Origin of the sequence: Amycolatopsis sp. NPDC089917 (genome assembly GCF_040684635.1) — a bacterium.
In the GTDB taxonomy this organism is placed as follows: Bacteria; Actinomycetota; Actinomycetes; order Mycobacteriales; family Pseudonocardiaceae; genus Amycolatopsis.
In genome coordinates this window covers 1-55,643 of sequence record NZ_JBFBGL010000045.1, presented here as the reverse complement: position 1 = coordinate 55,643, position 55,643 = coordinate 1, and the positions used below count along the sequence as shown (strand labels likewise).

The following is a 55,643-nucleotide window of genomic DNA, read 5'->3' as shown; positions in this document are numbered from 1 at the left end:
CGGCCGGGTCGAACGGTGTCCGCGAGAAGATGAACGTCGCGAGGTCGAGGTGGTTCGGCTTCCCGTCCGGTCCGCGCCCGACGCGCAGCGTTTCGCCCGCGTAGTAGGCGTCGAGGCCGACCCAGGTGTCCTCGCCGACCGGCGCGAACCGCGAGGCGCGGCCGGCCCCGTCGGACGGCGCGAGCGAGAACAGGCCGTCCGGGAGCAGCCGCAGGTGATACGGCGTCGGGCCCCAGTGCCACAGCCCGGTCAGCTCCAGCAGCTTCGGGTCCACAGTGGACGGAACCCATTCCTTGGGCATCGACGGTTCGTGCTGTTCGGTCAGGTTCATCAGGTCGAGGCAGAGCTGCGTGATGCCGACGCCCGCCGTCGAGTTCGTCAGCACCAGCGCGCCGATGCCCGCGTTCGCGTCGATCAGCGAGCAGGCGAGGAAGCCCGGCATCGACCCGGTGTGCCCGGCCAGCCGCCTGCCACCCGTGCGGACCAGCATGACGCCGAGGCCGAATCCGGTCGACCAGGTGTCGCCGTCGTCCACGGTGACCATTTCGCGCATCTCCGCGACGGTCTGCTCGCTCAGCACGCCGCCGGTGTGGCCGCCGAGGAACGCCGTCCAGCGGGCGAGATCGGTGATCGTCGACCACAGCTGCCCGGCGGGCGCCATCGCGCCCGCGTCCGGCGACGGCTCCGGCAGGAGGAGGTCGGCGAAGGGGTGCACGGCGAATCCGTTCGCGTGCGCGCCTTCCGGATGCGGCGAGGTCCGGTTCATGCCGAGCGGGCCGAGGATCTCGGCGCGGACGACGTCGAGCCACGACTGCCCGCGGTGCCGGGCGACCAGTTCGCCGAGCACGCCGTAGCCGACGTTGCTGTAGTGGAACTTGCTGCCCGGCCGGAGCCGCGTCGCGCCGTCCTTGAGGCTTTCGACGAGCGCGTCCCAGTCGGCGCCCACCGTGCGCTCCCACCAGGAACCGGGCGATTCCGCGGTCAGGCCCGACGTGTGCGAGAGCAGCTGCGCGATGGTGGCCGAGCCGAACGCGGTGCCCGGCAGATGGCGTTCGAGCGGGTCGTTGAGGTTGAGCTTGCCTTCGTCGCGCAGGCGCATGACGGCCGTCGCGACGAGCGTCTTGGTGATCGATCCGAGCCGGTACTGCGTGTCGGCGCCCGGTTCCGCGCCGTCGACGCGGCCGCGTCCTCCGGACCAGACGAGTTCTCCGTCGCGGACGACGGCGGCGACGATGGACGGGGCGCGGCACGAGGATTGCTCGTGCGCGAGGCGGCGAAGCAGCGCCAATTCGGTCGTGGCAAGCATGGGACGCATTGTGCCTACCCGAGCAGGCCCAGTCGCATAGCGGTGGTCACAGCCGCCGTGCGGTCCGAAACGTCCAGTTTCCCGAACGCCCGGATCAGGTGGGTCTTGACCGTCGCTTCGCTGATGTGGAGCGTCCGGCCGATGTCGGCGTTCGTGCTGCCCTGCGCCACCAGCCGGAGGACCTCGACCTCACGCGCCGACAACGGCGACGCCGTCGGGTTGCGCACCCGGTTCACCAGCTTCCCGGCGACCGAAGGCGCCAAGACCGTCTCGCCGCGTGATGCCGCCCTGATCGCGCCGGCCAGCTCCGTGCGCGAAGCGTCCTTCAGCAGGTAGCCGGAGGCTCCCGCCTCGACGGCGCGCAGGATGTCCGCGTCCGTCTCGTAGGTGGTGAGCACGACGACCCGCTGGCCCGGCCGGTCCGCGAGGATCTTCCGGGTGGCGCCGACGCCGTCGAGGCCGGGCATCCGCAGGTCCATCAGGATCACGTCCGGCTGCTTGACCCGGCTCAGCGCCACGGCTTCGTCGCCGGATCCCGCTTCCCCGATGACGCTCAGATCCGGTTCGGCCTCCAGCATGCCGCGCAGGCCTTCCCGTACCACGGGGTGATCGTCGACCAGCATGATCGTGATCACGCGGGCACCTCCAGTTCCAGCGTCGTCCCCGCACCGGGTTCGCTCTCGCACGTCACGATGCCACCCACCTGATCCGCCCGCGCCCGCATCCCCGCCAGGCCGAAGCCGCCGGTGGGCGCGGCGGGATCGAACCCGGCGCCGTCGTCGGTCACGCCGAGCCGGGCATGTCCGTCCACAACGGACAAACGGACCGTGACGCGGGTGGCGCGGGAATGCTTGCGGATGTTGCTCAGCGCCTCCTGCGCCCCGCGCAGCAGGACGACCTCGGTGGCCATCGGCAGCGCGGGCAGCGGACCGTCGATCTCGATCGACGCCTCGATCCCGGCCTCCTCGGTCAGCCGTTCGACCTGTCGCCGCAAGGCGTCTTCCAAGGAGTCGGAGGCGAGCGCCGACGGCCCCTGCGCCGCGACCATCGCCCGCGCCTCGGTCAGGTTCTCCCGCGCCGTCCGCGCCGCCAGTTCCAGATGGCGCCGGGCCGCCTTCGGATCGGTGTCCATTTCGGACTCGATGGCCTGGGTGAGCGTGACGATGCTGGTGAAGCCCTGTGCGAGCGTGTCGTGGATCTCGCGGGCCATGCGCTCGCGTTCGGCGGCCGTTCCCGCCTCCCGGGAGAGCCGGGAAACCTCCGCCTGACTGGCTTTCAGCTGCTCGATCAGCGCGGCCCGCGCCTTGCTCTGTTCGATGATCTGCGTGGTGTAGCGCCCGGCCAGCAGGCTGAAGATGATCAGGATCGCCGTCATCGGCACCAGGATGCGCAGCGCGGGCTGATCGAGGCCGCCGCGGACGATCGACGACAGCGGACCCAGCAGCACCGCGACCGTGGTGAGGATCGACGCCGTTTTCGTCGACAGCGTCATGTAGAGCACGGGGCAGGCGAAGAACAGGATGAAACTCGACGTGGTGGTGGCGAAGATGGCCGCGGCCAGCAGGAGCATCAGGACCCCGACGAACCGCCACGGGGTGTCCTCACGGTCCGGGCCTTTGATGAGGCCGCGCCCGCGGACCAGGTACGTGACCCCGACACCGGCCAGGCACAGGATCGCGACCGTCTTGTCGGCGGCGGCGTCGTCCCCGATGAGGATCAGGGCCGTCGTGGCGGCGAAGGTGATCCCGAAAAGGACCTCCCAGAGCCAGAACAGCCGCTCCCAGGCGTTCACCTGCCGTCGTTCGACCAGCGGAACGTCAGCTTCGCCAGCAGCAGTCCCGCCACGCACCACGCCGCCAGCACCAGTGCCACCGTCGGAAGTTCCCATGTCCCCGCCATTTCCTGTGTCGCGGCCTCGGCAGGCAGGAACACCGAGCGGAAGCCCTGGCAGATCCATTTCACCGGGAAGAAAGAGGCGATGGTGACCATAACCTTCGGCAGGTTGGTGATCGGTGTGACGAACACCCCGGAGATGAACTGCAACGCGATGTAGAGCAGGTTGGCGACCGCCACCGCTCCGCTGACCGATTTGGTCACCGAGCCCAGCGCGACGCCCAGGAGCGTGCAGCAGGTGATGGCGAGCAGGAAGACCCACAGCGCGGTCAGCAGTTTCATCGGGTCGGTGGGCAGTTCCAGATCGAACAGCAGACTGCCGACGATCGACATCAGTGCCACCTGGGCGACGCTCGAAACACCGACCAGGATGATCTTGCCGATGAAGTAGGACGCGGCGGGCATCGGCGTGCCGCGCAGGCGTTTCAGGGCCCCGGCCTCACGGTCCGACGCGAGGCCGATGCCGATGCTGGTGAACGACGTCGAGACGATGCCGGAGCCGATCATGCCCGCGGCCAGCACCTGGCCGGTGGTGATCGTCATGCCCGGCATCGAGGAGTTCAGCATCGAGCCGAGCAGGATCATCAGCAGGGACGGGAAGGCGAAGGTGAAGATCACCTGTTCCCTGATACGGAAGAACTGGCGGAGTTCGGCGGCGCCCCGGATCAGGCCCATCGACAGGGTGCCGGGGAGTTTGCCCGTGGTGGTCAGGGTGGTCATCGGGTCTCTCCGATCAGGCCGAGGTAGGTCTCTTCGAGGGTGGGCCGGTGCACGGTCAGCTCGGACGGCTCGCGGCCGTCGGCGGAGAGCTCGCGGATGAGCTTGGCCGGGAAGTGGGTGCGTTCCTGGTGGCTGCCGCGCTCGTCGGCCCAGCGGACGGTGGCCTCGGCGGTCGCCCGGCCGCCCAGCGTCTGCGGCGTCCCCTCGGCGACGATCGCGCCGCGCGTGATGACGGCGACGCGGTCCGCCAGCGCCTCGGCCTCGTCGAGGTAGTGCGTGGTGAGCAGGATCGTGGTGCCTTCGTGGGCGAGACTCCTGATCAGGTCCCAGAACTGGCGCCGGGCCGCCGGGTCGAACCCGGTGGTGGGCTCGTCGAGGAACACCAGCTCGGGCCGCCCGATGATCCCGAGCGCGACGTCCACGCGCCGCCGTTGCCCGCCCGAAAGGCTCTTGACGCGGGCGCCCGCCTTCTCGGTCAGGCCGACCTTCTCGATCACCTCTTCGGTGTCACGCGGATTCGGGTAGTAGCGGGCGTAGTGCCGGACGGTCTCGGCGACGGTGAGTTCGGCGGCGTCGTTGGCCGTCTGCAACACGATCCCCAGCCGTGCCCGCCAAGCCCGGCCCGCGGTCCCGGGGTCCTCACCGAGGACGTCGACCTCGCCGGACGTCCGCTCGCGGTGGCCCTCCAGGATCTCGACCGTCGTCGTCTTGCCCGCGCCGTTGGGGCCGAGCAGTGCGAACACCTCGCCTTGTTCGAGGTCGAGGTCGATTCCCCCGACCGCCGTGTGGCCCGGGTACTCCTTGCGCAGGCCCCGCACTTTCACCGCTGTTTTCATACGCCGATCGTGCTTCGGCGGGCCGGTGTCCCGGGACGTCCGCTGGACTGAACCCGGTTGTCAACCGATCGATGGACACGGGGTGAGCAGGGTGCGGACGGCGGTTTCGAGGGAGGGCAGGAGGGCGGCCGGGTCGGTCGAGGTGAGCATCCGGTTCGCGAAGCCGTCCGAAAGGGCGAGGACGGCGTCGGCCAGGTCGGAGGCCGCGAGGTCGTCGCGGACATCGCCCGCGGATTGGGCCTTCGCGATGTACCGCGCCGTGATCTCCGCGAGTTCGTCGTAGCCGGTGCGGATGAACTCGGCCCACGGCGGCAGGACGGCGGCGCGGGCGGTGAAGGCGTTGATGACGATCACCTCGGCACGACGCTGCTCGTCGAGCGGCATCGCCTCGACGAGCAGCCGCAGCAGCAGGTCCAGCAGGTTCCCGGACTGGTCGAGGGTGCTCCAGCGCTGTTCCAGGAACTCGCTCGTCATGTCGAGGGCGAAGCGGAACAGATCTTCCTTGGTGGAGAAGTACTTCTGCACCGCGCCACCGGAGACGCCCGCCTCCGCGGCGACCGAGCGCACGCTCACCGCCTCGACGCCGTCGCGCGCGACGATGCGCAGGAGGGCGCCGGCGATCTCCCGGCGGCGTTCGGCGCGGTCCACGATCTTCGGCACGGCGGCATCCTCCTCTCCCGTCGGCCCGGTCGGTCCAGGTGGTCGTGAGTGGCAAATCGTGTTCTAACCCGAATCGCCACTCACGACCAACCCGACCCACCCGCCAGGCCTCCTTGCTCGCCCGGCCTCTTTAGAATACGGTCGTATCTGAAAACGGGGGTGCCGGGGTGGATGAAGTAACGCATGAGAAGCGGGCAGAGGAGAACCGGCTCGCCGCCGCGCTGACCAAGGGACCGGCGGAGGTTCTCGATTTCCTCCTGCCGTTGTGGGTGGGGAGCCAGCTCGGCGCGTCGGCCGCCGAGGTCGGGGCGCTGACGGCGTTGGAGACGCTGGTGTCGTTTGTGGTCCGGCCGATCGCGGGCTCGCTGGCGGACCGGTTCGACCGGGGCCGGATCGCGGCCATCGGCGCGATCCTCTATGGACTGTCCTTTGTGGTCTACGCGGTGACGCCGGGGATCGGGATCGCCTATGTAGCCGCTGTCCTCGGCGGCGCGGGCGGCGCGCTGTTCTGGGTCGCGTTGCGGGCCCGCGTGGGGGAGGGCCTCGCGAGGGACGACGGCGCCTTCGGCAAGCTGTTCGCGGCCGAGGGTGGCGGCACGTGGATCGCGTTCGTGGTCGCGCTGACCGCGATCGCCTGGATCGACTACCGGGGCGTGTTCTGGCTCGGCGCGGTGGCCTGCGTGGTGGCCGCGGTGGTCCTGCTGAGCGCGAAGTCCGCGCCGGTCCGCGAGGAAGGCGCGCCTCGGCTGCTGCAACTGGGCAAACGGATGCGCCCGATGCTCGCGCTCGTCGCGTTGACCGCGATGGCCGAGGCCGGGGTCGCCCTGCTGCTCCTGATGCATCTGCAACGCGGGCATCAGCTGCAACTCGGCGAGATCGCCGCGGTGTTCATCCCCGGCTTCATCGTGTACAGCCTGCTGCCGGACTACCTGCACGGTTTCGTCCGCAAGGTCGGCCGGACGCGGGTGCTCTCGCTGGCGATGGTGGCGAGCGCGGTCTTCGCCGCCGGTCTGTCCTTCGCGCCGAGCCCGGTGGTGCTCGCGGTCATGTGGGTCCTGTCGGCGGCGGCGTTCGCGGCGGCCATCCCGGTCGAGCAGGCGGTGGTCGCCGAGGCGGCCGGGCTGAGCCTCGGCCGGGCCATGGGGATCTACGAGAGCGCGGCGCTACTCGGAGCGACGGCCGGGGCCTTCCTGGCGGGACGGCTTTACGGTTCGGACGCCGGCTGGCGCGTCGCCTGCTTCGGCGCGGCGGCGCTCTTGATCTTCGGATCGTTCGTGGTTCGTGGCGCCGTCCGGCGTGTCGGAGTTGCGGAGTTTCCCGTGGAACCAGGAAAAACGGCGTCACAAAAGGAAAAACCGGCTACCCGCACGACCGGCGAGAGTCCACAAGGGGCCGAATCGGTGACGGAGGAGGCGAACAAGCGGGCGAACCCGCTCCGGAACTGGGCGATCCATGTCGCGGTCTACGTCCTCGCTCAGGCGGCGCTGGCGATGGCCGGCTACAGCTGGCCCATCGAAGCCTTGTTCGGCGAAGCGCACGAAGCCGCCTGGTACTGGAACTCGAGCGGTCACTGGCTGGTGAACCTCGGCCGCATCTGGACCTTCGTCCTGGTGATCGACACCGTGTGGACCATCGGCCGCGCGATGCTGAAAAAACGGCCTTATTGACAAGTTGTCTAACATGACATCATGTCTCATACGTGGGTGACGGCCAGCGACGGTGTCCGCCTCTCGGTCCGGGTGACCGGCGTCGACGACGCGCCCACGGTGGTGCTCGTCCACGGTTACCCGGACAACGGCTCCATGTGGGACGGCATCGCCGCCCTCCTGGAAAGCCGCTACCGGGTCGTCGTCTACGACGTCCGCGGCGCGGGCCGCTCGGACAAGCCGTCGGGACGCGGGTCCTACAAACTGGACCAGCTGTCCGAGGACCTCGCCGCGGTCGTCGACGAGGTCCAGCCCGAGGGCAAGGTCCACCTGCTCGCACACGACTGGGGCTCCATCCAGACCTGGCATTCGGTCACCGGCGACAGGCTGCGCGGACGGCTCGCGTCGTTCACGTCGATCTCCGGGCCGAGCCTCGATCACGCGGGCGCGTGGTTCCGCGCGCAGGTGCGCCCGAACCCGAAGCGGCTCAAGAACGCGCTCGTCCAGTGGGCGCACTCGACCTACATCCTCGGCTTCCAGCTTCCCCTGATCCCGCAGCTGCTGTGGCGCACCGGGGCGATGGGCGCGCTGATCGGCCGGATGGACCCGGCGGCCGCCGCACCGTCCACTTCGGACGGACTGTTCGGGCTCAACCTCTATCGCGCCAACATGTTCACCCGGCTCTCCCGGCCGAAGCCGCGCAACGCCGAGATCCCGGTGCAGGTGCTCGCGCCCACCGGCGACAAGTTCGTCACCACGCCGCTGCAGACCGAGATCGAGCGCTGGGCGCCGGACCTCCGTGTCCGCCGGATCGTCGGCACGCACTGGGTGGTGCGCGAGAAGCCGCAGGTGATCGCCGACGCGACCGCCGAGCTGATCGACCATGTCGAAGGCGGCGAGGAGAGCCGCGCGCTCAAGCAGGCCCGCGAGGGCGGTTTCGCGCACAAGCTCGTCGTGATCACCGGCGCGGGCAGCGGGATCGGCCGCGCGACGGCGCTCGCGTTCGCGGACCGGGGCGCCGACCTCGTCATCACCGACATCAACGGTTCCGCCGCCGCGGACACCGCGAAACTCCTGCGGGACAAGGGCGTCACCGTCGGCGAGTACACAGTGGACTCCTCCGACGCCGAAGCCGTCGAGAAGTTCGCGCAGCAGGTCAAGGAAGAGTTCGGCGTCCCGGACATCGTCGTCAACAACGCGGGCATCGGCCTGTCCGGCCCGTTCCTCGACACGACGGTCAAGGACTGGGAACGCCTCATCGACGTGAACCTGTGGGGCGTCATCCACGGTTGCCGCGTCTTCGCCGAGCAGATGCGCGAGCGGGCACAGGGCGGCCAGATCGTCAACGTCGCCTCGGCCGCCGCCTACCTGCCGTCGAAGATCCTTTCCGCTTACGCCACCACGAAATCCGCCGTGCTCACCCTGAGCGTGTGCCTGCGGGCGGAGCTCGCCGCCGAGAACATCGGCGTGACCGCGATCTGCCCCGGCATCGTGAACACCAACATCACCAGCACCACCCGGTTCGTCGGCGTCGACGACGTCGAGCAGAAGCGGCGCCAGAAATCGAGCAGCAAGCTGTACGCGAAACGCGGCTTCGGCCCGGAGAAGGTCGCCCGCGACATCCTGCGCGCGGTCGAGAAGGACAAAGCGATCCAGCCGTCGACCCCGGAGGCCAAGGCCGCGCTGGTGCTTTCCCGGCTCACCCCCGGACTGCTGCGGGCCGCGGCGAAACTGGACGTCACCCCGTGACCTCCGCCAGACGCCCTCGCCGGATGTCGCCTCAGGCGCGCCGGGAGGACCTGATCCGCGCCGCGCTGGACCTGTTCGGCTCTCGCGCGCCCGAACTCGTGACGGTGGACGACATCATCGCCCGCGCCGAGGTCTCGCGGCCGCTGTTCTACCGGTACTTCTCGAGCCTGCGGGAACTGCAGGTCGAGGCGCTGAAGACGGTCACCGAGGGGCTCATCGACGGTCTGGCCGGACTGGAGGAGGGCCCGCCCGAAACTCGGCTGCGGGCCGCTGTCCGCGGGCTGATCGACGTCGCCGACCACTATCGCGCGGGATACGTCGCGCTGCTGCGCAGCGGTTCGGTGATCGCGACGTCGGAGACGGACGCGGCGATCGACGAGGTCCGCAACCGCGCCGTCGAGCTCATCCTCGGCGCGCTGGCGGTGTCAGAGCCCTCGCCGATGCTGCTGCTGACGTTGCGGTGCTGGACCGCCGTGGTCGAAGGCGCGCTGCTGAGCTGGCTGCAGGAGCGCGCCGTGCCGCGCGAGGAACTCGACGGCTGGCTGGTCGACCAGCTGACGGCCATGCTCTCGGCGACCGCGCGACACGATTCCTCGGTCCCGCAGATGTCATGAAAGGGTCGTTCAAGACAAAATATGTCTTGAACGACCCTTTCATGACATGCGTCGGCTAAGCCTGCTTCGCGACCAGGTCCCAGCCTTCGACGTCCTCCGGCTTGCGCGGCTCCGGTCCGACGTACTTGGCCGACGGCCGCACGAGGCGCCCGGTCTTCTTCTGCTCCAGGATGTGCGCGGCCCAGCCGGCGGTGCGCGCCGAGCTGAACATCGCGGGCATCATGTGCGGCGGAACCTGGGCGAAGTCCAGGATCACGGCCGCCCAGAACTCGACGTTGGTCTCGATCGGGTGGTCCGGTCGCCGCTCGCGCAGCTCCTTCAGCGCCACCTGCTCCAGCTCCGCGGCCGCCTCGTAGCGCGACGCGCCGAGCTCCTGGCAGGTGCGGCGCAGCACGCGCGCCCGCGGGTCCTCCGCGCGGTACACGCGGTGCCCGAAGCCCATCATCCGTTCCTTGCGGTCCAGGATGCCCTTGACCAGGCCGACCGCGTCACCGGTCTTCTCGACCTCTTCGATCATCGGCAGCACCCGCGCCGGCGCGCCGCCGTGCAGCGGGCCGGACATGGCGCCGATCGCGCCGGACAGCGCCGCGGCGACGTCGGCGCCGGTCGAGGCGATGACCCGGGCGGTGAAGGTCGAGGCGTTGAGACCGTGCTCGGCGGCCGAAACCCAGTAGGCGTCGATGGCCTTGACGTGGGCGGGGTCGGGCTCGCCGCGCCAGCGGACCATGAACCGTTCGGTGATCGAGCGCGCCTCGTCGACCCGGGTCTGGGGGACGGCGGGCTGCCCGATGCCGCGCGCGGACTGGGCGACGTACGAAAGCGCCATCACCGAAGCGCGGGCCAGCTGGTCGCGGGCCTCCTCGTCGCTGATGTCGAGCAGCGGCCGGTAACCCCAGATGGGGGCGAGCATGGCCAGCGCGGCCTGGACGTCCACCCGGACGTCACCGGTGTGCACCGGAAGCGGGAACGGCTCGGCGGGCGGTAGCCCGTGCCCGAACCGGCTGTCGACGAGAAGACCCCAGACGTCACCGAAGGTCACCTTGCCGGCGAGATCCTCGATGTCGACACCGCGATAGCGCAGCGCGCCACCGTCACGGTCGGGCTCGGCGATTTCGGTCTTGAAGGCGACCACGCCTTCGAGACCCGGTCGGAAACCGTCGTCGACCTGGTCGGACGGCTGATTCGTGCTGATCGTGGAGGTACTCACTGTGGTGAAACCTTTCGATGCGCATTCCCCGGCTTTGTGTTCATGCGTGGACGGGACATACGCGGCGAAGGCGCGCCTCATCGCACGGATGGACAAACTTTGCTCCACGTCGGGGCCAGGGGCAATCGAAAGATGTGGTGCTTTCGGTCACGATTACGAGAACGATTCAGTGAAAACGGCCTTCGTACGCGAAGAGTTACGGTGACGTTCACTTTGCGTGTACCGGTCGCCGAGGTAAATCCTGTGTTGCGAGAACCGGCGCCGGGCGGTTTCCGGTGATACACCTTTCTCATGCACCTGAGCCCCCAGGAGCGGGACAAACTGCTCATCCACGTCGCCGCGGACGTAGCTCGCAAACGCCTGGAACGCGGGGTCCTGCTGAACTACCCCGAGGCGGTCGCGTTGATCACCGACCACGTCCTCGAAGGCGCCCGCGACGGCCGGACGGTGAGCGAACTCGTCGCGAGCGGGCGGTCGGTCCTGGCGCGGGCGCAGGTGCTGGACGGAGTCCCGGAAATGGTCGACTCCGTGCAGGTCGAGGCTACTTTCCCCGACGGCACGAAGCTCGTCACCGTGCACGACCCGATCGTCTAGAAAGGGCCCGCGAGTGCGACCAGGAGAGATCATCACCGGCGACGGACCGGTCGAATTGAACCCCGGCAGGCCGCGCGTCCGGCTGCTCGTGCGGAACCTCGGCGACCGGCCCGTCCAGGTCGGCTCGCACTACCATTTCGCGGCCGTCAATCCCGGACTCGAATTCGACCGCGAGGCCGCGCGAGGACATCGGCTCGACGTTCCCGCGGGAACTTCGGTGCGTTTCGAACCGGGCGTCGAACGCGAAGTCGACCTCGTCCCGCTGGCCGGGAACCGCGCGGTGCCCGGATTGCGCAAGGAGTCCTGATGCCGTCGATCGATCGCGAGCGCTACGCCGAACTCTTCGGTCCGACGACAGGCGACAGAATCCGTCTCGCGGACACGGACCTCCTCATCGAAGTCACCGAAGACCGCAGCATGGGGCCGTCCGGCAGCGGCGACGAGGTGCTGTTCGGCGGCGGCAAGGTGATCCGCGAATCCATGGGCCAGGGCATGGCGACCCGGGCCGAAGGCGCGCCCGACCTGATCATCACCGGCGTGGTGATCCTGGACCACTGGGGGATCGTCAAGGCCGACGTCGGGGTCCGCGACGGCCGGATCGTCGGCATCGGCAAGGCGGGGAACCCGGACACGATGGACGGCGTGGACCCGGCGCTGGTCGTCGGCCCGTCCACGGAGGTGTTGTCCGGCAACGGGAAGATCCTGACCGCGGGCGGTATCGACTGCCACGTCCACTTCATCTGCCCGCAGCTGACCGACACCGCCTTGGCGGCCGGATTGACGACGCTGGTCGGCGGCGGGACCGGGCCCGTCGAGGGCAGCAAGGCCACCACCGTCACGCCCGGCGCGTGGAACCTCGGCCGGATGCTGCGGGCGATGGACGGTCAGCCGGTCAACGTCCTGTTGCTGGGCAAGGGGAACACCGTCCGGCACGAGGCGCTGCGCGAACAGCTCGCCGCCGGCGCGGGCGGGTTCAAACTGCACGAGGACTGGGGCAGCACCCCGGCCGCGATCGACGCCTGCCTCACCGTGGCCGACGAATCGGGGGTCCAGGTGGCGATCCACACCGACACGCTGAACGAGGCCGGGTTCCTGGAGTCCACTGTGGACGCCATCGGGGGCCGTTCGATCAACGCGTACCACACCGAAGGCGCCGGAGGCGGGCACGCGCCGGACATCATCCAGGTCGCCGGGCTGCCCAACATCCTGCCGTCGTCGACGAACCCGACGCGCCCGCACACCGCGAACACCCTCGACGAGCATCTCGACATGCTCGTCGTCTGCCACCACCTGAACCCGTCCGTGCCCGAGGATCTGGCGTTCGCCGAAAGCCGGATCCGGCCGACGACCATCGCCGCCGAAGACGTCCTGCACGATCTCGGCGCGATCTCCATGATGAGCTCGGATTCGCAGGCGATGGGCCGGATCGGCGAGGTGATCATCCGGACCTGGCAGACCGCGCACGTGATGAAACGACGGCGCGGCGCGCTGCCGGGCGACGGAGCCGCCGACAACCTGCGGGCACGTCGCTATGTCGCCAAATACACCATCAACCCCGCGATCGCGCACGGAATGGACCGCGAGATCGGCTCGGTGGAGGTCGGGAAACTCGCGGATCTCGTGCTGTGGGAACCGAAGTTCTTCGGTGTCCGGCCGCATGTCGTGCTCAAGGGCGGTTTCCCGGCATGGGCGGCGATGGGCGACGCGAACGCGTCCATCCCGACGCCGCAACCGGTGCTGGCGCGGCCGATGTTCGGCGCCGACCCGGGGGTCGCGGCCGCGAGCAGCTTCCATTTCGTCGCGCCGGAGGCGATGGAAAGCGGTTTGCCGGAACGGTTCGGCATCGCGCGCGAACTCGTGCCGATCGCGAACACCCGCTCCCGCGGCAAGGCGGACATGGTGCTCAACGACGCCACCCCGGACATCCGGGTGGAGCCGGACAGCTTCGCCGTGCACGTCGACGGCGAGCTGATCGAACCGAAACCGGTCACGGAACTGCCGATGGCGCAAAGGTACTTCCTTTTCTGATGGACCTCGCCGCGCTCATCCTCGCCGACTCCCGGTTCCCCGGCGGCGGTCACGTCCATTCCGGCGGACTCGAAGAGGCCGTCACCCGGAAGCTGATCACGCACGAACGTGACCTGCCGGGATTCCTTTCCGGGCGCCTGCGCACGGCGGGCGCGCTGGCGGCGGTGTTCGCCGCGGCGTCGGCGCACGCGGCCGCCCGAGGAGTCCGAAGTGGACACTGGCGGCGGCTCGACCTGGAACTCGACGCCAGGACGCCGTCGCTCGCGCAGCGGGAGGCGTCCCGTGCACAAGGGCGGGGGACGGCGAGGGCGGGCAAGGCGGCGTGGCCGTCGCCCGTGCTTTCTCAGCTGCTGCAGGAAACCCCGCGACCGCATCACCCCGTGGTGGTCGGCGCGCTGACCGGAAAGCCCTTCGACGCGGCGATGGCGGTCGCGTACCTGGCGATCAGCGGTCCGGCGAGCGCGGCGGTGCGGCTGCTCGGTCTCGACCCGTTCGCCGTCAACGCCGTCGTGGCCAGGCTCGCGAAAGAAGTCCGGGAGGTTTCCCTGCGCGCGGCCGAGGTCGCGGGGGACGACCCGGCGGAACTCCCGGCGCCGGGGTCTCCGGCGCTCGATCTGTTCGCCGAGGCACACGCCCGGCACCACAAGGAAGAGGTGCGTCTCTTTGCCAGCTGAGCATGGCCACGGCCACGGTCACGTCCACCCCGTCAACTTCGACCCGACCGCCGCGGAACCCGATCATTTCGACCAGGCGCCGACCTCGGGCCGCGCGTACCGGATCGGCATCGGCGGTCCGGTGGGCAGCGGGAAGACCGCGCTCACCGCGGCGCTGTGCCGGGCGCTCGGCGACGAGGTGAACCTCGCCGTCGTCACCAACGACATCTACACCACCGAGGACGCGGACTTCCTGCGCAAGGCCGGGGTACTCGACCCGGAACGGATCGAGGCCGTGCAGACCGGCGCCTGCCCGCATACCGCGATCCGCGACGACATCACCGCGAACCTCGACGCCGTCGAACGGCTGGAGGAACGCTTCCCCGGGCTGGACCTGGTGATCATCGAAAGCGGCGGGGACAACCTCACCGCGGTGTTCAGCCGGGGGCTGGCCGACAGCCAGGTGTTCGTGGTCGACGTCGCCGGCGGCGACAAGGTGCCGCGCAAGGGCGGGCCGGGCGTGACGACGGCGGATCTGCTGGTGATCAACAAGATCGACATCGCGCATCTGGTCGGCGCCGACATGGACGTGATGACCTCGGACGCGCATCGGATGCGCGGCGAGCTCCCGGTGATCACGCAGTCTCTTGTGGACACTCCGAACGCTCCGGCGGTCGCGGACTGGGTCCGCTCACTGCTCCCGGTCACCGCGGGGTGAAGGCGCACGCGCGGCTGACCGCCCGCTTCGAGGGCGGCCGGACCGTTCTGCGTGAGCTGCGCTCGATGGCGCCGCTCACGCTGCTCCCCAAACGGGGCACCGGTGCGACGGCGGTGGTGCACCTGGTCAACTCGGCGACGTCACCGTTGGGCGGTGACGAGCTGGAACTGACCATCCGCGTCGGTCCCGGTGCCTCGCTGCGGCTTTCCGGGGTGGCGGCGACCATCGCGCTCCCCGGGTTGCGCGGCGAGGGCAGTTCGTCCTTTGTGGACATCGCCGTGGACGCGGGCGGCTCGCTGGAGTACCTGCCGGAGCCGACCGTCGTGACCGCCAGGGCCCGGCACTCCGCCGTGCTCCGGGCGGCTTTGGCGGAGGGCGCGTTCTTGCACACGCGGGAGGTGCTCGTGCTCGGCCGGGCGGGTGAGCGACCGGGATCCTTGGTGACCACGCAGCACGTGACGCGCGGCGAAGTCCCCGTGCTCCGGCAGACGCTGGAGATCGGGGACTCCACTTTGGACTCCAGCCTCGCGCATCTGGCCGGGCGGCGGGTGCTGGCGACCGATCTGGTGGTGGGTGGCCCTTCGGTTCCTGAAGCCTCCGGTGAGTGGTGGTCGCGCACGTCACTGGCTGCCGGTGGTGCGCTCACGACCTCGCTCGCGCCCGATGCCGTGACCGCGCTCCGGGTGTTCGACGGCCCTCGCGCCGATTGATTTCGTCGGCTTTCGGGCGGCAGATGGACGACACACGTGATCCGATGGACGCCGCGCAGGCGGATCGGGCCTCGGTCGTGTCGTCCCTCCAAGCACATGTGTCGTCCATCTGATCACGCGTGTCGTCCCTCTGGTCACGTGTGCCGACCTCTCGCGATGTGGCGGAAAGCGACTTTCGCAACCTTCAAGGTCGCGAAAGTCGCCTTCGCGTCATCGCGGGTGGCGTGCCCCGGTCGCTAGAACTTGGTGCCCAGCCAGGTCATCGCGACCGGGCCGCCCGCGGAGACGCCGCCGATGTGTTCCAGCAGCGGGAACTCCTGCCAGGTGACGTCGGCGCCGAGGGCGCGGTAGCGGTCGCGCAGGCCCTTGCCGACCGAAAGCGGGATCAGCTCGTCCAGCGAGGCGTGGTACAGGTAGACCGGCGCGCCCGGTTTGGTCTTGCCCGCCAGGTTCTCGCCGAGCCGGGCCTGCCAGCGCGGGTCGGACGAAACGTTCGGCACGGTCGTGAAGTCGTTGAGCCGCGCGAAAGGCGCCGCCGCGCCGAGTTCGACTGTGCACGCTTCCTTGACCTTCGCGACGGCCTTCTCGCCTTTGGCGTTGAGCACGTCGTTGAACGGCAGTTCCGGGTACGCGGTCGCGTAGCCGACGGCGGCGCCGAGCACCAAGCCGAACGCCGGTCCGCCGTCGTTGAACTTCAGGACCGCGTTCAGATCCGCCGGGACCCCGCCTTCCGCGACGCCGACCAGGTTGACGTCCGGAGCATAAGAAGGCTGCAGTTCGCCGGCGAACGCCGCGGCCTGACCTCCTTGGGAGTAGCCGAAAACGCCGACCGGACCGGACTTCGACAGCCCGGCCTCGGGAACCCGGGAGGCGGCGCGGGCGGCGTCGAGGACGGCCCGGCCTTCCGACTGGCCGACGGCGTAGGTGTGCGTGCCTGGGGTGCCGAGGCCCTCGTAGTCGGTCACGACGACCGCCCAGCCGCGCGAAAGCGCTTGGCTCATCAGGAGGACTTCGTTCTCGGATCCGTTCGTCAGCCGGGCCGAGGGCGCGCAGCGGTCGCCGAGGCCATGGGTGCCGACGGCGTAGCTGACCAGCGGACGCGGCCCCTTCGTCCACGGCGTGGGCGGGACCAGCAGCATGCCCGACACCGTGTTGGGCTTCCCGGTGGCGGAAGTGGAGCGGTAGGTGAGTTTCCACGCCTTCGCCGGAGCGGTGGCGGCGACCGGTTTGTAGTCGACCAGATCGCCGGGCGCGCTCGGCGCGGCTTGCGCGGCGGGCGCGCCGATCAGGGTGGCTGCGAGGGCTGAGACCAGAACTGTCCGAAGCACCGTTGCCTCCAGTTTGGTAATCGAGATTTTCGCAATGTAGGCGCTGTTGGTAGCATCTGGCAATCCCTGTTACCGAATCGGGGGAGGTCGAGTGGCCCGCACGTACGGCGGGGTCGCCCCGGAGCAGCGGCGCGCCGAACGGCGTGAACGCCTGCTCCTGGCGGCCCTGGACCTGTTCACCTCGACGGGCTACCGGCAGGCGAAGATCACCGAGTTGTGCACCCGCGCGGGCGTCTCCACGCGGAACTTCTACGAGGAGTTCGAGAGCAAGGAGAAGGTGCTGCTGACCCTGCACGAGCGCATCAACGCCCTCGCGCTGGAGCACGTCACAGGCACGCTGGAACGGCTGGGGGACGCCGACGCGGTCACCCGGATCGGGACGCTGCTGGACGTCTTCGTCGGCACGGTGACCTCGGATCCGCGGATGCCGCGGCTGAATTACGTCGAGGCGGTCGGCGTCAGCGCCGCTTTGGAGGCGCAGCACCAGGAATGGGTCGACCGGTGGGCCGCGTTCATCGAAGCCGAGGCCCGGCACGCCGCCGCGCACGACGTGGCGCCGGACCGCGACTATCACCTGACGGCGATCGCGCTCGTCGGCGCGGCGACCGGGCTGCTGCGCGAGTGGCAGGCGCACACCCCGCCGCTGCCGGTCGCCGACGTCGCCGCCGAACTCCGGGCCCTGATGCTCGCCGCGATCACACGGCCGGTCTGACCTCCGCCGGATGTCATGAAAGGGTCGTTCCTGACGAAAAACGTCAGGAACGACCCTTTCATGACACTTGTCGAGGGGGAGGGCAAAGGTGTCGGCCAGCGAGGCGGGTGGTGTCACTCAGGGTGAGAAGTGTGTGGAAATAGGGACGTTGAACGTCCCTATTTCCACACACCCTCCCTGTCCGATCGTCGTGACCGGTCCGGTCACGACGGGACTGTGTGGATTTCCGCTCATCCGGCGCACCGAAATCCACACAGTCGGCATCGCGGGCCCGGCGTCGCGCGGAGTCACCGACACCGTCCACGAACACGCGAGGTTGCCTTACCCTCGACAAGACCGCGTCAGGAAGCGGCGGAGGCCCGCCGGAAGGTGTTGTGCAGCACCGCGAGCAGCGCGTCCCGCACCGAGAGCCGCTGCCGCGCGTCGAACGTGATCAGCGGGACGTCCTCGCTCACCGCGAGCGCCCAGCGCACGTCTTCGAGGTCGTGCTTGAGGGAGCCGTCGAAGACGTTCACCCCGACCACGAACGGCAGCCCGGCCTTCTCGAAGTAGTCGACCGCCGGGTAGCAGTCGTCGAGCCGCCGGGTGTCGACGATGACGAGCGCTCCCAGCGCTCCCAGCACGAGGTCGTGCCACATGAACCCGAACCGGTCCTGCCCCGGGGTGCCGAAGAGGTACAGCTTCACCTCTTCGTCGATGGTGATGCAGCCGAAGTCCAGCGCCACCGTGGTGGTGGTCTTCGACGGCACCTCCCCGCCCGTACCGTCCACGGCCGCGCCCGCCGAGGTCATGGCGGCCTCGGTGGTGAGCGGTTTGATCTCCGAAATCGCGCCGACGGTGGTCGTCTTGCCGACCCCGAACCCGCCGGCGATGACGATCTTGACCGGTGTCGGCGGCTTGGCCGACGCCGGTTCAGCGAATTGCTTCGAGTCCACGAATGACCCTTTCGATCATGCCGAGGTCCTGGGTGAAGGCTCCGGCCGGGCGACGCAGCACGACGTAACCGAGCGCGGCGAGATCCGCCACGAGCACCCGGGCCACGCCGATGTGCAGGCCGAGCATCGCCGCCACTTCGGCGACGGATTTCGTTTCCCGGCAAAGGGAAACGATCTCCCGTCGTTCGAAGGTCAGCCTCGCCTGTGACGCGGCGCCGAGCCTGCTCGTGAGCACCTGTGCCTCGATTTCGAGCGTGCCGTCCACCGGCTGCGCGCGGCCGGCGGTGAGCAGATACGGGCGCAGCGGTGAGATGCCCTGTTCGGCGCCTCTCGGCTGAGGTACCTGATCGTCGCTCATTCCCTTTTCCCCTCGTCAGTTAGCTGCCGACGCTCTTCTTGAGTTCCTCGATCAGCGCGGGGGTGAGCACCTCGGTGGCCCGGTTGGCGAACATCGCCATCTCGTAGGCGATCGTGCCGAGGCTGGCCTGCTTGGTGGCGAGCACGCCGAGGGAGCAGCCGATGCTGATCGTGCAGACCAGCAGGTAACCCTGCTCCAGTTCGATGATGATCTTGTCGGGGGACCCGAGCGGGTGGCTCTCGGAGACGCCGTGCGCCAGTCCGAGCATCGCCGAGCAGATCGCGGCCAGCCGGTCGGCGTTGGCGCGTTCCAGCTCGGACGACATCGCGATCAGCAGGCCGTCGGCCGAGACGGCGATCGCGCCCATCGCGCTCGCCGTGTTCTGTGCGAAGCGCGTCACCAACCAGTTGAAGTTCCGGGCTTCGACGCTGACTCCGGTCGTCATCTCTTGCTCTTCTCTCTCTGTTGCATCTCCGGGTTGACGGCTTTCTCCAACCCGTCACTGAAGGCGTCGAACGCGGCACGCTCGGCCTCGGGGTCACGCATGCCCTTGGGCTTGGTGGTGTTCAGGGCCGCCCGCGCGGTCTGGTGTCGCGCGGCCGGTCCTTTCGCCAGCCCCGGCGCCAGCTGGGCGCCGGGGACCCGCCGGGTGAGACCGCCGCGCGAGGCGGCGGGCACCGGTGTCGGGGTCGGCATGGGCATCGGGGTGCCCGCCGGCGGGCTCACCGGGGGCGGAGGTGCTTGTGGTGGTACAGGTTCCTCGGCCGGCGCGGTGGCCTTCGCGAGTCCGGCCTCGAACCCGTCGAAGGCCGCTTTGGCCGCTTCTGGATCATGCCGGGACTTCTGTCGCGACGGCGCGTCGGGGGCACCCGGGAGCTGCGCGCCCTTGACCCGCCGCCGCAATCCGCCGCGGGTCTCCCCGGAATCGGCGGTCAGCGCCGGCTTGGGGGCTTCGTACGCGGGCACCGGCGTGAGCGAGGGCGCGGGCGGCGGTGTGGGTTCCGACATCGGCTCCGGGATCTCCCCGTCGGTCTTGCGGAACCAGCGGAAATCCCGGGGAGGCAGACCGTCGCGCGGGATCATCCCGGCGATCGCCAGCGTCGGCGGCTCGTCCCGCTTCTTCGGCTGCGGCCGCGGCTGCGACCGAGGCGGTTGCGGATCGGGTTCGTCGCCCGGTTCCACCGTCGGCCACGCCGGCGGCGCCGGGACGGACTTCGGCAAGGGCGCCCGGTAGGTCAGCAGATCCGACGGGACGATGATCCGTGCGGTGATGCCCGCGCCCGGTTCGGTCTCGATCAGTTCGACCTTGAGCCCGTGCCGCCGCGCGAGCCGTCCGACCACGAACAGCCCGAGCACACTGGTGGGCGCGAGTTCGAGCCGTTCGCGTTCGACCAGCCGCCGGTTCTCCTCGGCGAGCTTTTCGGCGGTCATGCCGATGCCCTGGTCCACGATGACGATCAGGCAGGAGCCGTCGGGCAGGATCTTCGTGCCGACGTCCACAAAGGACTCCGGCGGGGAGAACGACGTCGCGTTCTCCAGCAGCTCGGCGAAGATCAGCACCAGATCCGAACCGAACGGCGAGGACAGCAGGACGTCGCCCATCGAACCGAGCCGGACCCGCTGGTAGTCCTCGATCTCCGCGAGCGCCGAACGCAGCGCCGTCGACAGCTCGATCGGCCCGGAAATCCTCGCCTCGTCGCGGTTTCCCGAGACGACGAGGAGGTTGTCCGCGTTCCGGCGCAGACGGGTGGAGAGGTGGTCGAGCCGGTAGAGGCTCGCCAGCAGCGCGACGTCCTGTTCGTTGCGCTCCAGTTCGTCGACCAGCGCCAGCTGCCTGCCCACCAGGTTCTGCGTCCGCTTCGCGACGTTGGCGAACATGAGGCCGACGTTGCGCCGCGTGACGGCCTGCCGTTCCACCAGTTCGGCCGCGGTGGCCTGCACCCGGTTGAACGCCTCGGCCAGCTTGCCGAGTTCGTCCTGGGAGGACACGTCGATGGTGGCCAGCCGCGGCGCGAGTTCTTCGGCCTGTTCGGTGTCGGTGACGCGGACCAGTTCGGTGCTCGCGAGGTCCGCGACCGACGTCGCCGCCGTGGTCAGCTTCCGCAGCGGATCCGCGATCGACCGGCTGACCGCGATCGCGAGACCGCCGACCAGCAGGAACAGCACGCCGGCGCCGAGACCGATGGTCCACGCCAGGTTCTGCGCGGCGTCCGCACGCGCGGTCGCGGTGTCGGTGATGCCGGTGGTGACCGCGTCCTGCGCGAGCCGTCGCTGATTCGACTGCGCGTCGACGGCGCCGAGGATGTCGGGCAGCAGGTTCTGCACCGCCTGCGGGCCGCGGGTTTCCGCGATCTTGCCTTCCAGCGAGTCGACCCGGCGGCCCGTCTCGCCCTGTTCGACCGCGACGACCTGCGTGGCCTGGGTGACGTCGGCCTGCTGCACGAACCGTTCGAGGAACAGCGACGACTGCTGTTTCGCGTCGTCCAGCACCGGCTGCCCGGAGTCGGGGGTGACCAGCACGATGATCAAAGCCATGCCGCGCAACGAGTTCTCCTCGTTCGCGCGCAGCAGCGCGTCGAGCGCGGTCAGCTGCCGGGTGCCCTCCGCGTCACTGGTCTGCTGCGGGACCAGGCGGAGCGAGTTGATGATCGAGTCGATCACCGCGTGATACGTCCGCGCCACGCTGTCGAGCGAAGCGCCGCGCCGCAGCGCGTTTTCCCGGATCTCGCTCAGCGACCCGATCCGCACCAGGGCGGCCGCGAGTTCCTCGGGCGCGTCCTCGGGCAGTTGCGCGCGTACCTGGTTCACCGTGTCCGCGACGACGCCCTGCTGCTTCAGCATCGCCGAACTGCTCGCCGACGACGACGCGATGTAGTGCGCGGTGAGCAGGCGCTCCCGTTGCAGTTCCCAGGCGAGCGTGCCGAGCGCGCGGGCCTGCGACGCGACGTCGGCGGTGGTGCGGGCGGACCGCGCGTCGTCGACTTCACCGGCGACGTAAGGCACCGACACCAGGACCACGGCGGTCAGCGGCAGCATCAGGAGCAGGTTGAGCTTGCCCCGGATGCCGAGTCTGCCGAGCAACCCGGAACGCGCGGTGCGTTCCGGCCGGGTCTTCCCGTGCCTCATGGTCACCTTTCTTCTCGGCTCCGCCCGAGATGTCCGCGGTGTTGTTCCCGGACCAGATCTTCGATGGACGCGCGCAACGCGACGAACTCCGGCGCGCGTTTGACCGCGAGCTCGCGGTCTTCGGGCAGGTCGACCGCGATGTCGGCGGCCACCCGGCCCGGATCCGAGGCCAGCACCACGACGCGACGGCCGAGGAACACGGCCTCTTCGACGTCGTGGGTCACCATCAGCACCGTGGTGCCGGTGTCGGTCCAGATCCGGCGGATCAGGACCTGCATGTCCTCTTTGGTCTGGACGTCCAGCGCGCCGAAAGGTTCGTCCAGCAGCAGGACGTCGGGCTCGCCCGCCAGCGCCCGCGCGATCGCGACCCGTTGCTTCTGCCCGCCGGAAAGCTGCTTGGGCAACGACTTCCGCAGATGCGCGAGCCCGGTCTCTTCGAGATACCAGTCGACCCGGCGGCCGCGTTCGGCCTTGTCGAGGCTCAGCAGTTCGAGTCCGAACGCGACGTTGCTCTCCACCGTGCGCCACGGGTACAGCGCGCCGTGCTGGAACACCAGCCCGCGATCCGGGCCGGGCCCGGTCACGGCGTCGCCGTCGAGGGTGATGAGACCTTCGGACGGTTCGGCCAGCCCGGCGATCAGCGAGAGCAGGGTCGACTTCCCGGACCCGCTCGCGCCGACCACGCAGACGAAGTCGCCGCGCGCGATGTCGAGGTCGATCCCGTCGAGCGCGCGGGTGGTCCTGCCGCGGACGGTGTAGTCCTTGGCGACGGCTTTCAGCTGGAGCGTCATGCCGCCCACTTCCCGACTCGGGCCCGCAGGAGCCGCAAAGCGATGTCGATGACCAGACCGAGCAGGCCGATCACGATCAGCAGCGCGAAGATCCGGTCGGTCTGGGTGAACCGCTGCGCCCGCATGATCCGCAGGCCGAGCCCGGCGGTGGCGTTGATCATTTCGGCGACCACCACGAAGTTCCAGGCGGCCGCGGCGTTGACGCGGGTCGCGTCGATCATGCCGGGCAGCGCGTGCGGGACGATCACCTTGCGCAGCACCTCGCCGCGCCGCGCGCCGAGCGTGTACGACACGTCGATCAGCGACCGCGGCACCCCGCGCACGGCGTCGGCGGTCATCAGCGTGTTGAAGAAGACCGTGCCCAGGAACAGGACCGCGACCTTCGACGGCTCGCCGAGGCCGAGCCAGATCATCAGCAGCGGGATGAACGCGCTCGCCGGCAGGTAGCGCAACATCGCGATGACCGGTTCGAACAGCGCCAGTCCCGCGTTGAACGTCCCCATCACGATGCCGAGCGGGACCGAGACGGCGACAGCGAGCCCGAAGCCGAGCAGCACCCGCTGGGTGGTGGCCCAGAGATCGCTGAACAGTTCGCCGGACTCGATCATCTTCAGCAGCGCGTCGAACACCGCGACCGGCGTCGGCAGGAACGTGGGCTTGATGGTGCCCAGCGCGTTCAGCGTCACCCAGATCAGCAGCGGGATCGCGAACGACGCCACCGCCAGCGTCCAGCGCCAGCGCGCGGGGATCGGGGTCCGGAGCGAGAACAGCGGGGACGCGTTCGGTTTGAGGCCCGCCCGGCGGGGCAGCGGCGACCAGTCCGGTCGCGCGCCGCCCCGGCGACGGTCTTCCTGCGCTTCGGCGAGCCGCTGCTCGTCGTCGAGACGCCGCGCTTCGGCCTCGTCAGCGGCGTCCGTCCGCTGAGAGGCCTGCTTCGCCGCGTCCGTGGTGCTCACTTCACCGCCTTGACGTACTGGTCGTCGAACAGCGCGTCGAAGTCGGGCCGGTTCTGGGCGAGCCCGTTGGAGATGATGAAGTCGGCGATCTTGCCCGCCTGGAAGTTCAGGTGGGCGGGGGTGACGCCGGGGGTGAAGGCGTCGAGGTTCTGCTGCTTGGTGAAGATCGTGGTGCCGGCGTCGTAGGTCTTGTACTCGTCGATCGACACGGCGCCGCGTTTGGCCATGATCTTCACGGCCTCATCCCGGTTCTGCTTGATCCAGTCGATCGTCTCGAACCAGGTGTTCACCAGTGCCTGGACCTCCTTCTTGCGCTCCTTCGACATCTGCTCGGAGACGACCAGGTGGTCCGGGATGGCGCCGGGGAACTCGGCGGACGTCGCGATCGCGCGGCTGCCGGGACGTTCGAGCGCCTTCGTGGTGAAGGGGGCGAAGGCGGCGACGGCGTCGACCTGCTCGCCGACGAACGCCGCCGCGGCGGCGTCGGTCAGCAGCGGGACCAGCTCGACGTCCTTTTCGGTCAGCTTCGCCTCCTGCAGCGCGAGCAGCAGGAGGTAGTGGTCGACGGTGCCCTGCTCGACGGCGATCTTCTTGCCCTTGAGGTCGGCGACGCCGGTGATGCCCTGGCGGGCGATGATCTTGTCGTTGCCGGTCGAGTTGTCGTTGACCAGGACGACCGACAGCTTCGCGCCACCGCTGACCGACGCGAGCGTGTCGTTCAGGGTCTGGCTGTTCGCGTCGATCGCGCCGGAGGACAGTGCGTTGATGCTCTCGGTGTAGCTGTCGAACCACTTCAGGTCGACGGTCACGCCGTTCTTCTCGAAGAGGCCCTTCTCCTGGGCCACGGCCCACGGGAACCAGCCTGGCCACGCGCTGTAACCGATGGTGACCTTGGTGCCGGAGGCGGCCGTGCTGTCGGAACATGCCGAAAGGGCTGTCACGCCCGCGAGCGAAATGGCGCACAACAACGCCGTCATCAGACGGCGGTAACGGGAAATCACAACGCACTCCTGGGGAAGGGGAGTAAATCGGGCGTGGAAAGTTCCGGCGGTTCGAGCGCAGGACTGATCGACCGGTGTCGAGCTCCTCGTGGAAGCCCGGCCGGCAATAGCGGACGGATCAGCCGCACACCCGGCCGTCCCATCCGAAACCTCTGAACACACTGGATAGAGGTGATCACCCCGTTGCTCTCGGCGGCGATCCTATCGAGTGGCGCAAGGTCTACCTAGTGTGATCGTCAGCTCTTGCCTGATTTGCTGTCACATTCTGCTAAATCCGGCCGTTCGCCCCGAGGGGCGGAGTCTCGCCGGCTGGGCAACCCCGGACCCATCGGGGTACGTCCATCGGGTGGCGGGTGAAAACGTCGCCCGTCTTCCGGGAGGGAGCAGAGGATGAAAATTCGTGCGGCCGCGTTGTGCGTCGCGGGGGCGGCGATCGTGTCCACCTTGGCCGGAGCGGGGCAGGCGAACGCGACGAGACCGTCCAGTCTGGCCTTGACCCCGAACACCGTCGTCGCAGGTGGGACGGTCACCGCGGACATCTATTGCCTGCGTCCGTCGGGTGCGGGCGAGCTCGCGACGACGCTCACCGCGGACGGTCTCGCCGCGCCGATTCCCTTGAGAGTGGTGGGAGACGGCGGCACCGGAGGCATCGGTGTCGCGCTCCGGGGCGACGGTCCAGTGGGGACGGTGCCGGGCCGGTACACGGCGTCGTACGACTGCTGGGGATGGATCGTCCGCGCGGAGTTCACTGTCACGAACTGACAGCCGGACGGGGAGAAGTGAAGGCCGGTTTCGGGACGAATTGCCGCCCGGAGCCGGCCTTCTGACACATCTTGCCCGGATGTGTCGCGGAGGTTTCCCGGCGCCGTAATTTCTGTCAAACGACAGAATTAACGGGACGCCCGGGCGGGTGCCGTCGCGGCGCCAGGTGTGAATGGTCTCGGGAATTGTTCGCGAATCCGGGAATCGTCGGCGGGGGAAAGGGAAATGTGACGCTTTTTCGCCGGTGGACAATTCTTTGTGGAACTGTGCGGACCGGGTCTGTCCAGGCAATTTCCGTGCGGGTAATGGCGAGCCGGTCCTGTTTCTCGACGGCGGGCGCGATTTCGTGGGTCGCCGGGACGGCGCGGAACAAAGCGGCGGCCGGCCTCGGAGGGCGTGCGCTTCGGGCTGTATCGATCACGGGCCGGCAGGTAACCGGGAGGTAACGGCTTGCGGTCCAGCGGTTACACACAGATGATCGGGCAGGGGTGGCGGGTGTCACCGTTCAGTGGGTTTCGCCGCCGCCTTCGAGGCAATACCGTCGGCGGCAAAGCCGAAGTCACAGATGCCCCGACCGGGTACGGAGGTTTGGCGGATGATGCCGGAGATCAAGGAAGGCGCTGCCGACAACGGCGACGCCGTCGTTCGCCTGCCCGGGATGCGGGTGGCCTACGAAGGGGCCGCCTTCGACGAGTCCGCGCTGGCGGACACCTGGACCACCCAGCTGCAGGACTGGCTGAACCAGGCCGTCGCCGCCGGGGTCGCCGAACCGAACGCGATGGTGCTCGCCACCGCCGACCCGGAGGGCAGGCCGTCCTCCCGGACCGTCCTGTGCAAGGGCCTCGACGAACGCGGCGTCGTGTTCTACACGAACTACACGTCGACCAAGAGCCACGACCTCACCGCGACGCGCTACGCGTCGATCACCTTCCCGTGGTACGCCCTGCAGCGTCAGGTCCACGTCCGCGGCGAGGTGGAGAAGGTCAACGTCGCCGAGACCGCCGAGTACTGGGCCTCCCGGCCGCGGGGTTCGCAGCTCGGGGCCTGGGCGTCGCCGCAGTCCCGCGTCGTCGACGGCCGCCGCGCCCTCGAGACCGCGCTTCACGGCATCGAGCGCCGCTTCGCCGACGTCGAGAACATCCCGTTCCCGCCGCACTGGGGCGGGTGGCGCATCCGGCCCGACATCGTCGAGTTCTGGCAGGGCCGCGAGGACCGCATGCACGACAGGCTCCGCTACGTCCGCACCGACGACGGCTGGCAGGTGGAGCGCGTCGCGCCGTAGCTTCACTCGCTAACGGGTCGGCCACCGGGTGACATAAATCGCGCGCGGTTGGTTAGTTAGCGCGGCTAAGCTGTCTGGTTGTGAGTGATGACGTGGAGGTTGAGCAGCGCAAAGGCGTCCGTAAGCTGTTCGGCTCGATCGTCGTCGACACCCGGCCGCTCAAGATCCCCGCGTTCCGCCGCCTCTGGCTGTCCACCGCGGTCACCGCCATCGGCAGCCAGCTCACCGCCGTCGCCGTCCCCAAACAGGTCTTCGACCTCACCGGCTCGTCGGCATACGTCGGCCTGACCGGCCTGGTCGCGCTGATCCCGCTGCTCGTCTTCGGTCTCTGGGGCGGTGCCATCGCGGACGCCGTCGATCGCCGCAAGCTCCTGCTCGTCACCAACGTCGGGGTCACCGTCACCTCGGCGGTCCTGTGGCTCCAGGCGTTCGTGAACGCCGGCTCCGTCTGGCTCGTCCTGGCCCTGCTGGCGGTCAACCAGGCGTTCTTCGCGGTCAACATGCCGACCCGCAGTGCCGTCGTCGCCCGGCTGGTGCCGGACAACCTGATCGCGCCCGCGACCGCGCTGAGCAGCACCATGGCCACCTTCGGCGCGGTCTTCGGCCCGCTGCTGGCCGGTTCGCTGATCCCGATCCTCGGGCTCTCGACGCTCTACCTGATCGACGTCGTCGCGCTGACCCTGACCCTGATCGCGGTCTGGAAGCTGCCGCCGATCCCGCCGCTCGGCGAGATCGCCCGCCGGGCCGGGATCCGCGACATCATCGATGGCTTCAAGTACCTGGCGACCCAGAAGATCCTGCTGGCGTCCTTCCTCGTCGACATCATCGCGATGGTCGCGGGCATGCCGCGGGCGCTGATCCCGGAGATGGCGGAGCGCACTTTCGGCGACCCGCCCGGCGGCGGACCGGCGCTGGGCTGGCTCTACGCCGCGCTCCCGGCGGGCGCGATGCTGATCGGCCTCTTCTCCGGCTGGCTGACCAGGATCGGCAAACAGGGCGCCGGCGTGATCGTCTCGGTCTGCGTCTGGGGCGCCGCCATCATCGGGTTCGGGCTGGCGAACTCGCTCTGGCTCGCGGTCTTCTTCATGGCGCTCGCCGGGGCCGCCGACATGGTCAGCGCGATCTACCGGATGTCGATCCTGCAGGTCGCCACCACCGACGAGATGCGCGGACGGCTCCAGGGCGTGTTCACCGTCGTCGTCGCGGGCGGCCCGCGGATCGCCGACCTCACCCACGGCTGGGCGGCCGCCGGGGTCGGCACCGCGGCCGCCGCTTCGGGCGGTGGGGTGCTGGTCATCGTGCTGGTCGTCGCCGCCGCGTTGCTGATCCCGTCCTTCTGGCGGTACCGGGCCCCGGTGGACTGAGCCGATCGGACTATCGTCGGGCGCATGCGTATTTCACGAGCGATCGTCCTGTTCGCCGCTGTCATCGCGACCCTTTCCGCCTGTTCTTCCGGGGACGGGAAGTCGGACAACGCGGCGAAGCCGTCGAGCCAGGCGCCCGCTCCGTCCTCCTCCGTCCCGCCGAGTTCCTCGGCCGCTCCGACCGGTGGCGCCGGGGCGAAGGAGCCGTGCGCGCTGCTGCCCGCCGAGGCCGTCTCGAAGGCCATCAACATCCAGGGCGTGACGTCGGCGCCGGGCCCGGTGCAGGACAACGCCGCCAACGGCGGGAAGGCCAAGAGCTGCGTCTACTCGGCCGCCGGCAAGCAGGTCGGCGCGCTCGCCGTGACCCGCTTCGAGGGCAACAAGATCAAGCCCGCCGAGATGGTCACCGCGCTCAAGAAGGCCAAGCCGACCGCGAAGGACGTCGCCGGTGTCGGTGACGGCGCCCTCTACTACACCGACGAGAACAAGACCGCGACGCTGGCGGCCGCCGAACTCGTCGGCGACGTCCCGGTGCTGGTCAACTACACCGGTCCGGTGAAGATGACGCAGGAGATGATGGTCCCGCTGGTGAAGACCGCGGTCGACGCCAACTGACCGGAATACCCAGATTCGCCTCCGGTCAACCCGTGACGAAGAACTGACCAAAACGGACTGTCGGCCACAGACGTGATGCGGCACACTCTTGCCGCATGGCGGACACGACGACGGAACAGACCGGTCCTGCCGGTCAACCGAGCCTCAAACGGGTAATGGGCTCCAAGCTCCTGCTGTTCTTCGTGGTGGGGGACATCATCGGGACGGGCGTCTACGCGCTCACCGGGCAAGTGGCGGGACGGGTGGGCGGCGCGCTGTGGCTGCCGTTCCTGATCGCCTTCGTGGTCGCGTTCATGACCGCGTTCAGTTACCTGGAACTGGTCGGGAAGTACCCGCAGGCGGCGGGCGCCGCGCTGTACACGCACAAGGCGTTCAAGATCCGCTTCCTCACCTTCATGGTGGCGTTCGCGGTGATGTGTTCCGGGATCACGTCGGCCTCGTCCGCGGCGAAGGCCTTCGGCGACACCTATCTCGCCGAGTTCATCACCGCGCCGATGCCACTGGTGGCGATCCTGTTCGTGATCGGGCTCGGGCTGATCAACTTCCGCGGGGTCTCCGAGTCGGTGAAGACCAACGTGGTGCTGACCTGCATCGAGATCGGCGGTCTGCTGATCATCATCGGGGTCGGCGTGTGGGCGGTGCTCAACGGCAACGGGGACGCCTCCCGGCTGGTCGAGTTCGACACCGAGAACCAGACGATGCTGGTGGCGATCACCTCGGCGACGTCGCTGGCGTTCTTCGCGATGGTCGGCTTCGAGGACTCGGTCAACATGGCCGAGGAGTGCAAGGACCCGATCCGCATCTTCCCGAAGGCGATGCTGTGGGGAATGGTCATCGCCGCGACCATCTACATCATGGTCTCCGTGACTTCGTCGCTGCTGGTGCCCGCGGACGATCTGGCGGCGGCCAAGAGCAGCGCGCTGCTGAAGGTGCTCGACGTCGGGGCGCCCGGGTTCCCGCGTGAGGTCTTCTCCGCGATCGGCCTGTTCGCGGTGATCAACTCGGCCCTGATCAACATGCTGATGGCGAGCCGTCTGCTCTACGGCATGGCGAACCAGCGGATCATCCCGAAGCAGCTCGGCACCGTGCACCCGTTCCGCCGCAGCCCGTGGGTGGCGATCGTGTTCACCAGCGTCATCGCCATCGGCCTGGTGTCCTTTGTGGACATCGGCGTGCTCGGCGGGACGACGGCGTTGCTGCTGCTGGCCGTGTTCGCCATCGTCAACGTCGCGGTGCTCATCCTGCGCAAGGAAAAGGCGGCGCACAAGCATTTCCGCGCGCCGACGATCGTCCCGGTGCTGGCCGCGATCTTCTGCGTCTACCTGGTGACGCCGTTGTCCGGGCGGCCCGCGCGCGACTACAAGGTCGCCGCGATCCTGCTCGGCGTCGGGGTCGTGCTGTGGGGGGTCAACTGGCTCGTCATGCGGGCCACGCACAGCGAGGAGGACCGGCGGCCCATCGAGCCGCCGGTCGGCTGACCTCGTCAGTCCCGTTTGAGGGCCTGGTACTCCACCGGGCTGTGGGCCGAGAACACGGTGACCTCGTCGGCGTGTTCCCGGCTCAGCTCCCGCAGCCGTTCGACGTTCTCCAGCCGCGGCTTGCGCAGCGTCTGCACCATGTTCTGGAAGACGGTCATCCCCGGCGGGCAGTGCGGCTTCACCGGATCCATCTGACCGTGGAAGAAGTACGCGTCGCCCGCGTGCAGCAGCCAGCCGTCGCCGGTGTCGACCGCCACGCCGGTGTGGCCCTTGGTGTGGCCGGCGAGCGGCACCAGCAGGATCTCCGGTGGCAGGCCCTTGAGTTCACGGACGGCCTGGAAACCGAACCATTCGTCCCCGGCCTCGTCGTAGGTGCTCCACAGTGGACGGTGGGCGAACTGGTTGGCGCGGAAGCGGAACTTCTCGCTCGCGTTCGCCGGTGAGGTCGCCGCGTCGTGCTCCGAGGTGCGGACGTGCACGACGGCGTTCGGGAAATCGGCGAGCCCGCCCGCGTGGTCGACGTCGAGGTGGGTGCAGACGATGTGCCGCACGTCCTCCAGTTTGTGGCCGAGCGCCTCGACCTGGTGGGCCGCCGTCTCCACCTCGACCGGCTTCGCGCCGACCATGATCGTGAACGGCGTGCCGAGCCAGCCGCCGGGATTCGCGACACCCTTGCGGCCGAAACCGGTGTCCACCAGCACGAGCCCGTCGGCGGTCTCGATCAGCAGGCAGTGCGCCACCAGCTCCGAGCGGCGCAGCAGGCCCGGCTGGCCGTCGAGGAACCCGCCTCCCGGCGCCCGCATCGTGCCGCAGTTCAGATGGTGGACCTTCATAGCCTGCTCCTCTGGCTGAGCCGTTCGAATGCGGTGGCGTCGTGCGCGGCGAAGACCGTCACCTCGTCACCGTTGTTACTGACAAGTTCGCGCAGCCGGCGCTGGTTGTCCAGTCGTGCCGTTTTCTCCGTCTGCATGTACGACTCGAAGAAGCCGAGTGCGAGCGGGATGTGCGGCTTTCGCTCCAGCTCGCCGCCGTGGAAGACGGCGTCACCGGCGTTGAGGAGCCAGCCGTCACCGGTGTCGACCGCGATGCCCGCGTGCCCGCGGGTGTGCCCGGCGAGGGGGATGATCAGGACGTCCGGGACCCCTTCGAGCTCGCGGACTGCGTCGAAACCGAACCAAGGCTCGCCGTCGGCGCGGTACGGCTTCCAGCTCGGGCCGTGGCTGAACTGGACCTTCCGGTAGCGGCTCGCCTCCTTGCGGTCGACCGGGTTTTCGAGCGCCTGGAGCTCGCGGGCGTGGACGTGGACCCTCGCCTGGGGGAAGTCGACGAGCCCGCCCGCGTGGTCGAGGTCGAGGTGGGTGAGCACGATGTCGCGCACGTCGGCAGGGTCGAAGCCGAGCTCGCGGATCTGCGTCGTGGCGCTGAGGTCGTCGTCGCTGTCGGGGTGGACCAGCCGGACGAACCCGGCGCCGAGCCATTCGACGGGCCGGGTGACGGTCGGCGTCCCGACGCCGGTTTCGATGAGCACGAGCCCGGTGTCGGTCTCCAGGAGCAGGCAGTGGCAGATCAGTTCCGCGCGGCGGAACAGGCCCGGCTTGCCGTCGACGAGTTTCCCGCCGACCGGCCGCATGGTCCCGCAGTTCAGGTGATGGACGCGCATCAGGACAGCTCCCGTTCGAGTGTGGTGCGGAGATGAGGGGCGATCGCGCGCAGCGGCGCGGTGTCGTGCAACGTCTTGGCCAGCAGCAAACCGCCCTCGATCGTGGCGAGGACGACTGTCGCCAGGTGGTCCGCTTTTTCGGTGTTCAGCGCTTCGGAGATGAGGGTGTGCCAGGAGGTGTAGCCGTCGGCGCAGGCCTTGCGGATCTCCTCGCTGTCACCCGACGCGTCGAGCGCGACCGTCGCGAGCGGGCAGCCGCGCTGGAAATCCGACTCCTCCAGCGACGTCGCGAGCGCGTCGACGACGTTCTCGACGCCGGTGACGACGTCGGGTGAGTTCGCGACGATCACGCGCAGCTGATCGCAGAGCCGATCGGCGGACTGGCGGATGGCCTCGGCGGCCAGCTGCTCCTTGCCGCCGGGGAAGTGGAAGTAGAGCGAACCCTTGGGCGCGCCGACGGCGGCGACGAGCTGGTTGAGCCCGGTGGCGTGGTAACCCTGATGCTGGAAGAGCTCGGCGGCGGAGTCGAGCATGCGCTGCCGGGTGTCGGTGCGGCGGACCATGCGGCCGACTGTAGCCCAAACTATGACGACCGGTCTAGTGAGTCGTGGTGTGGCGACGCCGCACTCACATGAACAGACACGGATCTCGCGTGATCAGGCACCGAACACCGAGTTCGCCGTCCAATCACGTGAGTTCGCCGTCCAATCACGCGAGATCCGTGTCTGATCACGCGAGTCACGCCTTCGTAGCGCGTACGTCCAGGGATCGTTCGCGCTCGGCGACCTCCGCAGCGACTGCGACTTCATCATCGCGACCACCGAACCGCCGAGCGGCCGAGCCGAAGCCGATTTCCGCGTGCTCCACGAGGAACTGCCCACAGGGAAGGCTTCTGGTGCAAGGAAATCGAGGGCTCGTACGCGGACATCGCGTCCTGATCTGGGACACGCACTGCGACAGCGAGTTCGCCGAGTCGCTAGACGCCGATCGCGGACGCTGAACCGCCGAGTCGTTGCCGCAGTTCGCGTTTGAGCAGTTTCCCGGACGCGTTCTTGGGCAATTCGCCGACGAAATGCACCGACTTCGGCACCTTGTGCGCCGCGAGCGACTTCTTGGCGAACTCGATCAGTTCCGCTTCCTCCACCCGCTCCTTCACCACGACCACCGCGGCGATCGCCTCGATCCAGCGGTCGTGCGGCAGACCGACGACGGCCACCTCGGCGACGGCGGGATGCGCGTACAGCGCGTCCTCCACCTCACGCGACGCGACGAGCACGCCGCCGGTGTTGACGACGTCCTTGATCCGGTCGACGACGAACAGATAGCCTTCCGCGTCCTGGCGCACCAGATCGCCGGAATGGAACCAGCCGCCCGCGAACGCCTCCACCGACTCCTCGGGCTCGCCCCAGTAACCCGTGCACAGCTGCGGCGAGCGGTACACGACCTCGCCGAGTTCGCCCGGCGGAAGGTCGTTCATCTCGGCGTCCACCACCCGCGTCTCGACGAAAAGGACCGGGCGGCCGACGGAATCCGGCCGCGCGTCGTGCTCTTCGGGCCGCAGCACCGTCGCGAGTGGACCGATCTCGGATTGACCGAAACAGTTGTAGAAACCGACTTCCGGCAGCCGCGAGCGCAGGGAGTTCAGCACCGGCACGGGCATGATCGACGCGCCGTAGTACGCCTTGGTGAGACTGCCGAGATCCGCGTCCGCGAGGCCGGGATGGTTCGCCAAGCCCACCCAGACGGTCGGCGGGAAGAACAGGGAAGTGACGCCCTGGCGCGGGATCCGCGCGAGGATGTCGCCGAGATCGGGTGCCTCGACGAGATGGTTCGTCGCGCCGACGGCCAGCCCCGGCATGAGGAACACGTGCATCTGCGCCGAGTGGTACAGCGGCAGCGCGTGCAGCGGCACGTCACGGTCGCTCAGGTCGAGCGCGGCGATACAGGACGAGTACTCGTGCACCAGCGCGCGATGGGTGAGCATCGCGCCCTTCGGCCGGGAAGTCGTCCCGGACGTGTAGAGCAGCTGGACGAGATCGTCGTCCGCGACCCCGGATTCCTCGTGCGGGACGACGGTCTCGTCCAACGCCCAGGCCAGAACGTCCAGTGTGGACACATGATCGATACCGGCGTGTTCGGCCAGCGCGGGATCGACGAAGGCGGCAGCGGGTTCGGACTGCGTCAGCAGGTATTCGAGCTCCTCGCCGCGCGCGTTGAAGTTCACCGGCACGTGCACCAGCCCGGCCCGCGCGCAACCGAGGTACAACAACAGATACGCGTCGGAGTTCTTGCCGAAGGCCGCGACGCGGTCGCCGTGGACGAGCCCGCGGTCGAGCAGCTTCGCCGCGACCCTGCCCGTCGCGCGATCGAGCCCCGCGTACGTCCACACGCGATCGGCGAAGGTGAGCGCGACCCGGTCCGGGACGCGGCGCGCGCTCCGCTCCAGGACGCGGCCGACGGTGCTGGGGTAGCCGGGAACGGTCATCGCGGCGGTCTCCTTCGTCCGGGCGTGGCATTCGCAGCCTACGTCCCCGTCGGCCGCCGGTAACCTCGTCGGCATGGCCAATCCCACCGGAGAGCAGTTCGAGATCACCCGCGGCAACGCGCGCGCCGTCGTCACCGAGATCGGAGCCGGGTTGCGCGCGTTCGAGGTCGGCGGAGTGCCGTACGTCGAGGCGTTCGCCGAGGACGAGAAGCCGCCGAAGGGTGCCGGGCAGGTGCTGCTGCCTTGGCCGAACCGCACCAAGGGCGGCCAGTGGGACTACCAGGGCGAGAAGCAGCAGCTCCCGATCACCGAGGAGGCCCGCGGCAACGCGATCCACGGCCTCACCCGGCACGAGGAATGGGAGCTGCTGGAGCACGCGGAGTCGTCGATCACCCTGGCCGTCGACGTCCCGGCGCAAGAGGGTTGGCCGGTGCCGCTGCGCGCGACGATCACCTACGAGATCTCGCCGCGCGAGCTGGTCGTGACGCACGAGATCCGCAACGAGGGCGAGAGCCCGATCGGCGTCGGGCTCGGCACACACCCGTACTTCCGCGTCGGTGACGTGCCCACCGACGAGCTGACCCTGACGCTGCCCGCGAGCCGGGTCCGGCCGTACCTCGGCGACGAGCAGATGCCGTACGCCGAGGAACAGGACGTCGAGGGGACCGAGTACGACTTCCGGTCCGGCAAGCTGCTCGAAGGCGTCGACCTCGACACGGCGTTCGGCGGGCTGAGCGTCGCCGAGGACGGCAACCACCACTACGTCCTTTCACACGGCGAGCGGGAGCTCGTGGTCTGGGCCGGGCCGGACTTCCACTGGGCGCAGGTGTTCACGCCGGACGACCTGGTCGGCCGCGGCCGCGCGGTGGCGATCGAGCCGATGACCTGCCCCGCCGACGCGCTCAACACCGGCACCGACCTGATCGAGCTGGAGCCCGCGTCCTCGTGGACCGGGAGCTGGGGAATCCGGGTGCGGTGATGACTTCGCCGCCGCTCCGGCTCGGGCCCGTGGACGCGGGTGAGGTGCTCACGCTGCAGCGCGCGGCGTACGTCCCGGAGGCGCGGGCGCACGAGAACATCGACCTCCCGCCGCTGCTGGAGACCTTCGAACAGACCAAGGAGGCCCTGGGTGATCCCGCGTGTTTCGCCTGGGGCGTCAGGGAATCCGGGCGGCTGGTGGCGAGCGTCCGGATCGTCGTGGACGGCGGCGCCGGGCTCGTCGGCAGGCTCATCGTGGCCCCGGACAGGCAGGGACACGGGCTCGGCAGCTCGTTGCTGCTCGCCGCCGAATCGGCCATGCCGTCTTCGGTGACCGTGTTCCGTCTGTTCACCGGGGAGCGCAGCGTCGGCCCGCTGCGGATGTACCGGAAACTCGGCTACGTCGAGACGCACCGGACGCCGGAGGAACACTACGAGCTCGTCCACTTCGAAAAGCCCCGCGTGCGGACGGACGGCACAGTTCGTTAGCGTGTCAAAGTATGTCTGACAAAGCACAGGTCAAGGCCATCGTCGGTGGTTACGTCGTCCCGGTCGACGGTGAACCCATCGACGGTGGCACGGTCCTCATCGAGAACGGAAAGATCGTCGCGGTCGGCACGGACGCCGGTGTCGACGTCCCCGACGACGCGGAACTGATCGACGCCGCGGGCAGCTGGGTGCTGCCCGGGTTCATCGACGCGCACGCCCACCTCGGCGTCCACGAGGACGGCGAAGGCTGGTCGGGCAACGACACCAACGAGATGACCGACCCCAACGGCGCGCGGTTCCGGGCGATCGACGGCATCGACCCGTACGAGCCCGGGTTCGACGACGCGCTCGCGGGCGGCGTCACCAGCGTCGTCATCAAGCCCGGTTCGGGCAACCCCATCGGCGGGCAGACGATCGGCGTCAAGACCTGGGGCCGGACCGTGCTCGACATGATCTTCGCCGAGGGCGTCAGCGTGAAGAGCGCGCTCGGCGAGAACCCGAAGCGGGTGTACGGCGAGAAGAAGCAGACGCCGTCGACCAGGCTCGGCGTCGCGTCGACCATCCGTGACGCGTTCACCGCCGCGCGCAACTACGCCGCCCAGCGCGACCACGCCGCCGGCGAGGGCAAACCGTTCGACGTCGACCTGACCAAGGAGACTCTGGCCAAGGTCCTCGACGGCGAGCTGTACTGGGACCAGCACGTCCACCGCGCCGACGACATGGTCACCGCTATCCGGCTGGCGGACGAGTTCGGCTACAAACTGGTGATCAACCACGGCACCGAAGGGCACCTGATCGCGGACCTGCTCGCCGAGCGGGACGTGCCGGTGATCCTCGGCCCGCTGTTCACCACCAAGTCCAAAGTGGAGCTGCGCAACCGCACCCTGCGCGCGCCCGGCATCCTCGCCAGGGCGGGCGTGCGGATCGCGATCACCACGGACCACCCGGTCGTGCCGATCAACTTCCTGGTGTATCAGGCCGCGCTGTCGGTGAAGGACGGCCTCGACCCGGAGACCGCGCTGAAGGCGCTGACCGTCAACCCGGCCGCCATGCTGGGGCTCGAAGACCAGGTCGGCGCCCTGAAGCCGGGCCTCGACGCCGACGTGGCCATCTGGTCGGGTGACCCGCTGGACGTGATGAACCGCGCGATGCGGGTGTTCGTGCGCGGGCGCGAGGTCTACCACTTCGACGAGGAGGCCGGGGTCGGCGTGACCGAGGAGCGGCGTTACCGCGAGGGTTGAGCACGCTCTTGTCAAGGGCGCGTGACCTGTGCTCTCATATGTTACACATGGGGAAGGTGTGTAACATATGAAGCGCTGGGTCTTCGTCCTGGTCGTCGGGATCGGGTTCTTGATCGTCACCTTGCTGTTCTCGCGAGAGGACCCGAATCGCATCAAATGCGGCGGCAAGATCATGTCGCCCGGCGACGTCTGCGAGACCACGAAGAACGGCCGCGGCACCGGCGAGGACACCTACGCCGAGATGAAGGCCGCCGCCGAATCGCGGGCGGAGACGTTCCGGAATCACGGTCTCTGGATGGCCGGGGCCGGGGTCGCGCTGACCGGTTCGGGCACGACGATGCTCATCCGCGGGAAGCGACGCAAGGCGCGTGAGCTCGTCGCCGCCGGGCAGAACGCGGGGCCGGGATTCCCGCAGCAGCAGGTGTTCCAGTCACAGGGATACCAGCAGCAGGGATATCAGCAGCCGCACGTCGCGCAGGCTGTCCCGCGGTACCCGCCGGGACAGCCTGGGCCTCAGTGGCAGCCCGGGCCGTCGCCGCAGTCGTATCCGCCGCAGCAGTTCGGCCCGCAGAGGTACTGAGGCCGCTCGGGCGACCCTGTCGTACGAGTCGCCACTCGCGACCCACCGGTCCGAGCCGGGTGTTTCGGATGGCTGCTTGGACGACACGCGTGATCAGATGGACGACACGCGTGACTGGCCGGACGTCAGGCCTTCCGGAGTTCCCGCGCGATCACCATGCGCTGGATCTGGTTCGTGCCCTCGAAGATCTGCGGCACCTTCGCCTCCCGCATGTACCGCTCCACCGGGAAGTCCTTGGTGTAGCCGGCGCCGCCGAGGACCTGCACCGCGTCGGTGGTCACCTTCATCGCGCCGTCGGTCGCGACGAGCTTCGCGATCGACGCCTGCCGCTGGAACGGCAGCCCGCGGTCGCGGCGGCGGGCGGCGTCGAGGTACATCGCGCGCGACGTCTCGACGGTGGCGGCCATGTCGGCCAGCAGGAACTCCAGGCCCTGGAACTCGATGATCGGCCGCCCGAACTGCGTGCGGCCCTTCGCGTACTCAAGCGCCTCGTCCAGCGCGGCCTGCGCGAGCCCGACGGCGCAGGCGGCGATGCCCAGCCGTCCGGAGCTGAGCGATGACAGCGCGATCTTCAGCCCTTGACCCTCTTCGCTGATCCGCCGGTCGGCGTCGACGGCGGCGTTCTCGAACATCAGCTGCGCGGTGGTCGAGCCGGTGAGTCCCATCTTCCGCTCGGGCGGCGCGGCCGAGAGGCCCGGCGTCGCCGCGTCGACGAGCAGGCAGCTGATGCCCTGTCCGCCGTCGTCACTGGTGCGCACCATGGTCGTGTAGAAGTCGGCCTCACCCGCATGGGTGATCCACGCCTTCGTGCCGTTCACGACGTACTGGTCGCCGTCGAGCCGCGCGCGGGTCGAAAGGGCCGCGGCGTCGGAGCCGGCGTGGGTCTCCGAGAGCGCGTACGCGCCCAGCAGATCGCCTTCCAGCATCGCGGGCAGCCAGCGGTCACGCTGCTCGTCGGTGCCGTGGTGCGCCAGGGCGAAGCAGGACATCGTGTGCACCGACAGCCCGACGCCGACCGACATCCACGCGGCCGCGATCTCTTCGAGAACCTGCAGGTAGACCTCGTACGGCAGCTCGCCGCCGCCCCAGCGCTCCGCGTACGGCAGCCCGAGCAGCCCGGCCTGGCCGAGCAGCCGGAACTGCTCGCGCGGGAAGTGCGCGGTCTCTTCGTACTTGCTCGCGATCGGCGCGAGCTCCTCGCGGGCGATCTCCTTGGCCAGGTCGATCAGATCCCGGGCCTCGGTGCTGGGCAGCAGACGGTCCGCCGGCATGGTTCCTCCGAGCTGAACTGTACTCAAAACAGTACTGTGGGCTGATTCAGCGTACAGTAGATGGCGCTGGGGGGACACCGTCCGCGTAAGGGATAGTGATCCGATGACCGAGAGCAAGACCCCGCGCCGTCAGCCCACCGCGCGTCAGCGAGCACTGCTCTCGGAACTCGAAGCGCTCTTCCTCGCCGAGGGGTTTTCCCAGTTCACGCTGGACGATCTCGCCGCGCGGCTCCACTGCTCGAAGTCGACCCTCTACGCGCTCGCCCCCAGTAAGGAGCAACTCGCGGTCAAGGTCGTCGCCCACTTTTTCAAGGGCGCAGCCGAGCTTCTGGAGGAGCGGATCGCCGGTATCGACGACGCCCGCAAGATCCTCGGGGAGTATCTCGCGGGCATCTCCGAATACCTGAATCGCGCTTCGGCCGCTTTCATGACCGACATCGCCGAATTCGCGCCGGCGCGGGACGCGTATCAGCTCAACAGCCGCGCCGCGGCCCAGCGGATCCGGTCGTTCATCGACCGCGGTGTCACCGACGGTGTTTTCCGCGAGGTGCACGCGCGGCTCATCGCGGAAATGGCCGGACTGATCATCGAGGGAATCCAGACCGGCGTCGTCGGTCAGCGCGCGGGGGTGACCGACGCCGAGGCCTTCACCGCTTTGTCGGAACTGCTCCTGAATGGGATTGGGACGCGCCAGCGTCTCCGTTGAGGGTGGCGGCGGGGGCATGGATGGAGGAATCGCGACAAAAAATGTCCTGAACTGACAATTATGGTGGTGCCGCCGCCATCTCGGCTAGCATCGCGCCCGTGATCGTGGTGGGTGGAGAGGCGCTGGTCGACCTCGTTCCTGGTGAACCGTTGGATTCCACTGTGGACGGTGGGTTGCGCGCGCTGCTGCCCCGGATGGGTGGTGGTCCCTACAACGTCGCGCTCGCCGCGGGCAGGCTCGGCGTCCCGACGGGCTTCCTCTCGCGTGTCTCGAACGACCGTTTCGGGGCCGCGCTGGTGGACCGGCTGCACGCCTCCGGCGTCGGCACCGCCTTGCTGCAGCGGGGAAACGAGCCGACGACACTCGCCGTGGTCGCGCTCGACGAGAAGGGTTCCGCGCGGTACACCTTCTACACCGAGGGCACCGCGGACAGGCTCGTCGGCGACCCCGGCCCGCTGCCCGAGGATGTGACGGCGCTCTCGCTCGGCACCCTCGGCATGGTCCTGGAGCCCGGCGCGAGCACGTACGAAACCGTGTTGCGCCGCGAATCCGCCCGCGGCGTGCTGACCGTCCTCGACCCGAACATCCGCGCGGCGCTGATCACCGATCCTGCCGCGTACCGGGCGCGCTTCGAGTCCTGGCTGCCGCACGTCCGCCTGCTCAAGATCTCCGACGACGACACGGAATGGCTCGCCGAAGGCGCCGACCCGATCGACGCGGCAAAGGTCTGGACCTCTAGCGGAGTCGACGCCGTCGTGCTCACTCGCGGCGCACAGGGGTTGTCCGTCATCACACGGGCGGGGGAAATCGCGCAGGTCCCGTCACGCCGAGTCGCCGTCGTCGACACGATCGGCGCCGGTGACACCGTGCAGGGCGCCCTGCTGGCGTGGCTGTACTCGAACGGGGTGCGCGACGTGTCCACTCTCGACGCCGACGGCTGGCGCACGGCCCTCGAATTCGCGGCGAAAGCGGCGTCGATCACCGTCTCGCGGAGTGGCGCGGAACCGCCGACGGCCGAAGATATGGCTTCCGCCGTGTGAACCTGGTCCCAAAGGGGCTGTTGTGAGCAACTCACCCGCTGCGCGTTGACCCCATTCTCGACTAGCGTGGAGGGGAATTCATACCCCAGCGGGGCGGTGTGCAGCGAGGCCGTGGGTCACGCGCGTGAAAGAGGGCGTACCTGTGGAACCTACAGGCGCCGCCGGCCCGTGCTGAACGTGAGAGGGACTTACATGTCCGACGCGACGACGGCTGCGGGGCAGTCCGGCGAGACCGCGACGCTGCGCCTGCCCAACGGCGAGCACGAGTTCAAGGTGATCCACCCGGTGGAGGGTGCGCCTGGGATCGAGCTGGGGAAGCTGCTGGCGACGACCGGGTACATCACCCACGACCCGGGGTTCGTGAACACCGGTGCCGCCTCGTCGGCCATCACCTACATCGACGGTGACGCCGGCATCCTGCGCTACCGCGGGTACCCGATCGAGCAGCTGGCCGGGAAGTCGACCTTCATCGAGGTCTCGTACCTGCTGATCTACGGCGAGCTGCCGACCCAGGCCCAGCTGGACGAGTTCACCGGCAAGATCCAGCGCCACACCCTGCTGCACGAAGACCTCAAGGCCTTCTTCAGCGGCTTCCCGCGCGACGCGCACCCGATGCCGGTGCTCTCCAGCGCGGTATCGGCGCTGTCGACCTTCTACCAGGACTCGCTCAACCCGTTCGACGAAGCGAACGTGGAGCTGTCCACCATCCGCCTGCTGGCCAAGGTCCCGACCCTGGCCGCGTACGCGTACAAGAAGTCCGTCGGCCAGCCGCTGCTGTACCCGGACAACTCGCTCGGCCTTGTCGAGAACTTCCTGCGGATGACCTTCGGCTTCCCGGCCGAGCCCTACGAGGTCGACCCGGACGTCGCCAAGGCGCTCGACCTGCTGTTCATCCTGCACGCCGACCACGAGCAGAACTGCTCGACCTCGACCGTGCGCCTCGTCGGCTCCTCCGAGGCGAACCTGTTCGCCTCGATCTCGGCGGGCATCAACGCCCTGTTCGGCCCGCTGCACGGTGGCGCCAACAGCGCGGTCCTGGACATGCTCGAGGGCATCCAGGCCGAGGGCGGCGACGTCGCAGACTTCGTCACCCGCGTGAAGAACAAGGAAAAGGGTGTCCGCCTGATGGGCTTCGGGCACCGGGTCTACAAGAACTACGACCCGCGCGCGAAGATCATCAAGAACACCGCGGACGAGATCCTCTCCAAGCTCAAGGGCGGCGACCAGCTGCTCGACATCGCGAAGAAGCTGGAAGAGACCGCGCTCTCGGACGACTACTTCATCGAGCGCAAGCTGTACCCGAACGTCGACTTCTACACCGGCCTGATCTACCGGGCGCTCGGCTTCCCGACCAAGTACTTCACCGTGCTGTTCGCGCTGGGCCGCCTGCCGGGCTGGATCGCGCACTGGCGCGAGATGATCCAGGACCCGGCCACCAAGATCGGCCGCCCTCGGCAGATCTACACCGGCTCCGCCGAGCGGAACTACGCGCCGATCTCGGAGCGCTGACCTCTCCGCTTCCCGCAAGTGTCATGAAAGGGGCTTTCCTGACGTTTTTCGTCAGGAAAGCCCCTTTCATGACATCCGGGGGCCGGACTGCGCTCACCGCCGGTACCGCTTAGGGTTCCCCGGGTGACCAAAGAAGCCCCCGTAGTGCTGTGGTTCCGCCGCGACCTGCGCCTCGGCGACCACGCCGCCCTGCTGGAAGCCTCGAAGCACAGCAAGCACGTCCTCGCGCTGTACGTCCTCGACGACGCGCTCCTCAAGCCCTCCGGCGCCCCGCGCGTCGCGTTCCTGCACGGCTGCCTCAAGGCGCTGGACGAGCAGCTCGGCGGACGGCTGATGCTCGTCAAGGGCGACCCCGTGAAGGAGGTCGTCAAGGCCGCCCGCGAGATCGGCGCCGCGGCCGTGCACGTCAGCTCGGACACCGGCCCGTACGGCCGCCGTCGTGACGACGAGGTCAAGAAGGCCTTGGCGGAACACGACATCGCCTGGACCGAGACCGGTTCCTCGTACGCGATCACCCCCGGCCGGATCACCAAACCGGACGGCGACCCCTATCGCGTGTTCACCCCGTTCTACCGCGCGTGGGCGCGCCATGGCTGGCCGCGCCCGGCGGACACTGGAAAGTCCATTGTGGACTGGGTGGAGCCACCGCGGTCGGTCAAGCTCCCGAAATCCCCGTCACTCAAGGGGATGGAGCTGCCGGAGCCCGGTGAGAAGGCCGCGCTGGACCGCTGGCACGAGTTCCTCGACGACGGCCTCACGACTTATGACGAGGATCGCGACCGCCCGGATCGCCCTGGTACGACAAGGCTTTCGCCGTATCTGCGCTGGGGTTGCGTCCATCCGCGCACCTTGCTGGCCGACCTCGCCGGGAACGAGGGATCCGGCGCGAAGTCGCTGCGCGGCGAGTTCGCCTGGCGCGAGTTCCACGCCGACGTCCTGTGGCACCGCCCCGAAACCGCGCGCAAGAACTACGATTCCCGGTTCGACGCCATGGAACACGAGAGCGACGACGAGGCGTTCAAGCGCTGGTGCGAGGGACGCACCGGGTTCCCGATCGTCGACGCCGGGATGCGGCAGCTGCTCGCCGAGGGCTGGATGCACAACCGCGTCCGGATGATCGTGGCGAGTTTCCTGGTCAAGGATCTGCACCTGCCGTGGTGGCTGGGCGCGCGGTACTTCATGCGGCATCTCGTCGACGGCGATCTCGCGTCGAACCAGCTGAACTGGCAGTGGGTCGCGGGCAGCGGCACCGACGCCGCGCCGTACTTCCGGATCTTCAACCCGACCACGCAGGGGGAGAAGTTCGACCCCTCGGGCGAGTACGTCCGCCGCTACGTCCCCGAACTCCGCTCCGTGCAAGGGAAAGCCGTGCACAAACCGCAGGGCGTCAAGGACTACCCGGCGCCGATGGTCGACCACGCCCACGAACGCCAGGTCGCCCTGGAGCGCTACGGCGCCATCAAAGGTCCGTGAAGGCCTCCTTGAGGGACTCTGGGTCCCTCAAGGAGGCCTTCACGGACAACCGTCAGCCCTTGAGGGCCTCGGAGAGCTTGATCCGGCTGCCGACCCGCAGGACGCTGTTCTGGTAGATCCGCGCGCCCAGCCAGGTGAACAGGGCGATGGCGCCCACGGTCAGGGCCAGCGACAGCGCGACCTCCCACACCTCGACGGTCCCGGCCGCGATCCGCGCGGGCATCAGCACCGGCGAGAGCAGCGGCACCAGGGAAAGGATCTTCGTCCCCGTGCCCTCCGGCGCCTGTGCCAGCAGGTTGAACCCGACGACGAAGCCGAGGATCAGCACGATGTTGACCGGGCCGATGACCGACTGGGTGTCCTCCTGCCGGGAGACCAGCGAACCCATGGCGCCGTAGACGGTGGCGTACAGCAGGAAGCCGAGCAGGTACCAGACCACGCCCCACAGCAGCGCGCCCGTCGCGACCCCGGACAACGTCAGCACGTTGGTCGACGAGGCGACGAGCAACCCGGCCCCGCCGATGATCACCAGCTGCGTCAGCCCGACCAGGCCGAGCCCGATCACCTTGCCCAGCAACAGATGCCACGGCCGGACGGTGGACAGCAGGATCTCGACGACCCGGCTGGACTTCTCCTCGACCACGCCCTGCGCGACCAGCGTCCCGTAGGTCACGATGCTCATGTAGAGCAGCACGGCCACGATCAGGCCGATCACCATCCGCTGGGACTTCTCCGGATCCGGCGGCTTGATCGAGTCGACCTGGACCTGGGTCTGCTCGACCGTGCGCATCACCTCTTCCGGCGACTTCTGGGCCTCGGAAAGGATGCCGTTCAGCGTCTCCTGCTGGGAAACGCCGTTCAGCAGGGTGCGCAGTTTGGTGTCCAATTCGGACTTGACGAGCACCTTCAGCTCGGTGGCGTTGCCGGACAGCAACGCGTCGAGATCACCGTTCTCGACCTGTGTCCGGCCCTGCGCCGGATCGGCGACGGCGATGGTCTCGATCTTCTCGCCGATCGCCGCGCCCGCCTTCTGAAGCTGCTGCGCGATCCCGGCGGTCTGCCCGGTGAGCCCGATCTTGCTCTTGTCCTCGTTGTTCGCCAGCGTGGACTGCAGGAGGACGTAACCCATGAGGATGACCAGCAGCACGGCGGTGCCGACCACGAAGGACCGGGTGCGCAGCCGGGTGTTCAGTTCGCGTTTGGCGATGAGCCAGACCGCGCGCCACGAGGAAACGGTGTTCATGCGGAAACTCCCTGTGCGGCGGGCTTCTCGGCGACGGCGTCGCGGAACAGCTCGGTCAGCGACCGCCTGCGCTTGGTGAATTCGGTGACCGGGCCGGTGGCCAGGGCCGCGGCGAGCACGGCCTGGTCGTCGGCTCCCGCGTCGAGTTCGAGGATCGCCGTCGGGCCGTTCTGCTCGACGATCCGGACACCGGGAACGGCCGAGGCCCAGCCGGGAGCGGCGCCGGGCGCGGTGACGACGAGGCCGTTGCCCGCGTCCGCGGTCAGTTCGCCGACGGTGCCGGACGCGACCATCCGTCCACTTCGGATGATGCCGACCCGGTCGCACAGCCGCTCGACCAGATCCAGCTGGTGACTGGAGAACACCACCGGCACGCCGGTCGCGGCCTTCTCGCGCAGTACGCCGCTCATCACGTCCACGGCCAGCGGATCGAGACCGGAGAACGGCTCGTCCAGCACGAGGACCCGCGGATCGTGCACCAGCGCGGCCGCGAGCTGCACCCGCTGCTGGTTGCCGAGGCTCAGCTTCTGGACCTCGTCCTTCTTGCGTTCGGTCAGCCCGAGCCGCGCGATCCAGTTCTCGGCGCTGCGGTGGGCGTCGTTGGCCGACATCCCGTGCAGTTCGGCGAGGTAGACCAGCTGCTCCAGCACCTTCATCTTCGGGTACAGGCCGCGTTCCTCCGGCATGTACCCGATATGCGTGCGGGTCTCGTGGGTGATCGGCGCGCCGCCGAGGCGCACCTGGCCGGAGTCGGCCGCGAGCACCCCGAGGACGATCCGCATCGTGGTGGTCTTGCCCGCGCCGTTGCTGCCGACGAACCCGAACAGCTCACCGGGCTGGACCTCGAAGCTCACCTCGTCCAGCGCGACCTTCGCGCCGTACTTCTTGGAGATCCTGTCGATCTCCAGCTTCCCCTCGTTCATTTCCACTTGCCCTCCTCCAGATACCGCACGAGCGCCGTGATCCCCCGATGGACGCCGGAAACCGTGCGGTTGCGCTGGACCAAACCGTCCAGCTTGACGTTGCTCACCACCGAAGTGGCCCGGTAGACCAAGACCGCCCTGGCCGCGCCGGCCATCACCCCGCTGGCCACCAAGGCGACGGCGATCACTCCGATCGACACCTTATGGCGCCGTTTGTCTCCGGTCATGCCGGAATCCCCTCGTCGACATCTTCGAAGTCTTCGGGATCGTCGTCCGGCAGCTTCCAGGCGAGCCAGAGCGCCGGCAGCGACGTCCCGAAGACGAGCAACGCCGCTGTCATCGAAGAAAGGAGAGAGCCGGAACCCGGCTGCCCGGCCGCGTAGAGCCCGTACGCGAGGTCCACCAGCATCAGCAGGCAGATTCCCTGAAACGCCGCGTAGTGCGCGCGGTTGCGCAGCAGCAGTTCGCGCTCGTCAAGGTCCTTGGCCGTTGAGCCGGGTCTGCCGACCGAACGGCGCAACACGGTCGCGGCGCCGACGCACAGGCACAACCCCGGGCCCATCAAGCCGACGGCTAACCACAACGTCGGCTCGCGCAGCAACGCGGCTCCGGCGATGACCACCAGGTGGCCGATCACCGCGGCGACGGCGAGCCGCCGCCGGTCCGAGCGGGTCCTCGTGACGATCATGCCGGGACCCCCTCGTCGAAATCTTCCGGATCGTCGTCCGGCAGCGACCACCCCAGGATGACACCGGACAACGTGGTGCCGGTGACCAGCAGGGCGCAGCCCATCATCGCGCCCCGCGCGCCGCCGTCCTCGGTACCCGAGATGATCAGACCGTAGAACACCGCGACCAGCATCAACGCGACCAGGACCTGGTAGCTGATGAAGGTGGCGCGGTGGCGCCATTCCCGCTCGCGCTCGTCGAGCCGGATGGAGAAGCCGTTGCTCATCTTGCCGGTCAGGATGCGCAACAGGTAGTGCGCGCCGCCCGCGACGAGACAGCCGACGAACCAGAGCACGAAGAAGGCCACCGCGGGGCCCGCGTGGAACAGGGCGGCTCCGGCGATCAGGATCAGGTCGCCCGTCACCACGAACACGCTCAACGTCCGCCGCCGTTTCCTCGTGCGCCAGGACGGAAGCCGAAGGGCGCGTTTGCGTTCGAGCTCTTCCCAGCGTTCCTGCTGGCGCTCCCAGTACGTCGCGAGACGGCCTCGCTCTTCGCTCATGTTCCCCCCTCCCGGTAGACCTGAGTGGACAGTGGCGTGAACGGTTCGCGGCTGAACACGGCCTCGACCGGGAGGTCGAACACCGCGCAGATGCGAAAAGCCAGGTCGAGGCTCGGGTAGTGGTCGCCTCGTTCGAGTGCGCCGATGGTCTGCGGATTGACCTCGACCGCCGTCGCGAGGGCGGCCCTGCTCAGTCCGCGCTCGGCCCGGAGCACGGGAAGCCGGTTGTAGATCGGCAGCTCTTTGCCGCGTCTTACCGGGCTCATGGAACATACTGTTGCAAAAACCCAACGACCCGTCAAGTTTAGGGCGCGCTTCACCGCATCCAGAGGACTAATGCGTCAGGCGAGACCGGCGAGCGACTTGTCGACGAGCTCTTGGACCCGGGCGCGGGCGGCCTCGGCCTCGGGGGCGACCAGGCCGAGCCGGGTTCGGCGTTCCAGGACGTCCTCGACGTCGAGCGCGCCCTCGTGCCGCACGGCCCAGACGACCTCCGCCGCGCTGATCTCGGTGCGGGCGGACAGCGGCAGTCCCAGCTCCGGGTCGACCTCGCCGAGCGCCGCGACCCGTGGCGCCTCGGTGCCGTACTTCGCGACCAGCCGGGCCGGCGCGTCCACAGTGGACAGAAGGTGTCGCGGAGTCGCGCCGAGCAAGGGGAGCCGGGACGTGGTCGACGGCCCGGCGCGGAGCCCGGACCGCTTCAACGCCGCGTCGACGGCGTCCTCGGCCATCTTGCGGTACGTCGTCAGCTTGCCGCCGACGATGGTGAGCACGCCGTCGGCGCCGGTCACCACCGCGTGCTTGCGCGACAGATCCGCGCTCCGGCCTCCACCGCCTTCGACCAGCGGCCGCAGTCCGGCGAAGGAGCCCGCGACGTCGTCACGGGTCAGCGGGCGCGTGAACGCCTTCGACGCCACTTCGAGCAGGAAGTCCACATCGGACTCCGGCACGGGCGGCACCCGCGGGACCGGGCCTTCGGTCGGTTCGTCGGTGACCCCGACGAACACGCGGCCGTCGGGTTGCGGCAGCAGGAAGACGAACCGGTTGTTTTCGCCGGGGACGGGCACGTTGACCGACGTCGCGCCGATCCGCGCCGCCCCCGAAGCCAGGATGAGATGGGAACCGCGGGACGGCCGCAGCCGCACCGACTCCGCCAGTTCGCCCGCCCAGACGCCGGTCGCGTTGACGACCTGACCGGCGCGGATCTCGATCTCCTGTCCGGTGAGCCGGTCCCGGGCCCGCACCGAATCCGCTGTGAGCCGGAGGGCCTCGACCCTCGTGAGGATCTTCGCGCCCCGTGACGCCGCCGTGCGCGCCAGGCTCACCACGAGCCGGGCGTCGTCGGTCAGCGCGCCGTCGTAGGCCAGCAGCGCGCCTCGCAGCCCTTGCGGGGACAGGCCGGGCGCGAGTGCCAGCGCCTCCGCGGCCGGGATCGATCGCGGCCGGGGCAGTACGGACGCCGGGGTCCTGGCCGCGCGGCGGAGCCCGTCACCGGCGACGAGGCCGGTCATGATGAACGCCTGCTGACCGCGGGAGGTCTCCGGATACAAGGGGAACAGTTGCGGGATCGCCCTGGTGAGGTGCGGGGCGGTGCGGGTCATCAGGATCCCGCGTTCGACGGCGCTTTCGTGCGCCAGCGCCACATCTCCCTTGGCGAGGTAGCGGAGCCCGCCGTGGACCAGCTTGCTGGACCAGCGCGAAGTCCCGTACGCCAGGTCGTACGCCTCGATCAGGGCCACCGAGAGCCCGCGCGCGGCCGCGTCCAGCGCGATCCCCGTGCCGGTGACACCGCCACCGACCACCGCCAGGTCGACCCGCTCGCCGCCGGCCAGCGCCGCGAGCTCCCGCTCACGCCGCAGGGCGTTCAGCGAGCCCGGCGTCACGGGCGCAACGCCGCGTCGAGCACGTGGGCGAACTCCGCCATCAACGCCTTCTCGTTCACGTCCGCGGTGGCGGGACGGAACGAGAACGCGAAGGACTGGATGAGCAGCAACAGGGTGCGCGCCTGCGAGGGCAGGTCGCCCTTGCGGATCGAACCGTCTTCGTGGCCGCCCTGCAGCAGATGCAGGATCACGCCCTCGGCGAAGCGCTGGGTCTTCCCGAGCCGTTCGACGATGTAGGGGAGGACCAGTTCGGGGTCGAGGTCCAGCAGCGTGCGGAACAGCGGGTCACCCGACAGCGCGGCGACGGCGGCCGCCGAACTCCGGACGAGCTTCTCGCGGAAGTGGGCCGGTTCGGCCTCCGGTTCGGCGGCGCCTTGCAGCAGTCCGCCGAATTCGCGGGTCATGAGGGTCGCGAGCACGCTGCGCACGTCCGGGAACCGGCGGTAGACGGTCATCCGGCTGACCTTCGCCGTCCGCGCTATCTCGGCGAGCGTGGTCCGCCTCACGCCGACGGCGAGCACGCACTTCTTCGCCGCGTCGAGCAGAACGTCGTCGGACACGCGTGTCGAGGCCTGGCGGGATCGGGTGTCCGCCAGCGCCGAGACGCCTGTTTCCGCAGGTGAGTGACGTTTTACGTCCATGTGTAACACTGTAGTCGTGACCGAGAATATTGACCACCGGTTGAGGCGATCCTGGACGCCCGAGGCGGGTGACGCGGCCCACCTTCCGGCGAAGGCCTTGCGGTGGCTCGTCCAGCGTATCGGCCCGCTGGGCTCCGCAGCCCCCTTCGCGCCCGATTCGGCGCTCTCCGTTCCCGAAACGCGGCTGGGCGAACAGCCGAAGCGAGACCTGGAGGAGCTCGTCGGCGCCGGACACGTTTCGGTGACGGCGGGGGAACGGCTCGCGCGGGCGAGCGGTTTGTCCTATCTGGACTTGGTGCGGCGTCGCGGGTTCGGTGATTTTCCGGTGCCGGACGCCGTCGTCCTGCCGGGGAATCCCGACGAAGTCCAGGCGGTGCTGGAAATCTGCGCCCGGCACGACGTCGGCGTCGTCCCGTTCGGCGGCGGGACGTCGGTGGTCGGCGGGGTCTCGGCGCTGCGAGGGGGCAAGAGCGCGGTGATCGCGCTCGACCTCACCAGGCTCGGCGACCTGGTCTCCGTCGACCCGGTCTCCCGGATCGCGGTCCTGCAGGCGGGGGTCACCGGCCCGGAGGCCGATCGGCTGCTGGCCGGGCACGGTTTCACCCTCGGGCACGTTCCCCAGTCCTACGAACGCGCCACGATCGGCGGATACGCCGCGACCCGGTCCGCCGGGCAGGCCTCGTCGGGGTACGGCCGGTTCGAGGACATGGTCAAGGGCGTCCGGCTCGCGACCCCGCGCGGCGAATGGAAACTCGGCGTCGCGCCCGCGTCCGCCGCCGGACCCGACCTGCGTCACCTCGCCGTCGGCAGCGAGGGCGCGCTCGGCGTGATCACCGAGGTCGCCCTCCGCGTCCGCCCGGTGCCGGAGGTCCGCCGCTACGAGGGCTACGTCCTCGACGGCTGGGAGAACGGCACCGCGGCGGTCCGCGAACTCGCCCAGCGGCACGTGCTCGCGGACGTCACGCGACTGTCCGATGTGGACGAGAGCGAGGTCTCGCTGGCGCTCAACGACAGCTGGAAGACCAAGGCGCTGCGCCGGTATCTCAAGGCACGCGGAGTCCACGCGCCTTGCCTGCTGATCGTCGGCTGGGAAGGCGCGTCGAAACGTGAGGTCGCCCGGCGCCGTCAGGAGACCACCCGGGTGCTGGAGCCGTTCGGAGCCGTCCGCATCGGCGCCGCGCTCGGCGAATCCTGGCGCCGCGGCCGGTTCTCCGGACCCCGGCAGCGGGACGCCTTGATGGACAACGGTATCTGCGTCGAGACCCTGGAAACCGCCGCGTACTGGGCGGAACTGAGCGACCTGCGCGACGCCGTCCGCGCCGCGCTGACCGCCACGCTCGGCCGGGCCGTCATCATGTGCCACGTCTCGCACGCGTACGAAACGGGCGCGTCGCTGTACTTCACCGTGCTCACCGCCCGCGACGAGGCCGACCCGGTCGGCCAGTGGCAGCGGGCGAAGGCGGCGGCGTCGGAGGCCATCACCGGCATCGGCACCATCTCGCACCACCACGCCGTCGGCGTCGACCACGCCTCCTATCTGGCGGCGGAGATCGGCGAGATCGGCGTCGAAGTGTTGCGGGCGGCGAAAAAAGCCGTCGACCCGGCGGGCATCCTCAATCCCGGGAAGCTTCTCTGACCAGCGTCCCGGCCTCGATCAGCGTGCAGTCCAGACCGTGCGTCTCGGCGGGGACCCCTTCGAGCGCCGCGGCCCGGCGCTGTTCGAGGTCGGCGACGCGGATGTGCCTGCCGTCCACCAGGATCGGCAGGCGGATGTCCGCGGCGCCGACGTAGGCCACGACGTCGTCGAGCACGGTGCCGTCGTCGAGGGTGATGGCCGGGGCGGTCAGCCGCACCAGCCGGTAGCGCTGCCCGTTGCCCTCGCAGTGGTCGAGCACGGCGATCTGGTCCGGGGTCGCGAACCAGACAGCGTGCTCCTCGACGACACCCGGGGCGGCGGCGAGCGTCGCCGGCCGCTGCCCGTCGCGGAACCGCAGGCCGCATGCCCAGACCGCCGCCAGGTCTGTGCAGCGCGCGTGACAGACCACGACCCGCCCCGTCAGGCCCATGTTCTCCCGCAGCCAGGTGATCTTCGACGGGCACGCGTTCGAGCCGTAGGCGAGCACGGCCTGGCGTTCGCGCCAGCCCTCCGGCGCGGTGTCGAGGCTGTGCCCGGCGCCGTCGAAGTGGACGAACGAATGACCCGGCCGCGCGCCCGGGTACGGGTCGGCGGGAAAATCGGCGTCGGTGAAGAGTTTCACCACGTCACCTCGTACGGCATACCCACCTCCGAGTAGTCGTCGACCCAGAAGCTTGCCACGGAATCCGCTCCGGCCGCGAGATCCGCTCGGGTGGGGAACCGATTCAGTTGGGCGTGATGATGTAGGCGACCCCGCCCGGACCACTGGAAACGCCACCCGTGGTGTTGTACCGCTTGGTGCGCTGCCAGATCGTCTCGAACTGGTGTCGCTTGTAGACGTTCCGGACGCGGTCGTTGCTGCTGGCGGCCGGATCGTTCGCGATCACGTCACCGTCCTTCGTGAAGCCGACGACGACCATGATGTGCCCGGCGGTGCCGTAGCCCGCGCCGTCGAGTTCCTCGGCCTTGAACGACTGCGAGGTGATCACCGGGATGCCGCGCGCGATGTAGTTTTCGAGTTCGTTCAAGGAGTGCAAACGGGTGATGTGCCCACGCAGACCGAGTGAAGCGGCGTACGCGGTGTTGAACGGCCAGTTGCCGGTTCCGTCGTAGGCGTAGTCGTAGGTGTACCGGGCGGCGTACGCGACGGTCGGGTCGACGTAACCCGCCGGGATCCACGCCATGTCCTCGGGCTTGGGCCGTTTGCCCCAGTACTCGGCCACCATTTCGGTGGACGTCGGACTGCACCAGTTCTCGCCGCCGCCCCCGTACTCCGGGAACTGTCCTTTGTGGAGGTTCTGGGCGTAGGCGGGCACCTTCAGTTCGATCCCGGTGGCCCGGCCCGGCTTCGTCGCCCGGACCTCGAACCGGTCCGGGACCAGCGACGTCATGGCGCCCACCGACGTCACCGACGGCGTGGCCCGTGAGCCTGCTTCGCGGTACAGGCTCACCCGAAGCTGGTACGACCGGAGCGCGACGCCGGCCTTCATGACCAGCGTGTCGACGTCGACCGCGGCGCTGGCGTCGCTCTGGCCGTCGACGCTGGTGCGTTTGATGTCGGCGTCCCCACTGGCCCACCGGCCCATCACGTACCAGGCGGTTTCGGTGCCTGAAGCGGTGCGGCCCTTGGCTTCGACCTTGATCCAGGTCTTGGCCGGCGTCTTCGCGTTCCACGACGCGACCAGCTGGGAGGCGTCGAAGCCCTGCGTGCGGCTCCTCGACGTCCACTGGCCGTATTCGTAGGTCCTGGTGGTGCCGAGTACGGGTTCCGTGTGTTCGACGGTGCCGATCGGGCGGTCGATGCGCAGCGCGCCGTGGTCGATCCCGAGCCCTTCCAGCCTGCCGTCGCGGAAACCGTGGTGACCGGCCCATTCGTGGTAGTCGATCGCTTCGTCGTCTCCACGGCCGGGGCCCGCCTCCGCCGTCTGCGCCGTCACCGCGGTCAGCGTCGCGATCGTCAGCAGCGTGACCAGCCCTCGTATCCGCATCCCGGCTCCCATCCCTCGGATCCACCCGGTAGGGAAGGGATTTTCGTCGTTCGCGCGAGGTATGTAAACAGTTGCCTACAAGACGGCCTGAGTCTGTGTCACTTTCGCGACCGGCCCGCCGTGTTCCGCCTCCGATCACGCGAGTTCGCCGTCTGATCACGCGAGTCACGTCGTTCGGCCGTGTGCGCCGATGCGGGACTCGCGTGATCAGACGGACGACACGCGTGATCGAAGGGCGAACTCAGGAGAGCGGGTGGGTCAGCAGCAGTTCGGTGTTCTGGTCTTGGGCGGTGCCGACGGCGCCGAGTGAGGCGTGGATGTCGTTGTAGGAAAACTCCCGGTACAGCGACGCAAGCGCTTGCGTCGAGGTGTCCGAGTACGACGCCTCGTACGGCGCTTCCGCCTCGATCAGCGTCGTGAACAGCGAAAGCGTGCCGTCGGCGTTGTCGGCGACCTCGATGATCCGCGCGTGCTGCGGGAAGTCGATGTGCGACGCGGTGTTGATCTCCCAGAAGCCCTGCTTCGCCGTCTTGCCGGGGTGCGGGGTGATCTTGTTGTGGTGCGTGTGCCCGTTGACCCACGCCAGCACGTTCGGGAACCGGTTCAGCAGCGAGACGAACGTGTCGCCGTTGAGCCGCGGCTCCAGCGGGTGTCGCGCGTCGGGGAGGACGTTGCCCATGGTGTCGCTGGTGTGGTGGCTGAACAGGATGAACAGTTCGTCCGTCACGTTCTGCGCGACCTTGCGGCCGAAGAAGTCGTAGTACGTCGAGCTGTTGCGCTTGAGCGTGTTCTCCACCCAGGTGAACTGCCCGAGCCCGATCGACCCGTCGGCCAGCCCGGCCATCGTCGTGGTGTCGAGGCTGATGCCGACGACGCCCGGCGCGATGCGGAAGGTGTAGTACACGTTCCGCCCGTCCGCGTTGTTCCCGCCGAACCCGTGGCCGACCGGGCCGGGGCCGGTGTTGGCGGTGTCGAGGTGGTGCTGGACGAACTCCGCGGTGCTGAACGGCCGCCGCCGCTCGTCCGGGGTGATCTCGCGGATCGTGCCCGAGCCGCCGAACAGCTCCGTGATCGGGACGCCCGAGCCGGAACCGATCGCCTTGGCGAGTTTCCGCGACGTCGTCTCGTCCTTGCCGATCACCTTGAAGCGGCCGGTGTACCAGGCGTCCATGCCGGGCAGGTCCGGCACGGTGCCGACGATGCTGTCGTCGTGGTTGCCGAAGGTGCAGAACCACGGGACGTCGAGACCGGGCGAGGTGAAGGTGTTCGACGCCGCGCCGAGCAGGCCGGGCAGCTGCGGGAAGCCCTTCTTCGTGTACGCGTCGTCCAGCGTCTTGCCGGGGTTCCAGTAGTGCGAGGACCCGGACGTCTGGACGCCCTCGTGCACATTCGGGTCGCCCGAGGTCGGGTTCACCGTGCCGCCGTTGAGCACCTTGAGGAACCATTCGAGCTCGATCAGCTCGTGGTTGTCGGTGTTGTCGCCGGTGGTGACCATGAAGTCGATCGCCCGTCCGGTGAACGGGCCCGCCTTCAGGCTGTTCACCCGCTCCACCAGCGCCGTCGTCGCGACCGGGCCGAGCGTCTCCTGCGGCCGGTGCGCCGAGCCGACGAACGGGTGCAGGTACTCGAACCGCGCCGGGCTCTCGGCGTCGGTGAAGTGCAGGTCGGTGAACTGCGCGAACGACGCCATCGCGCGGCGGCGGTCGTCGCGGCCGGACTTCGGCGCGGCGAGCTCGCCCCGGACCACGAGCGGCCAGCCGGGACCCGCGGTCAGCCGCGTGTACCCCGGACCGCTTTTCAGCGGGGCCGCCGCGGATTCCAGCGTGGTGCCCGCCGTCCGCGCCGCGCGGCTCGTGGTGAGCGCGAGCGCCCGGTCGAGCGCGTTGGCGGTCGGCGTGCACAGCAGCAGGCCGACGCCGGCCGCGCCTGCCGTGGCGAAGGTGCGCCTGGAGATGTCGGACATGGCGGTGCCCCTACTCGTCGCGGGTGGGTGTCGCGGAAGGACGATGCCGGACGACGTTAGCCGTGGGGTGAACTCCGGAAAAGGGTAATGCGAAAATTTGTCACGTTCGGCCGAACCCGAAAGGACCGGCGGCGGTTACGCTGTCCGCTCGGCGAACGAGGAGGTGGCCCCGGTGGGTGCTTCGGCTTGGTCTGTCCGCGGCCGGTTCGACGGCGACCCGGAAGCGGCGCTGGACGCGATGAAGGCGCGGGTCTTCGCGGAGGGCGACTACCTGTGGGAAGAGGACGAACTCGGCCGCCCGGACTCGGTCGACGAGCTGTACGAGGTGGAGAGCGTCCAGGAGTCCGGGACCCATTCCGTGCTCGACGTCCACGAGTTCATCAGCGCCACGGGTGAGGACGACTTCGGCACGATCCGGCCCTTGACCGACGCCGAACTCCTCGCCGCTTTCGGTACGGAAGAGCCGTCCGTCGAGGGCTTCGACGAGCTCGACAAGGCCGGGCACCTGCCGTACGAACGCCGCCCGCGGTGGAGCGCGAACTGCGCGCTGCTGTACGAGAACGACGTCGCCGTCGAGCTGGCGATCTGGGGTGTGTCCGGCGACTAGCGGGAAGCGTCGGTACAGGTGGTCGTGAGTGGCGATTCGGGTTCTAACCCGAATC

General features: G+C 69.0%; 56 protein-coding genes (1 of these 56 running past the window's edge). 25 read left to right on the top strand and 31 right to left on the bottom strand.

Going from position 1 to position 55,643, the window contains the following annotated elements; all coding sequences use genetic code 11:
- The 6 genes in view from AB0N89_RS28545 to AB0N89_RS28520 are tightly spaced (at most 60 nt apart) and all read right to left on the bottom strand, a layout consistent with a single transcriptional unit that may run on beyond the window.
- Window positions 1-1,306, bottom strand: the 5' portion of a protein-coding gene (locus AB0N89_RS28545) for a serine hydrolase domain-containing protein (RefSeq protein ID WP_364210396.1). The gene continues 41 nt to the left of window position 1, outside the view; only the first 1,306 of its 1,347 coding nucleotides appear in the window; its start codon is at window positions 1,304-1,306; its stop codon lies beyond the left edge, outside the window.
- 14 nt (window positions 1,307-1,320) lie between these two features.
- The gene (locus AB0N89_RS28540) at window positions 1,321-1,941 is read right to left on the bottom strand and encodes a response regulator transcription factor (protein ID WP_364210393.1); all 621 of its coding nucleotides are present in this window, start codon (window positions 1,939-1,941) and stop codon (window positions 1,321-1,323) included.
- On the bottom strand, window positions 1,938-3,098 hold the full coding sequence (locus tag AB0N89_RS28535; RefSeq protein ID WP_364210390.1) for a sensor histidine kinase: 1,161 nt from the start codon (window positions 3,096-3,098) through the stop codon (window positions 1,938-1,940). The genes AB0N89_RS28540 and AB0N89_RS28535 overlap by 4 nt, the downstream gene beginning before the upstream one ends.
- Window positions 3,095-3,919, bottom strand: coding sequence for an ABC transporter permease (locus AB0N89_RS28530; protein ID WP_364210387.1), 825 nt, complete (start codon window positions 3,917-3,919; stop codon window positions 3,095-3,097). Before AB0N89_RS28530 ends, AB0N89_RS28535 begins: the two co-directional genes overlap by 4 nt.
- On the bottom strand, window positions 3,916-4,755 hold the full coding sequence (locus AB0N89_RS28525; RefSeq protein ID WP_364210384.1) for an ABC transporter ATP-binding protein: 840 nt from the start codon (window positions 4,753-4,755) through the stop codon (window positions 3,916-3,918). The genes AB0N89_RS28530 and AB0N89_RS28525 overlap by 4 nt, the downstream gene beginning before the upstream one ends.
- Window positions 4,756-4,815: 60 nt before the next feature.
- On the bottom strand, window positions 4,816-5,415 hold the full coding sequence (locus tag AB0N89_RS28520) for a TetR/AcrR family transcriptional regulator (RefSeq protein WP_364210381.1): 600 nt from the start codon (window positions 5,413-5,415) through the stop codon (window positions 4,816-4,818).
- Between the two features lie 167 nt (window positions 5,416-5,582).
- Between AB0N89_RS28520 and AB0N89_RS28515 the strand changes: the two genes are divergently transcribed.
- The 3 genes from AB0N89_RS28515 to AB0N89_RS28505 are packed head-to-tail and all read left to right on the top strand — an operon-like array spanning window position 5,583 to window position 9,424.
- Window positions 5,583-7,082: an MFS transporter gene (locus AB0N89_RS28515; protein WP_364210378.1), complete on the top strand. Its 1,500-nt coding sequence runs from the start codon at window positions 5,583-5,585 to the stop codon at window positions 7,080-7,082.
- A 36-nt stretch (window positions 7,083-7,118) separates the two neighbouring features.
- Window positions 7,119-8,810 (top strand): SDR family oxidoreductase, encoded by a 1,692-nt coding sequence (locus AB0N89_RS28510; RefSeq protein WP_364210456.1) that lies wholly within the window; start codon window positions 7,119-7,121, stop codon window positions 8,808-8,810.
- 23 nt (window positions 8,811-8,833) lie between these two features.
- Entirely contained in the window at window positions 8,834-9,424 is a 591-nt protein-coding gene (locus AB0N89_RS28505) for a TetR/AcrR family transcriptional regulator (protein ID WP_364210375.1), read from the top strand.
- Window positions 9,425-9,479: 55 nt separating this feature from the next.
- On the opposite strand, the gene AB0N89_RS28500 is transcribed toward AB0N89_RS28505, so the two are convergent.
- Entirely contained in the window at window positions 9,480-10,631 is a 1,152-nt protein-coding gene (locus tag AB0N89_RS28500; RefSeq protein WP_364210372.1) for a citrate synthase 2, read from the bottom strand.
- Window positions 10,632-10,922: 291 nt separating this feature from the next.
- On the opposite strand from AB0N89_RS28500, the gene AB0N89_RS28495 reads away from it, so the two are divergent.
- From AB0N89_RS28495 to AB0N89_RS28470, 6 genes are read left to right on the top strand one after another with little or no spacing between them, the layout of a single operon-like run.
- On the top strand, window positions 10,923-11,225 hold the full coding sequence (locus tag AB0N89_RS28495; RefSeq protein WP_364210369.1) for an urease subunit gamma: 303 nt from the start codon (window positions 10,923-10,925) through the stop codon (window positions 11,223-11,225).
- Between the two features lie 13 nt (window positions 11,226-11,238).
- Entirely contained in the window at window positions 11,239-11,532 is a 294-nt protein-coding gene (locus AB0N89_RS28490; protein WP_364210366.1) for an urease subunit beta, read from the top strand.
- Entirely contained in the window at window positions 11,532-13,253 is a 1,722-nt protein-coding gene (locus AB0N89_RS28485; protein ID WP_364210363.1) for an urease subunit alpha, read from the top strand. Before AB0N89_RS28490 ends, AB0N89_RS28485 begins: the two co-directional genes overlap by 1 nt.
- Window positions 13,253-13,927: an urease accessory UreF family protein gene (locus AB0N89_RS28480; RefSeq protein ID WP_364210360.1), complete on the top strand. Its 675-nt coding sequence runs from the start codon at window positions 13,253-13,255 to the stop codon at window positions 13,925-13,927. Before AB0N89_RS28485 ends, AB0N89_RS28480 begins: the two co-directional genes overlap by 1 nt.
- Window positions 13,917-14,624, top strand: coding sequence for an urease accessory protein UreG (ureG, locus tag AB0N89_RS28475; RefSeq protein ID WP_364210357.1), 708 nt, complete (start codon window positions 13,917-13,919; stop codon window positions 14,622-14,624). The genes AB0N89_RS28480 and ureG overlap by 11 nt, the downstream gene beginning before the upstream one ends.
- Entirely contained in the window at window positions 14,621-15,334 is a 714-nt protein-coding gene (locus tag AB0N89_RS28470) for an urease accessory protein UreD (RefSeq protein ID WP_364210354.1), read from the top strand. Before ureG ends, AB0N89_RS28470 begins: the two co-directional genes overlap by 4 nt.
- 236 nt (window positions 15,335-15,570) lie before the next feature.
- Here the strand turns inward: AB0N89_RS28470 and AB0N89_RS28465 are convergent, their stop codons facing one another.
- Window positions 15,571-16,662 carry a lipase family protein gene (locus AB0N89_RS28465; protein WP_364210351.1) on the bottom strand — a complete coding sequence of 364 codons (1,092 nt, stop codon included), beginning with the start codon at window positions 16,660-16,662 and terminating at the stop codon, window positions 15,571-15,573.
- Between the two features lie 91 nt (window positions 16,663-16,753).
- On the opposite strand from AB0N89_RS28465, the gene AB0N89_RS28460 reads away from it, so the two are divergent.
- The gene (locus AB0N89_RS28460; RefSeq protein WP_364210348.1) at window positions 16,754-17,374 is read left to right on the top strand and encodes a TetR/AcrR family transcriptional regulator; all 621 of its coding nucleotides are present in this window, start codon (window positions 16,754-16,756) and stop codon (window positions 17,372-17,374) included.
- Between the two features lie 341 nt (window positions 17,375-17,715).
- Here the strand turns inward: AB0N89_RS28460 and AB0N89_RS28455 are convergent, their stop codons facing one another.
- From AB0N89_RS28455 to AB0N89_RS28425, 7 genes are read right to left on the bottom strand one after another with little or no spacing between them, the layout of a single operon-like run.
- Window positions 17,716-18,309 carry an ATP/GTP-binding protein gene (locus tag AB0N89_RS28455; RefSeq protein ID WP_364210345.1) on the bottom strand — a complete coding sequence of 198 codons (594 nt, stop codon included), beginning with the start codon at window positions 18,307-18,309 and terminating at the stop codon, window positions 17,716-17,718.
- Entirely contained in the window at window positions 18,287-18,667 is a 381-nt protein-coding gene (locus AB0N89_RS28450) for a DUF742 domain-containing protein (RefSeq protein WP_005156033.1), read from the bottom strand. The genes AB0N89_RS28455 and AB0N89_RS28450 overlap by 23 nt, the downstream gene beginning before the upstream one ends.
- 19 nt (window positions 18,668-18,686) lie before the next feature.
- A complete protein-coding gene (locus tag AB0N89_RS28445; protein WP_005156032.1) occupies window positions 18,687-19,112 on the bottom strand; it encodes a roadblock/LC7 domain-containing protein in 426 nt (141 codons plus the stop codon).
- The gene (locus AB0N89_RS28440) at window positions 19,109-21,793 is read right to left on the bottom strand and encodes a nitrate- and nitrite sensing domain-containing protein (protein WP_364210340.1); all 2,685 of its coding nucleotides are present in this window, start codon (window positions 21,791-21,793) and stop codon (window positions 19,109-19,111) included. The genes AB0N89_RS28445 and AB0N89_RS28440 overlap by 4 nt, the downstream gene beginning before the upstream one ends.
- 2 nt (window positions 21,794-21,795) lie before the next feature.
- Complete coding sequence (locus tag AB0N89_RS28435; protein WP_364210337.1) at window positions 21,796-22,584, bottom strand: ABC transporter ATP-binding protein; 789 nt, start codon at window positions 22,582-22,584, stop codon at window positions 21,796-21,798.
- Window positions 22,581-23,540, bottom strand: a complete 960-nt coding sequence (locus tag AB0N89_RS28430; RefSeq protein WP_364210334.1) for an ABC transporter permease — start codon at window positions 23,538-23,540, stop codon at window positions 22,581-22,583. Before AB0N89_RS28430 ends, AB0N89_RS28435 begins: the two co-directional genes overlap by 4 nt.
- Entirely contained in the window at window positions 23,537-24,541 is a 1,005-nt protein-coding gene (locus AB0N89_RS28425) for an ABC transporter substrate-binding protein (protein WP_364210331.1), read from the bottom strand. Before AB0N89_RS28425 ends, AB0N89_RS28430 begins: the two co-directional genes overlap by 4 nt.
- Before the next feature lie 390 nt (window positions 24,542-24,931).
- Between AB0N89_RS28425 and AB0N89_RS28420 the strand changes: the two genes are divergently transcribed.
- The 5 genes from AB0N89_RS28420 to AB0N89_RS28400 all read left to right on the top strand — a co-directional run bounded on the left by AB0N89_RS28420 (window position 24,932) and on the right by AB0N89_RS28400 (window position 30,042).
- The gene (locus AB0N89_RS28420) at window positions 24,932-25,303 is read left to right on the top strand and encodes a hypothetical protein (protein WP_364210328.1); all 372 of its coding nucleotides are present in this window, start codon (window positions 24,932-24,934) and stop codon (window positions 25,301-25,303) included.
- Window positions 25,304-25,898: 595 nt separating this feature from the next.
- Window positions 25,899-26,585 (top strand): pyridoxamine 5'-phosphate oxidase, encoded by a 687-nt coding sequence (gene pdxH / locus AB0N89_RS28415; protein WP_364210325.1) that lies wholly within the window; start codon window positions 25,899-25,901, stop codon window positions 26,583-26,585.
- Window positions 26,586-26,665: 80 nt separating this feature from the next.
- Window positions 26,666-27,949: an MFS transporter gene (locus AB0N89_RS28410; protein WP_364210322.1), complete on the top strand. Its 1,284-nt coding sequence runs from the start codon at window positions 26,666-26,668 to the stop codon at window positions 27,947-27,949.
- A 24-nt stretch (window positions 27,950-27,973) separates the two neighbouring features.
- Complete coding sequence (locus tag AB0N89_RS28405; protein ID WP_364210319.1) at window positions 27,974-28,564, top strand: DUF3558 domain-containing protein; 591 nt, start codon at window positions 27,974-27,976, stop codon at window positions 28,562-28,564.
- Between the two features lie 95 nt (window positions 28,565-28,659).
- On the top strand, window positions 28,660-30,042 hold the full coding sequence (locus AB0N89_RS28400; protein WP_364210316.1) for an APC family permease: 1,383 nt from the start codon (window positions 28,660-28,662) through the stop codon (window positions 30,040-30,042).
- A gap of 5 nt (window positions 30,043-30,047) precedes the next feature.
- Here AB0N89_RS28400 and AB0N89_RS28395 read toward each other — a convergent pair whose 3' ends face one another.
- The 4 genes from AB0N89_RS28395 to AB0N89_RS28380 form a co-directional block, all read right to left on the bottom strand.
- Complete coding sequence (locus tag AB0N89_RS28395) at window positions 30,048-30,875, bottom strand: MBL fold metallo-hydrolase (protein ID WP_364210313.1); 828 nt, start codon at window positions 30,873-30,875, stop codon at window positions 30,048-30,050.
- Window positions 30,872-31,702, bottom strand: a complete 831-nt coding sequence (locus AB0N89_RS28390) for an MBL fold metallo-hydrolase (RefSeq protein WP_364210310.1) — start codon at window positions 31,700-31,702, stop codon at window positions 30,872-30,874. Before AB0N89_RS28390 ends, AB0N89_RS28395 begins: the two co-directional genes overlap by 4 nt.
- Window positions 31,702-32,265, bottom strand: a complete 564-nt coding sequence (locus tag AB0N89_RS28385; RefSeq protein ID WP_364210307.1) for a TetR/AcrR family transcriptional regulator — start codon at window positions 32,263-32,265, stop codon at window positions 31,702-31,704. The genes AB0N89_RS28390 and AB0N89_RS28385 overlap by 1 nt, the downstream gene beginning before the upstream one ends.
- A 413-nt stretch (window positions 32,266-32,678) precedes the next feature.
- A complete protein-coding gene (locus tag AB0N89_RS28380; protein WP_364210304.1) occupies window positions 32,679-34,187 on the bottom strand; it encodes a fatty acyl-CoA synthetase in 1,509 nt (502 codons plus the stop codon).
- A gap of 73 nt (window positions 34,188-34,260) precedes the next feature.
- Between AB0N89_RS28380 and AB0N89_RS28375 the strand changes: the two genes are divergently transcribed.
- The 4 genes from AB0N89_RS28375 (at window position 34,261) to AB0N89_RS28360 (ending at window position 37,475) form a co-directional block, all read left to right on the top strand.
- Complete coding sequence (locus AB0N89_RS28375; RefSeq protein ID WP_364210301.1) at window positions 34,261-35,166, top strand: aldose 1-epimerase family protein; 906 nt, start codon at window positions 34,261-34,263, stop codon at window positions 35,164-35,166.
- Window positions 35,133-35,654 carry a GNAT family N-acetyltransferase gene (locus AB0N89_RS28370; protein WP_364210298.1) on the top strand — a complete coding sequence of 174 codons (522 nt, stop codon included), beginning with the start codon at window positions 35,133-35,135 and terminating at the stop codon, window positions 35,652-35,654. Before AB0N89_RS28375 ends, AB0N89_RS28370 begins: the two co-directional genes overlap by 34 nt.
- A gap of 11 nt (window positions 35,655-35,665) precedes the next feature.
- A complete protein-coding gene (locus tag AB0N89_RS28365; protein ID WP_364210295.1) occupies window positions 35,666-36,895 on the top strand; it encodes an amidohydrolase in 1,230 nt (409 codons plus the stop codon).
- Window positions 36,896-36,962: 67 nt separating this feature from the next.
- A complete protein-coding gene (locus tag AB0N89_RS28360) occupies window positions 36,963-37,475 on the top strand; it encodes a hypothetical protein (protein WP_364210293.1) in 513 nt (170 codons plus the stop codon).
- A gap of 125 nt (window positions 37,476-37,600) precedes the next feature.
- On the opposite strand, the gene AB0N89_RS28355 is transcribed toward AB0N89_RS28360, so the two are convergent.
- Window positions 37,601-38,746: an acyl-CoA dehydrogenase family protein gene (locus AB0N89_RS28355; RefSeq protein ID WP_364210290.1), complete on the bottom strand. Its 1,146-nt coding sequence runs from the start codon at window positions 38,744-38,746 to the stop codon at window positions 37,601-37,603.
- A gap of 103 nt (window positions 38,747-38,849) precedes the next feature.
- On the opposite strand from AB0N89_RS28355, the gene AB0N89_RS28350 reads away from it, so the two are divergent.
- From AB0N89_RS28350 to AB0N89_RS28335, 4 genes are all read left to right on the top strand, one after another.
- Window positions 38,850-39,452 carry a TetR/AcrR family transcriptional regulator gene (locus tag AB0N89_RS28350; protein ID WP_364210287.1) on the top strand — a complete coding sequence of 201 codons (603 nt, stop codon included), beginning with the start codon at window positions 38,850-38,852 and terminating at the stop codon, window positions 39,450-39,452.
- Between the two features lie 98 nt (window positions 39,453-39,550).
- The gene (locus AB0N89_RS28345) at window positions 39,551-40,492 is read left to right on the top strand and encodes a carbohydrate kinase (RefSeq protein WP_364210284.1); all 942 of its coding nucleotides are present in this window, start codon (window positions 39,551-39,553) and stop codon (window positions 40,490-40,492) included.
- A 192-nt stretch (window positions 40,493-40,684) separates the two neighbouring features.
- A complete protein-coding gene (locus tag AB0N89_RS28340; protein ID WP_364210281.1) occupies window positions 40,685-42,001 on the top strand; it encodes a citrate synthase in 1,317 nt (438 codons plus the stop codon).
- Window positions 42,002-42,124: 123 nt separating this feature from the next.
- Window positions 42,125-43,474: a deoxyribodipyrimidine photo-lyase gene (locus AB0N89_RS28335; RefSeq protein ID WP_364210278.1), complete on the top strand. Its 1,350-nt coding sequence runs from the start codon at window positions 42,125-42,127 to the stop codon at window positions 43,472-43,474.
- Between the two features lie 52 nt (window positions 43,475-43,526).
- Here the strand turns inward: AB0N89_RS28335 and AB0N89_RS28330 are convergent, their stop codons facing one another.
- The 8 genes from AB0N89_RS28330 to AB0N89_RS28295 form a co-directional block, all read right to left on the bottom strand.
- Window positions 43,527-44,717 carry an ABC transporter permease gene (locus AB0N89_RS28330; protein WP_364210275.1) on the bottom strand — a complete coding sequence of 397 codons (1,191 nt, stop codon included), beginning with the start codon at window positions 44,715-44,717 and terminating at the stop codon, window positions 43,527-43,529.
- The gene (locus AB0N89_RS28325) at window positions 44,714-45,640 is read right to left on the bottom strand and encodes an ATP-binding cassette domain-containing protein (protein ID WP_364210272.1); all 927 of its coding nucleotides are present in this window, start codon (window positions 45,638-45,640) and stop codon (window positions 44,714-44,716) included. The genes AB0N89_RS28330 and AB0N89_RS28325 overlap by 4 nt, the downstream gene beginning before the upstream one ends.
- Window positions 45,637-45,867, bottom strand: a complete 231-nt coding sequence (locus AB0N89_RS28320) for a hypothetical protein (protein WP_364210269.1) — start codon at window positions 45,865-45,867, stop codon at window positions 45,637-45,639. Before AB0N89_RS28320 ends, AB0N89_RS28325 begins: the two co-directional genes overlap by 4 nt.
- Window positions 45,864-46,328, bottom strand: coding sequence for a hypothetical protein (locus tag AB0N89_RS28315; protein WP_364210266.1), 465 nt, complete (start codon window positions 46,326-46,328; stop codon window positions 45,864-45,866). Before AB0N89_RS28315 ends, AB0N89_RS28320 begins: the two co-directional genes overlap by 4 nt.
- Window positions 46,325-46,870 carry a hypothetical protein gene (locus AB0N89_RS28310; protein WP_364210264.1) on the bottom strand — a complete coding sequence of 182 codons (546 nt, stop codon included), beginning with the start codon at window positions 46,868-46,870 and terminating at the stop codon, window positions 46,325-46,327. Before AB0N89_RS28310 ends, AB0N89_RS28315 begins: the two co-directional genes overlap by 4 nt.
- Entirely contained in the window at window positions 46,867-47,136 is a 270-nt protein-coding gene (locus AB0N89_RS28305) for a helix-turn-helix transcriptional regulator (protein ID WP_005155992.1), read from the bottom strand. Before AB0N89_RS28305 ends, AB0N89_RS28310 begins: the two co-directional genes overlap by 4 nt.
- A gap of 75 nt (window positions 47,137-47,211) precedes the next feature.
- The gene (locus AB0N89_RS28300) at window positions 47,212-48,753 is read right to left on the bottom strand and encodes a glycerol-3-phosphate dehydrogenase/oxidase (protein WP_364210261.1); all 1,542 of its coding nucleotides are present in this window, start codon (window positions 48,751-48,753) and stop codon (window positions 47,212-47,214) included.
- Entirely contained in the window at window positions 48,750-49,313 is a 564-nt protein-coding gene (locus AB0N89_RS28295; protein ID WP_364210453.1) for a TetR/AcrR family transcriptional regulator, read from the bottom strand. The genes AB0N89_RS28300 and AB0N89_RS28295 overlap by 4 nt, the downstream gene beginning before the upstream one ends.
- Before the next feature lie 97 nt (window positions 49,314-49,410).
- On the opposite strand from AB0N89_RS28295, the gene AB0N89_RS28290 reads away from it, so the two are divergent.
- Window positions 49,411-51,030 carry an FAD-binding oxidoreductase gene (locus AB0N89_RS28290; protein ID WP_364210258.1) on the top strand — a complete coding sequence of 540 codons (1,620 nt, stop codon included), beginning with the start codon at window positions 49,411-49,413 and terminating at the stop codon, window positions 51,028-51,030.
- Here AB0N89_RS28290 and AB0N89_RS28285 read toward each other — a convergent pair.
- The 3 genes from AB0N89_RS28285 to AB0N89_RS28275 all read right to left on the bottom strand — a co-directional run bounded on the left by AB0N89_RS28285 (window position 51,008) and on the right by AB0N89_RS28275 (window position 54,981).
- On the bottom strand, window positions 51,008-51,655 hold the full coding sequence (locus tag AB0N89_RS28285) for a gamma-glutamylcyclotransferase (RefSeq protein ID WP_364210255.1): 648 nt from the start codon (window positions 51,653-51,655) through the stop codon (window positions 51,008-51,010). The genes AB0N89_RS28290 and AB0N89_RS28285 overlap by 23 nt on opposite strands.
- 100 nt (window positions 51,656-51,755) lie before the next feature.
- Window positions 51,756-53,018: a C39 family peptidase gene (locus AB0N89_RS28280; RefSeq protein WP_364210252.1), complete on the bottom strand. Its 1,263-nt coding sequence runs from the start codon at window positions 53,016-53,018 to the stop codon at window positions 51,756-51,758.
- Between the two features lie 241 nt (window positions 53,019-53,259).
- On the bottom strand, window positions 53,260-54,981 hold the full coding sequence (locus tag AB0N89_RS28275) for a TIGR03767 family metallophosphoesterase (RefSeq protein WP_364210249.1): 1,722 nt from the start codon (window positions 54,979-54,981) through the stop codon (window positions 53,260-53,262).
- Between the two features lie 172 nt (window positions 54,982-55,153).
- Between AB0N89_RS28275 and AB0N89_RS28270 the strand changes: the two genes are divergently transcribed.
- Window positions 55,154-55,588: a hypothetical protein gene (locus AB0N89_RS28270; RefSeq protein WP_364210246.1), complete on the top strand. Its 435-nt coding sequence runs from the start codon at window positions 55,154-55,156 to the stop codon at window positions 55,586-55,588.
- The last annotated feature ends 55 nt before the right edge of the window (window positions 55,589-55,643 follow it).

Excerpts from the sequence above, each read along its gene's own strand:
- AB0N89_RS28340 (WP_364210281.1), top strand. The coding sequence starts at position 40,685 with ATGTCCGACGCGACGACGGCTGCGGGGCAGTCCGGCGAGACCGCGACG.
- AB0N89_RS28505 (WP_364210375.1), top strand. The coding sequence starts at position 8,834 with ATGTCGCCTCAGGCGCGCCGGGAGGACCTGATCCGCGCCGCGCTGGAC.
- AB0N89_RS28395 (WP_364210313.1), bottom strand. The coding sequence starts at position 30,875 with ATGAAGGTCCACCATCTGAACTGCGGCACGATGCGGGCGCCGGGAGGC.
- AB0N89_RS28400 (WP_364210316.1), top strand. The coding sequence starts at position 28,660 with ATGGCGGACACGACGACGGAACAGACCGGTCCTGCCGGTCAACCGAGC.
- AB0N89_RS28405 (WP_364210319.1), top strand. The coding sequence starts at position 27,974 with ATGCGTATTTCACGAGCGATCGTCCTGTTCGCCGCTGTCATCGCGACC.
- AB0N89_RS28485 (WP_364210363.1), top strand. The coding sequence starts at position 11,532 with ATGCCGTCGATCGATCGCGAGCGCTACGCCGAACTCTTCGGTCCGACG.
- AB0N89_RS28525 (WP_364210384.1), bottom strand. The coding sequence starts at position 4,755 with ATGAAAACAGCGGTGAAAGTGCGGGGCCTGCGCAAGGAGTACCCGGGC.
- AB0N89_RS28440 (WP_364210340.1), bottom strand. The coding sequence starts at position 21,793 with ATGAGGCACGGGAAGACCCGGCCGGAACGCACCGCGCGTTCCGGGTTG.
- AB0N89_RS28445 (WP_005156032.1), bottom strand. The coding sequence starts at position 19,112 with ATGACGACCGGAGTCAGCGTCGAAGCCCGGAACTTCAACTGGTTGGTG.
- AB0N89_RS28365 (WP_364210295.1), top strand. The coding sequence starts at position 35,666 with ATGTCTGACAAAGCACAGGTCAAGGCCATCGTCGGTGGTTACGTCGTC.
- AB0N89_RS28480 (WP_364210360.1), top strand. The coding sequence starts at position 13,253 with ATGGACCTCGCCGCGCTCATCCTCGCCGACTCCCGGTTCCCCGGCGGC.
- pdxH (WP_364210325.1), top strand. The coding sequence starts at position 25,899 with ATGATGCCGGAGATCAAGGAAGGCGCTGCCGACAACGGCGACGCCGTC.
- AB0N89_RS28275 (WP_364210249.1), bottom strand. The coding sequence starts at position 54,981 with ATGTCCGACATCTCCAGGCGCACCTTCGCCACGGCAGGCGCGGCCGGC.
- AB0N89_RS28320 (WP_364210269.1), bottom strand. The coding sequence starts at position 45,867 with ATGACCGGAGACAAACGGCGCCATAAGGTGTCGATCGGAGTGATCGCC.
- AB0N89_RS28350 (WP_364210287.1), top strand. The coding sequence starts at position 38,850 with ATGACCGAGAGCAAGACCCCGCGCCGTCAGCCCACCGCGCGTCAGCGA.
- AB0N89_RS28325 (WP_364210272.1), bottom strand. The coding sequence starts at position 45,640 with ATGAACGAGGGGAAGCTGGAGATCGACAGGATCTCCAAGAAGTACGGC.
- AB0N89_RS28435 (WP_364210337.1), bottom strand. The coding sequence starts at position 22,584 with ATGACGCTCCAGCTGAAAGCCGTCGCCAAGGACTACACCGTCCGCGGC.
- AB0N89_RS28310 (WP_364210264.1), bottom strand. The coding sequence starts at position 46,870 with ATGAGCGAAGAGCGAGGCCGTCTCGCGACGTACTGGGAGCGCCAGCAG.
- AB0N89_RS28360 (WP_364210293.1), top strand. The coding sequence starts at position 36,963 with ATGAAGCGCTGGGTCTTCGTCCTGGTCGTCGGGATCGGGTTCTTGATC.
- AB0N89_RS28390 (WP_364210310.1), bottom strand. The coding sequence starts at position 31,702 with ATGCGCGTCCATCACCTGAACTGCGGGACCATGCGGCCGGTCGGCGGG.
- AB0N89_RS28375 (WP_364210301.1), top strand. The coding sequence starts at position 34,261 with ATGGCCAATCCCACCGGAGAGCAGTTCGAGATCACCCGCGGCAACGCG.
- AB0N89_RS28495 (WP_364210369.1), top strand. The coding sequence starts at position 10,923 with ATGCACCTGAGCCCCCAGGAGCGGGACAAACTGCTCATCCACGTCGCC.
- AB0N89_RS28380 (WP_364210304.1), bottom strand. The coding sequence starts at position 34,187 with ATGACCGTTCCCGGCTACCCCAGCACCGTCGGCCGCGTCCTGGAGCGG.
- AB0N89_RS28385 (WP_364210307.1), bottom strand. The coding sequence starts at position 32,265 with ATGGTCCGCCGCACCGACACCCGGCAGCGCATGCTCGACTCCGCCGCC.
- AB0N89_RS28305 (WP_005155992.1), bottom strand. The coding sequence starts at position 47,136 with ATGAGCCCGGTAAGACGCGGCAAAGAGCTGCCGATCTACAACCGGCTT.
- AB0N89_RS28330 (WP_364210275.1), bottom strand. The coding sequence starts at position 44,717 with ATGAACACCGTTTCCTCGTGGCGCGCGGTCTGGCTCATCGCCAAACGC.
- AB0N89_RS28355 (WP_364210290.1), bottom strand. The coding sequence starts at position 38,746 with ATGCCGGCGGACCGTCTGCTGCCCAGCACCGAGGCCCGGGATCTGATC.
- AB0N89_RS28420 (WP_364210328.1), top strand. The coding sequence starts at position 24,932 with ATGAAAATTCGTGCGGCCGCGTTGTGCGTCGCGGGGGCGGCGATCGTG.
- AB0N89_RS28530 (WP_364210387.1), bottom strand. The coding sequence starts at position 3,919 with ATGACCACCCTGACCACCACGGGCAAACTCCCCGGCACCCTGTCGATG.
- AB0N89_RS28315 (WP_364210266.1), bottom strand. The coding sequence starts at position 46,328 with ATGATCGTCACGAGGACCCGCTCGGACCGGCGGCGGCTCGCCGTCGCC.
- AB0N89_RS28280 (WP_364210252.1), bottom strand. The coding sequence starts at position 53,018 with ATGCGGATACGAGGGCTGGTCACGCTGCTGACGATCGCGACGCTGACC.
- AB0N89_RS28450 (WP_005156033.1), bottom strand. The coding sequence starts at position 18,667 with ATGAGCGACGATCAGGTACCTCAGCCGAGAGGCGCCGAACAGGGCATC.